Genomic DNA, 55801 nt, shown 5'->3' on the forward strand with positions numbered 1-55801 from the left:
CCGTCTTCTCCCGCTTGGCGAGCGTGAAGAGGATCGCCAGACGGGTTTCATGGGAAAGTGCTTTCAGCAGGGCGCTCGCCTTTCGAGCCCTGTCGGTCATCTCCTCGACATCATGCTCTGCGGCACCGCCTTGCGGTGGAGACGATAACATATCACAGCCTCTAGCGAGAATTCACACAGAGCTATGCTTATAATATTATCAAACCAAAAGCTGATTCAAAAAAGACCTGGAAAACCAAAAAAGGTCCGTTTTATCAGCAGATAAGCTGGCCGCCATTGATCTCGACCACCTGCCCCGTGATGTAGCCGGACAGCGTTGGCGCCGCGAGAAAGAGATAGGCGGGTGCGCAATCTTCCGGCGTGCCCAGGCGCTGAAGCGGGATCGACTTGCGCGTTTGCTCCAGCTTCTCCCTGGAGGAATAACGCTCGTGAAAATCCGTCGATATCGTGCCGGGCGAGACGCAATTCACCCGAATGCCGTCTGGTGCCAGTTCACGCGCCAGCGCCTTCGAATAGGTCGAGACGAAGGCTTTGGAGGCGGAATAGATGGCGGAGCCGGGACTGCCGCCGGTGAGCGCGGAAATCGAAACCGTGTTGACGATCGCAGCCTGCCCGGCAGCTCGCAGCAGTGGCAGCAATCCCCGCGTTATCTCCATGACGGACGTCTGGTTGAGATGAACGATCCCTTCATACTGCTCATCCGTCAATTCGCCGGCTGGAAAGCGCCCGACCATGGTGCCTGCATTGTTGATCAGCACGTCGATGCGGTCGAAACGCTCGCCGCCGGCGCTCACAAAATCCCGCGTGCCGTGGCGGGCAGCGAAATCGCAGGCAATGAGAAAGGCGCGGCGGTCTGCTTCCGCTTCCATCAGGAAATCCGGCAATTCGCGATCGGCATCACGGCCGATATGGACAAGCACGCGCGCGCCGCAATCGAGAAACTGCCTCGCGACTTCCAGCCCGATACCGCGGCCGGCGCCGGTGACGACGACGTTGCGATTTTCGAATAGCTTCGGATGAAACACGATAACCTCCTAAACCGCACTCAATTCGCGCGCCGGTAATTGCGGAATTTTCACTTTATCATATGATGACGAAAAAACGAAAGAAAGGGAGCGAAAACCATGTTCCTATCCGGACGTCAGACCGAAATCCTCGAGATCGCCAAGGCGGAAGGCCGCGTGCAGGTGGAGGAGCTGGCGTCGCGCTTTTCGGTCACGCCGCAAACCATCCGCAAGGATCTCAATGATCTCTGCGATGGCCGCGTGCTGTCGCGCGTGCATGGCGGCGCGATCTTTCCCGGCGGAACCGAGAACGTGAAATACGAGGCGCGCCGCTCGATCGCCGCGCCCGAAAAGCAGGCGATCGGCCGCGCCGCCGCCAGCATGATCCCCAACAACAGCTCACTTTTCATCAATATCGGCACGACGACGGAAGCGGTCGGCGAAGCCTTGCTCGGCCATCACGAATTGATGGTCATCACCAATAACATCAATGTTGCCAACAAGTTGCGAATTTTCCCCTCCATCGAGGTCGTCATTGCCGGCGGCGTCGTGCGCGGCTCGGATGGCGGCATCGTCGGCGAAGCCGCCGTCGATTTCATCAAGCAATTCAAGGTCGACTACGCGGTCATCGGCGCGTCCGCGATCGATGCCGATGGCGCGCTTCTCGATTTCGATTTTCGCGAAGTGAAAGTGGCGCAGGCCATTATTGCCAATGCCCGGCACGTCATTCTCGTCGCCGACAGCACCAAGTTCGAACGAACCGCCCCGGTTCGCATCGGCCATCTGTCGCAAGTCCACACCTTCGTCACCGACGAATGCAGCATTGAATCCGTGCGATCCATCGCCGCGGAACATGACGTGCGGCTCGTGGAGGCCACCCGCAGACCGGCCTGAGTGGCTCGCTTTCTGTCAAGAAACGTTCGTTTGACATTCGTATCTGTTTCGCTTTAGATGGATTAGTTTCGATTTTCCATCTTCACGGGATGGCTGACCTTTGCGGAGGGGCGGGTGAGCGAACAGGTCTACGATATTTTCGTTATCGGCGGCGGCATCAACGGCTGCGGGATTGCCCGTGACGCCGTGGGACGCGGCTACAAGGTCGCGCTCGCCGAGATGAACGACTTTGCCTCCGGCACGTCTTCCGGTGCCACCAAGCTCATCCATGGCGGCCTGCGCTATCTCGAACACTACGAATTCCGCCTCGTGCGCGAATCGCTGATGGAACGCGAGGTGCTCTGGGCGATGGCGCCGCACATCATCTGGCCGATGCGTTTCGTCCTGCCCTATCATAAGGGCGGCATCCGGCCGGCCTGGCTCATCCGGCTCGGCCTTTTCCTCTACGATCATCTCGGCGGCCGAAAACTGCTGCCGCCGACGGCGACGCTGGACATGAAGAAGGATCCCGCCGGCAAGCCGCTGAAGGCGCTCTTCACTAAGGCTTTCGAATATTCCGACGGCTGGGTCGACGATGCCCGCATGGTGGTATTGAACGCCCGCGATGCAGCCGACCGTGGCGCCACGATCATGCCGCGAACGAAGGTGATTTCCGCCCGCCGCGACGGCAGCGTCTGGGCGATCGAAACGGAAGATACGATCCGCGGTCAGAAGCGCCGGTTTCGCGCGCGCATGCTGATCAACGCCGCCGGCCCCTGGGTTGATCATGTCTTGTCCGATGCCTTCGGCAAGAACCAGGTACACAATGTCCGTCTCGTTCAAGGCAGCCACATCATCGTTCGCAAGAAGTTCGACGATCCCCGCGCCTATTTCTTCCAGAACCCGGACAATCGCATCATCTTCGCCATTCCCTACGAGCAGGATTTCACCCTGATCGGCACTACGGATCGCGACTACAAGGACGATCCGAAGGATGTGAAGATCACAGAGGAGGAAACCGCCTATCTGTGCAACGCCGCCAGCGAATACTTCAAGGAGCCGGTTCGACCCGAGGATATCATCTGGACCTATTCGGCCGTGCGTCCGCTCTACGACGACGGCGCGTCCAAGGCGCAGGAGGCGACACGCGACTACGTACTGAAGGTCGAGGGCGAAGAAGGCCAGGCACCACTGCTCAATGTCTTCGGCGGCAAGCTCACCACCTATCGCCGCCTGAGCGAGCATGCGCTGCAAAAGATCGGCGAGGCCATCGGGCTGAAGGGCACGCCGTGGACGGCCAAGAGCTCGCTGCCGGGCGGCAACTTTCCGGCTCGCGGTTATGATGCCGAAGTCTCGAAGCTGAAGTCGCGTTACCCCTTCCTTGCCGACCAGCACGCTCGCCGCCTCGTCCGCCGCTATGGAACGCGGGCCGCGATGATCCTTGGCGACGCAAAGACGATTGCCGATCTCGGCCGCTGCTTCGGAAGCGATCTCTATGAAGCGGAAGTTCGGTATCTGATGGAACAGGAATGGGCCTACAGCGCCGCCGACATCCTCTGGCGCCGTTCCAAGAAGGGCCTTTACCTCTCGAAGGAAGAGGCCGCGGCGCTTGACACGCACATGGCCGAAAGCCGCGTCCACGCCTGAGCGTTCAATTCACTTCACTCTCCGGGATCGAGCAGTCGCGGTCCCGCCCCCTCCTCGGAAAGCGTGTCCCAGGGATTGCGCAAGGGACAGCTGTCGAGTGACAGGCAGCCGCAGCCGATGCAGCTGTCCAGCTGGTCGCGAAGCCCCTGCAGGCGTTTGATGCGAGCGTCGAGATCATTCTTCCACAATTCCGAGAGCGCCTTCCAGTCGGCCGCCGTCGGCGTGCGTCCCTGCGGCAGGGCTTCCAGCGCCGTCTGAACCTCGGCAAGCGGAATACCGACCCTTTGCGCCACCTTGATGATGGCGACCCGGCGCAGGACCTCGCGCGGATAGCGCCGCTGGTTGCCGCGGCTGCGATGGCTCTCGATCAGCCCTTTCGCCTCGTAGAAATGCAGCGCGGAGACCGCCACTCCGCTGCGCGCCGCCACCTCGCCGACCGTCAGCTGCTTGGAAAATTGACCTGGCTCGATTTTTCCCATTTAACGCTATTGACCTCAACTTTAGTTGAGGTTTTATAACCCGAGCTCCAAACCGCGTAAAGCAGGAGCAAGACATGACAGAAAGAACCCGGCTGGCGATCATTTACGGCAGCACCCGCCCGGGCCGCTTGTGTGACCGGGTGGTCAACTGGATCGCTCGGGAATTGGCGCATTATCCCCTTATCGACATCGACCTGATCGATCCTCTCGAATTCGACCTTCCCTTCCAGCACGATCGCGAGCATCCCGGCGTCGCTGCGCTCTCGGCGCGGCTTTCGGAGGCGGATGCCTTCATCATCGTCACGCCCGAATACAATCACAGCTTCACGGCATCGCTGAAATTCCTGCTCGATCTCGTCTATGACCCCTGGCATGGCAAGCCCGTCGCTTTCGTTTCCTATGGCGGCATTTCCGGCGGCCTGCGCGCCGTCGAGCAGTTGCGGCTCGTCTTTGCCGAGCTGCATGCCGTCACCGTGCGCGATACGGTCAGCTTCGCCAATCCTTGGGGCAGGTTTGCCGAGGATGGCACGCTGGAAAATCCGCTGGACGCCCGGAAATCGCTGGTGCTCCTGATTGCGCGGCTGAACTGGTGGAGCAACGCCTTGAAACCGGCGCGCGCCATGCGTCCCTATCGCTCCGTCGCCGCCTGATCCTCCGCTCAACATCCGAATCCGGTCTCTCGTTTCTGGCAGGTACGGGAGATCGGTTCGACGCCCGGACCTTACACCATGGGTTCGGGCGTCGTGCTTTCGAGGATCCGCCTTGCCGAAACCGCCGCGATGACCTACCCAATGGAGAGGGAGTTTCGGCGGATACGGGAATGGAGAACGGAAGACGTCTGGGAGGAGCGGATTTCATGCGCGCCGTCGCATGTCTGATGGTGCTTGTTCATCATCTCGTACTCCGCATGAATTTCTACAAAATCCCGCCGAGCCTGGACCTGACCTTCATATTGGCGCGCTTCGGCAATCACGGCGTCTCGATCTTCTTCGTTCTCAGCGGCTTTCTACTTGCGCGACCCTTCTGGCTGGCGCTGGATAGCGGCCAGCCCTTACCGTCTTTGAAGATCTACGCCATGCGTCGCGCCGCGCGCATCCTGCCGGGCTTCTGGTTTGCCCTGACGGTCGGGTTCGTGATCAGTTTCACGGTCTACGGTTTTCCGCTCGATGGCGAGCTGATCGGCCGCTACATCGCCGGCTTCTTTCTGATGAGCCAATGGCACTGGCGCACCTTTTTTCCGGTGCAGGGGGACGGGCCTTTATGGTCGATCCCCTTCGAAACGACCTGCTATGTTCTCTTGCCGATCGGCTTCCTGTTGCTGTTCCGTGCGAAGCCGAGGTCACGCTCCCCGCTCGTCGGCCGCCTGCTCTGGATTGGTATCATCGCGGTCTCGCTGGTCGGGCACTGGCTCGTCGCCACCTATCTGCCCACGGACAGCGTTGGGCGGGGATGGCAATATGGCTTCCAGGGTGGCGCCAAGGAATGGATGCCGCGCTTCAACCCGATCGGCTTCTTTGCGATATTCGCGATCGGCGCACTGGCCGCCGCAATCCAGACCATCATCCCGACGCGCCGCTCGGCAGTCTACGATATCATCGGAGCGCTCGCGATCGTCATGGGCGCATGGCAATTGCCGCAGTCGATCGGCGGCGCGGGAGAAGGCTATGCCTGGCTTGGCATTCCCTATCAATTCCCGCTGCTTCCCCTGGCGGCCGCCATCGCGCTTTGCGCGCTCCCGCAATCGCGGATACTGGCAAAGCTGCTCGACAACGGCCTTACCCGCTATGTCGCCACCGTCTCCTTCGGCGTCTATATCTGGCAGGATATCGTGCTGACCTTGATGCCGCAGCTCTTTCCCTCATCCTTCGGCGCAGGCTCGGACAACGTTCTCGGTGGCTGGATAATTTCAAGCCTGATCGCAACCGCTATCATCTTCGCCATCGGCACGCTGAGCTATGTCTTGCTCGAACGCCCCGTTATCCAGTGGGCGCGCTCCCGGGAGAACATGGCGGCCCGGCCTGTCACCGCTTGATAGAGGGCCATGCATGCGAGGCACGTCGGCGCCGCAAGTTCCTTCTCCCCTCGGGGAGAAGGGGATGCGCGGTGCCCACGCACCTCACATGCCATGGCCCTGCTGCCCAATGGCGCAAGCAGGCACGGTTTAGACTCTGAAGGCACCTTTAAATACGCGTCGCCTTCAGGCGCTCCTCATCGAGAACAATCCCGAGCCCCGGCGCAACGCCGAGATCGAGCCAGCCGGCATCGTGCTTGAGCGGCGATACCATCGGATAGTCGCGACGGGCCTCGCTCCATTCCGGATTGTCATAGGGGTATTCGAGCCAGGCGGCGTCGCCGACGCCGGCGGTCAGATGCGCATTGGCCAGCACGCCGATGCCGTTCGTCCAGGAATGCGGCGTGAACTGCACGCCTGCCTCGCGTGCCTGATAGGCGAGCCGCCGGCAGCCGGTGATGCCACCGACCAGCGCGACATCAGGCTGAATGACATCGAAGGCGCGCTCTTCGATGATATCGCGGAACTCGTAGAGCTCGCGCGTCATCTCGCCGCCGACGATGCGCACCGAGGTTGCCTGCTTCAATTCCTTCATGCCCTTGCGGTCCGAGCGGTGAAGCGGCTCTTCCATCCAGTAGACGCCGAGCCGCTCCAGCTCCCTGGCGACGGTAAGCGCATCCTTGAAGGTCCAGGGCAAGGTCGTATCCCAGGGCATGCGCCAACCCTGATTGCAGTCGACCATCAGCTCCAGCCGATCGCCGACGCGGGCTCGGATCGCTTCCAGCGCCTTGACATCCTCGCGCCAGCCGCCGCGGCCGCCTGAAGACGAGGAGAAGCGCACCTTCATGGCCGGGAAGCCTTCATCGATATAGCGCTCGGCCTGATCGGCCATAGCAGAAGGCTCGCGCAGCACGCCGGAGGAGGCATAGAGTCGCACACGGCTGGCACGACCACCGAGCATCCGCCACACCGGCTCGCCGGTGATCTTGCCGGAGAGGTCCCACAGCGCCAGGTCCATCGGCCAGCAGCGGCCGTAATGGAAGTTGATGTGCGACAGGACTTCGTAGTGACGTTCGACGTGCCGCGGATCCTGCCCGATGAACAGATCCTCATGCCCCTCGAAACCCTTCATCAGGTCGCCCGAGCCGATGCCTTCGCGGCCCTCATCGTCCCGGACACGAACGATGGTCGCATCGAAATGCCGGCGCGGACGGCCATCCCAACTCGCCTTGAACGCCGGATCGAGCGGCAGGCGGTGATGGGTGATCTCTATGGAAACGATCTTGCTCATGGTAACTCCCCTCTTCCCCAGCATGATCCCGAAGGCAACCACGTTGTTTCGGGATCACGCCGATTTCAAACTCAACCGAACTGCTGCCAGATCGTCTTGTAATCGCAGTACTTATCGATCGCATGCACGGAGCGGTCACGGCCGAAGCCGGATTGCTTGAAGCCGCCGAACGGCGTGGCGAAGTTCGACATGTCATAGGTGTTGATCCACACCGTACCCGCATGGATCTCTTCCGAAAAGCGGTGCGCGCGATCCATATCCTTGGTGAAGACCGCGCCGGCAAGCCCATAGATCGTATCGTTGGCAATCTTGAGTGCATCCTCCTCCGTATCGAAGGGAATGGCTGCCAGCACAGGGCCGAAGATTTCCTGCCGCGCCAAGCTCATATCGTTGGTCATGTCGACGAAGACGCCCGGCGACACATAGTAGCCGCCGGTTTCGCTCAAGACACGCTCGGCACCGAAGGCGCGACGCGCACCCTCCTTCTCGCCCGCCGCGATCATCGCCAGAACCTTGTTCATATGCTCTTCCTCGATCAGCGCGCCGATCTGCGCTGCAGGGTCGAGCGGATGCTTGAGCGCGATATCCGAGCGGGTGACCGCCTCGATCTTCTCGATCAGCGTCTCCTGCACCGACCGCTGCACGATCAGGCGCGTCGAGGCATGACAGGTCTCGCCGGAATTGTAGAAGCAGCCCCAGGCAGCCGCGACGGCGGCAGCATCGAGATCGGCATCTTCGAACACGACCAGTGGCGACTTGCCGCCAAGCTCCAGCGCCACGCGCTTGACGTTCGATTGCGCCGCATAACCCATGATCAGCTTGCCGACATCGGTCGAGCCGGTAAAGGCGATCATGTCGACATCCATGTGCAGCGCCAGCGGCTTGCCGGTCTCTTCGCCATAGCCAGTGACGACGTTGAAGACGCCGGCAGGCAGGCCGGCTTCGATGGCGAGCTCGGCAAGGCGGATCGCTGAAAGCGAGGACTGTTCGGCCGGCTTCAATACGACGGAATTGCCGGCCGCTATCGCCGGCCCGAGCTTCCAGGCATCGATGATCATCGGATAGTTCCAGGGCGTGATCGCCCCGATGACGCCGATCGGTACCTTGCGCACCAGTGCCCGCGCATTCGGGCCGGTCGGCGCAATCTCGTCGTACATCTTGTCGATCATTTCGCCGTAAAACTGGATACCGTCGGCGCAGAGGCGCACGTCCACCGTCAACGACGCCATGACCGGCTTGCCCACATCGATCGTCTCGAGCATGGCCAGCTCATCGCCATGGGCGCGAATGAGATCGGCCCATTTCAGCATGATCTTCTTCTTTTCCAGCGGCTCCTTCTTGCGCCAGACACCGCTTTCGAAGGCAGCGCGGGCGGAGGCGACGGCAGCATCGACATCCGCGGCATTGCCGCGCGCGAGCTCAGCACCGGGCTTGCCGTCCATCGGCCGGATGCGGGTGAAGGTCTCGCCCGATACTGCGGCACGATGAGCACCATCGATGAAGTGACGCCCTTCAGGCTTGAGGCCGGAGAGAACGCGTTCCCAATAGTCGCGCGTATAGTTCTTGGTCATTTCAGATTCCTTTCGGGAGCGCCATGACGGCTGCGGCAAAGCGGTCGATATCGGCATCCGCCACGTCGCGGATCGTCGAGCGCCGCATGGGCTGGTTTTCGGTGGCACGCATTTCGCGGGCGAGATCGGCCTCGTCGAACGGCTTGAACGCCGCAGGCAGCGAGCGGACGATCCCGCAGCGATCCATCCAGCCGGAGATAAAGGCAGGAAGTTCAGCGGCACCCTCGACACCGCAAGCCTTGGCGGCGGCATTGAGATCGGCCGTATCCGCTTCGACCAGCCACGGAAGCGTCACTTCGAAGCCGAGCGCCGTCGCAAGACCATGATGAACCGGCGCAAGACCGGCCAGTGCATGGCTGATATTGTGAGCGATCGCCGTTCCGCAATTGTCGATGGCAATGCCGCCGAAGCAGGAGCCAAGCAGCACGTCGCCGCGAGCGGCCACGTCGTCAGGGTGCTTGACGGCCGTCTCCAGCGCACCCGTCAGCAGCCGCAGCGCCTGATGAGCGTAGAGTTGCGCGCCGCGATGCGTGTTGCGGTTCGTTGCCGCCTCGAAGGCGTGGATAAAGGCATCGAGGCCGCACCATGCCGTCAGGCTGGCGGGCAAGGTCTTCGTCAAGGCCGGATCGAGAATGACGAGGTCTGCCTTCGTCTCCGGTCCCCAGATCCAGAGCTTCTTGCCCTCGGGCCCAGCAAAGATATTCGTCGCCGATGTCTCCGACCCCGTACCGGCCGTGGTCGGGATCATGATCTTCTTCAGCGGATTCTTCGGCAGCGGGTTGGCTGCCAGCGCATAATGCATCGGGGCCTCGCCGGAGGCGATGCAGCAGGCGACGATCTTGCCGATGTCGAGCGCCGAGCCGCCACCGATGCCGATCACCATATCCGCCCCCTGCCCCGCCTCGATCGCCGCCTGCAAATGCGCAAGCTTCGGCTCGCCGGCAAAGTCGGAAAAGACCTGCGTCTCCACGCATGCTTCGGCAAGCTTGGCGCTGAGCTTGGCCGCAAGGCCCGACTGCGCCAGAAAGGCATCGATCACAAGCAAAACCGTGCCGACGCCATCGAAGGATTTGACCGCGGCGGGAAGGCCGGAGAGCGCGCCCTCGCCGAAACGAATGTCTGGAATGGCGGAAATGGAAAAGGACACGCAAGAACCCCTTGGAAAAGCGGCCGAAAATGATGCCATAATCCTGCATCACAATTTCAAATCTTCAAATCCGGGCAATTATCAGGAATATTGATGATCTGAAGTTATGGAGTGCTGATGCTAGAGAAAATACCGCTGGAGGCCTTCCGCGTGTTCGATGCGGCCGCGCGCGCAATGAACTTTTCCCGCGCCGGCCGCGAGCTGAACATTACCCAGGCCGCCGTCAGCCGCCGCATCAAGGGGCTCGAGGATCACCTCGGCGCGACGCTCTTTACCCGGCGCGGACGGAACCTGGCGCTGACGCCGGATGGCGAACGGCTGTTCCAGCGCGTACGCGCCACGCTGGAATATCTGGAGGAGAGCCTGGAGCCTTTTCGTGCGGGTACGGGCGAAATCATCTCGATTGCGGCAAGCGGCTCGATCTCGCATCTCTGGCTCGGGCAGCGGCTAAGGGATTTCGGCAAGGAGAGCCCCGGCATCTCCGTGCGCCTGCTGACGACGGATGTGCATTCCGAGCTCGCCTCGGAGAACAATGACCTCATCATCATCTATTCCACGGGCGAACATCCGCGCTGGAGCCTGACGCCACTGATGAAGGAAGTGCTGGTGCCGATCGCATCGCCGGATTACCTGGCGATCCGCGGCCTCGATCCGCAGGCATTGACGGCGGTCGACATCGCCGGGCTCGATCTCATCGATTACGAACGCGCCAACGCCCACTGGATCAGCTTCCGCCAATGGTTCGGCCGGATCGGCGACCCGTTGAAGGGGAAGCTGCCGAGACCGCGCCTGTCGTTCTCGACTTACATCATGGCGGTGGAGGCGGCGCTCAGGGGCGAAGGTATCGCGCTCGGCAGCCTCGGCCTCATCGAGGAATATCTGCAGTCCGGTGCGCTGATCACCGTCGGTAACGACCAAGTGGAGAGCGGCTTCGGATACTATCTCGGCGCCCCTCGCTTCCGCTCGCTTTCTCCCGAAGCGGCGCAGCTGCACCGGTTTTTGCTACAAGGACAGCAGATTTGATGCAACCTGGGAGGGATCGCCTCACCGACTCCGCTTTGAGAAGTCGGGGTTGCGGTCGCTCACCATCCGCCCTCGTGGCTCGAGGCTGCAGCCTTCGACAAGCTCAGGGTGCTTTCGCGCCGCACCATGGGGACTGATCTTGCGTGCCTCGCCAAAGACCTGCTCCACCTTATGGTGAGGTGCAACACCGTTAAGCGGAGCGAAAACGGTGGTGCCTCGAACCACGAGGTGGCCCTGGTTCGCGCCGGATGTTACCCAACCCTGTGATTTGCTGCGCCTCACCCTGAAGTAAGCAGCCGGAGCCTCGAAGGGCGAGGATGGCCCGGACCTTCCAACAAAAAAGCGGCCCATGGGACCGCTTTCATCTCATTCACCGTAGTCGGGTAGCCGGATCGCATCAATCCTGCGGGATAGAGCCGCGCAGATGCGAGAGTTCCATGATGAAGTGCTCCAGACGCGACTTGTGCTCGTGATGCTCGGCATCTTCGAGTTCGGCCTTGGCGGCATTGATGCGGCGGTCCAGCTCGTCACGGCTCATGTCTTCGACCGGAACGGCGGATTCCGCGAGCAGCGTGCAGCCGGTCGGCAGGATATCGGCGAAGCCGCCGAATACGACGTAGTCCTGCTTCTTGCCCGAAGCCGAATGCACCTTGACGACGCCCGGCTTGATCGTGGTCATCGTCGGCGCATGATGAGCCATGACGGTCATCTCGCCTTCGCTCGCGGGGATGACGACATCGATGACCTGTTCCGACAGCAGCAGGCGCTCCGGAGAAACCAGTTCGAAATTGAAATTGTCAGCCATGGCCCGTCACTTCTCGATTGTCTTATTCGCAAGGCAAGGGCGCGCGGGCAATGCCGCGCGCCGATGGATTAGCCTTATCAGGCAGCCAGCTTCTTGGCCTTTTCGATCGCTTCGTCGATCGAGCCGACCATGTAGAAGGCAGCTTCCGGCAGATGGTCGTATTCGCCGTTGACGAGGCCCTTGAAGCCCTTGATCGTGTCTTCGAGTGCAACGAGCTTGCCCGGCGAGCCGGTGAAGACTTCAGCGACGAAGAACGGCTGCGACAGGAAGCGCTCGATCTTGCGGGCGCGGGCGACAGCCAGCTTGTCGTCTTCGGAGAGTTCGTCCATGCCCAGGATGGCGATGATGTCCTGCAGGGCCTTGTAGCGCTGCAGCGTCGACTGAACCTTACGGGCAATTTCGTAGTGCTCTTCGCCGACGACCAACGGGTCGAGCATACGCGAGGTGGAGTCGAGCGGGTCGACGGCCGGGTAAATACCCTTTTCAGCGATCGAGCGCGACAGAACCGTCGTTGCGTCCAGGTGGGCGAACGAGGTTGCCGGTGCCGGGTCGGTCAAGTCGTCGGCCGGAACGTAAATGGCCTGAACCGAGGTGATCGAGCCCGTCGTCGTCGTGGTGATGCGTTCCTGCATCTGGCCCATGTCGGTGGCGAGCGTCGGCTGATAGCCCACGGCCGAAGGAATACGGCCGAGCAGAGCCGACACTTCCGAACCAGCCTGGGTGAAGCGGAAGATGTTGTCGACGAAGAACAGAACGTCCTGGCCTTCATCGCGGAAGTTTTCAGCAACCGTCAGACCGGTCAGAGCGACGCGAGCGCGGGCGCCCGGCGGTTCGTTCATCTGGCCGTAGACGAGCGCGGCCTTGGAACCTTCGCCGCCGCCATGCTTGTTGACGCCCGATTCGATCATTTCGTGGTAGAGGTCGTTGCCTTCGCGGGTACGTTCGCCCACGCCTGCGAAGACCGAGTAACCACCGTGCGCCTTGGCGACGTTGTTGATCAGTTCCATGATGAGAACGGTCTTGCCGACGCCGGCGCCGCCGAACAGGCCGATCTTGCCGCCCTTTGCGTAAGGAGCAAGGAGGTCGACGACCTTGATGCCGGTGACGAGAATCTGCGCGTCCGTGGACTGCTCGACGTAGGACGGAGCATCCTGGTGGATGGCGCGCTTCTTGGAGGTGTTTAGCGGACCCGCTTCGTCGACCGGCTCGCCGATGACGTTCATGATACGGCCGAGCGTCTCATGTCCAACCGGAACCGAGATAGGAGCGCCGGTGTCGGAAACAGGCTGGCCGCGAACCAGACCTTCAGTCGAGTCCATGGCGATCGTGCGGACCGAGTTTTCGCCGAGGTGCTGCGCGACTTCCAGAACAAGGCGATTGCCGTTGTTGCTGGTTTCGAGAGCGTTCAGGATCTTCGGCAGATCGCCGTCGAAAGAAACGTCCACGACGGCGCCGATAACCTGCGTAACCTTACCGAGAGAACCTGCGGGGGTAGCTGCGTCAGCCATATTCTTACCCTCTTTTCCTAACTTCAGAGCGCTTCCGCGCCCGAAATGATTTCAATCAATTCCTTGGTGATCTGTGCCTGGCGCTGACGGTTGTAGTTCAGCGTCAGCTTGTTGATCATCTCACCAGCGTTGCGCGTCGCATTGTCCATCGCGCTCATCTTGGCGCCCATCTCGCCGGCGACGTTTTCGAGCAACGCGCGGAAGATCTGGACGGAGATGTTGCGCGGGATCAGGTCCGCGAGGATCGAAGCCGCATCCGGCTCGTATTCGTAGACGGCGCCCTTGTGGGCTGCATCTTCTTCGACGACGGCCGGAGCCGAAGCCGGGATCAGCTGCTGTGCCGTCGGGATCTGGCTGATCACCGACTTGAATTCGGAATAGAACAGCGTGCAGACATCGAATTCGCCGGCTTCGAACATCTCGATGATGCGCTTGCCGATGGCGTCGGCATTGTCGAAGCCGATGCGCTTGACGTCGCGCAGTTCCTTGCGCTCGACGATCAGCGATGCGTATTCGCGGCGAAGCACGTCATAGCCCTTCTTGCCGACGGTGAAGATCTTCACCGTCTTGCCTTCGGCCAGAAGCTTGCGGGCATGGTCGCGGGCAAAACGCGAGATCTGCGAATTGAAGCCGCCGCAAAGTCCGCGCTCGGCCGTGCAGACGACAAGCAGATGCACATCGCTCTTGCCGGTTCCGGTCATCAAGAGCGGCGCACCGTCAGCATCGCTGACGGCAGCCGAGATGTTGGCCAGAACAGCGGCCATGCGCTGCGAATAAGGCCGGGCGGCCTCGGCCGCCTCCTGCGCACGCCGAAGCTTCGCCGCGGCGACCATTTTCATCGCCTTGGTGATCTTCTGCGTCGCCTTGACGGAGGCGATCCGGTTTTTCAGATCCTTGAGTGAAGGCATCCTTGGTCCGTCCTAGAGCTTGGCCCGATTACGCGAAAGACTTGGCGAAGCTGTCGAGAGCAGCGGTGAGCTTGCCCTTCGTCGCGTCGCTGATGGCCTTTTCGGTGCGGATGGTGTCGAGGATTTCCTTGCCTTCCGAGCGGAGGTACGACAGGAAGCCGTGCTCGAACTTGCCGACCTGCGGAACGGCGATCTTGTCGAGGTAGCCGTTGACGCCGGCGAAGATCACCGCGACCTGCTCTTCCGTCTTCAGCGGCGAGAACTGCGGCTGCTTCAGGAGCTCGGTCAGGCGGGCACCGCGGTTCAGCAGGCGCTGCGTTGCCGCATCGAGGTCGGAACCGAACTGGGCGAAGGCAGCCATTTCGCGATACTGGGCGAGTTCGCCCTTGATCGAGCCTGCAACCTGCTTCATCGCCTTGATCTGAGCGGACGAGCCGACGCGCGAAACCGACAGACCGACGTTAACGGCCGGACGGATACCCTGATAGAACAGGTCGGTTTCTAGGAAGATCTGGCCGTCGGTGATCGAGATCACGTTGGTCGGAATGAAGGCCGAAACGTCGTTACCCTGCGTTTCGATGACCGGGAGAGCGGTGAGCGAACCAGCGCCCTTCTCGTCGTTCATCTTGGCAGCGCGCTCGAGGAGGCGCGAGTGCAGGTAGAAAACGTCGCCCGGATAGGCTTCGCGGCCCGGCGGGCGGCGCAGCAGCAGCGACATCTGGCGGTAGGAAACAGCCTGCTTGGACAGGTCGTCGTAACCGATCAGAGCATGCATACCGTTGTCGCGGAAGTATTCGCCCATGGCGCAACCGGCGAACGGAGCCAGGAACTGCATCGGAGCCGGATCGGAAGCGGTCGCGGCAACGATGATCGAGTACTTCAGCGCGCCGCGCTCTTCGAGCACCTTTACGAACTGAGCGACGGTGGAGCGCTTCTGGCCGACGGCGACGTAGACGCAGTACAGCTTTTCGCTGTCCGGGCCGGCATCGTGGATGGCCTTCTGGTTCAGGATCGTGTCGAGAATGATGGCGGTCTTGCCGGTCTGGCGGTCGCCGATGACGAGCTCGCGCTGGCCGCGGCCAACCGGGATCAGAGCGTCGATGGCCTTGAGGCCGGTCGACATCGGCTCATGAACCGACTTGCGCGGAATAATGCCCGGAGCCTTGACGTCGACGCGCGAACGGCGCGTCGCGTTGATCGGGCCCTTGCCGTCGATTGGGTTGCCGAGCGCGTCGACAACGCGGCCGAGAAGTTCCGGACCGACCGGAACGTCAACGATCGCGCCGGTGCGCTTGACGGTGTCGCCTTCCTTGATGTCGCGGTCGGAGCCGAAGATAACCACGCCGACATTGTCGGCTTCAAGGTTCAGCGCCATGCCGCGGATACCGCCGGGGAATTCGACCATTTCGCCGGCCTGAACATTGTCCAGACCGTAGACGCGGGCGATACCGTCACCGACGGAGAGAACCTGGCCGACTTCGGAGACTTCAGCTTCCTTGCCGAAGTTTTTGATCTGATCTTTCAGAATTGCGGAAATTTCCGCTGCGCGGATATCCATCAGCCGACCTCTTTCAATGCAAGCTTAAGGGTGGAGAGTTTGGTGCGAAGGGACGTATCGATCTGACGCGAACCGACCTTGACGATCAGGCCGCCGAGGATCGACGGATCGACGGTGACGGCAATCGCCACGTCCTTGCCGGTGACGCCCTTCAGCGCCGCCTTCAATTCATCTTCCTGCGCCGGAGTGAGCGCATGGGCCGAGGTTACCTCGGCGGAAATCTCGCCGCGATGCTGAGCGGCGATGATGCGGAAAGCCTTGATCATGCCCGGCAGCGCAAAAAGGCGCCGGTTGCTGGCCACAAGCTTCAGAAAATTGGTGACGTAGGCACCGAAACCAGCCTTCGTTGCCAGCGCCTGGATCGCGCCGACTTGATCTTCAGCCGAAAAAACCGGGCTGAGGACGAAACGCTTCAGATCGTCGCTTTCGTCGAGCATGGCTTGGAACCGATCGAGATCGGCGGTCACTGCCGGCACTGCACCCTCTTCAAGGGCCAATTCGAACAGCGACGAGGCATATCGTTCTGCAACGCCAGAAACATGCTGGGATGTGTCTGCCACGGGCACAAAATTCCCTGATTTCAACCCAAGAACTCGACTTCCGGATGACGGAAGCCATATGTCCTTGAATTCGTTTTGATTTCCCCCAGAAATCAGCAGGAGCGCACTCCCACCGCATCCGAAATTCGGGGTTCGTCTAACATAGGATATTGAGACTCGCAACACGCGTAATCGACGAATGCGCCATTCGGGCGAATTTATGATGCCAAAACTCGAAAAGCATGGGGATAGCGCCGGCGAAAAAGCCGCGCCGGAGCTGTTTTCGGCTCAAATATAGCCTAGCCCGTAGAGAAAAGGTAGCGCCGCCAGTGCAGCCTGCGCAACCAGAAGGAGAAGACTCAAAAACACACTGCCACGATCCGACATCAGCGACAGGATGCGACCGAACGCCGCGACGCCGAAGGAAGCGCCGAGCGCGAGATAGATCATCGGCTGTGCCAACAGGATCGCCACCAGCCCGAAGCCGACCATGAAGCCGCCAGCGGAGCGAGCCTCGGCATAGGCTTCGGAGCGCCCTTCCTTCACCTGCAACTTGAGGAAGCGGTAGGCATAGCCCGGCCCGAACATCAGGAAGAGGCCGATGAGCGTGGTGACGGCAGCCGAACAGTAAGCAAGCCGCTCGCCGAATTCGGTCGGAAAATAAAGCTCCATCGGTCGCCCCAAAATCAGCCGCGCGCAAATCATGTAAGTGAGACGGCCGAACTTATGGCATGATCCGGGTTGCAAGGGGAAGGCGCAGTCTAGATATCTGCAGCGTCAATCACAGAAAGCTTTGCGGATCGATGTCGAGCTGCACCTGCACGGAGCCACGCTCCTTCGGTGACTGCGCCAGCATCGCCCGGAGGAAGCCCTGCATGTCGGAATTGCGGCGGCCGTGCACGAGCAGGCGGAAACGGTGGCGGCCGCGCACGAGCGCGATCGGCGCTTCGGCCGGACCGAGCACCGAAATGCCCGTCACCTGCGGCGCCGCATTGCGCATGCCGCGGGCATGGGTTTCGGCATCCTGCCTCGTGTCGGCCGAGACGATGATCGAGGCGAGCCTGCCGAAGGGCGGCAATATGGCCCTTTCCCGCTCGGAAATTTCACGCTCGTAAAAAGCGCCGGCATCGCCTGATACGATCGCCTGCATGACAGGATGCTGCGGCTGGAAGGTCTGCAGCAGACCGTGGCTCTTGAGACCGGTTCGCCCGGCGCGTCCCGTCACCTGCGACAGGAGCTGGAACGTGCGCTCGGCGGCGCGCGGATCGCCGTTCGCCAGGCCGAGGTCGGCATCGACGATACCGACCAGCGTCATCAGCGGAAAATTGTGCCCCTTGGCGACGAGCTGCGTGCCGATGACGATGTCAGCCTCGCCCTTGGCGATCGCATCGAGCTCTAATCTTAGCCGCTTGACGCCGCCCATGATGTCGGAGGAGAGCACGATCGTCCGCGCCTCGGGAAAATGCCGCTCCACTTCTTCCGCGATGCGCTCGACGCCTGGCCCGCAGGCAACGAGATGATCGAGCGTGCCGCATTCGGGGCAGGCCTCCGGCGTGCGCTCGGCATAGCCGCATTGATGGCACTGGATCTGGCCGCGGAAGCGATGCTCGACCAGCCAGCTCGAACATTGCGGGCACTGGAACCGATGGCCGCAGACCCGGCAGAGCGTCAGCGGCGCGTAACCGCGTCTGTTGAGGAACATGAGCGCCTGCTCGCCCTTGGCGACCGTCTTGCCGATCGCCCGGATCATGACCGGCGAAAGAAAGCCGCCGCGCTCCGGCGCATGCCGGCGCATATCGATCAGATGCAAATCGGGAAGTGCCGCATCGCCAAAGCGGGTCGGCAGGTGGATTGTCGTGTAGCGGCCGCTCTGGCCGTTGACCTGGCTTTCGACTGAAGGCGTCGCCGAAACCAGCACCACGGGAAAGTCGCCGATGCGGCCGCGCACCACGGCCATGTCGCGCGCATTATAATAGACGCGGTCCTCCTGCTTGTAGGCAGGGTCATGCTCTTCGTCGACGATGATGAGCCCGAGATCCTCGAAAGGCAGGAACAGCGCCGAACGAGCGCCGGCCACGACCCTGACCTCGCCGGTCACGGCCTGACGCCAGACTTTTTCGCGCATGCGCGGCGCGAGATCGGAATGCCATTCGGCCGGCTTGGCGCCGAAGCGATCCTGGAAGCGTTCGAGAAAGCTTGCCGTCAGCGCGATTTCCGGCAGCAGGATCAGCACCTGCTTGCCGTGCCTCAGCGTTTCGGCGATGGCCTCGAAATAGACCTCCGTCTTCCCGGAGCCGGTAACGCCATCGATCAGGGAAACCGCGAATTCGCCCTTGCCCACATCAGCCAGGATCTCTTCGGCCGCTTGCCTCTGTGGCCCTTCGAGCCGCGACGCGGTGAATTCAGGATCGGGCTTGGCGACGACGGGCGGCGGTGGCAGGAAGATGGTTTCGAAAATGCCCTGCGAGATCAGCCCGTCGATAACGCTGGTGGAAACACCCGCCGCATGCGCAAGCCCGGTACGCGTCCAGGAAAGCCCGTCGGCGGCAATCTCCATCACCTTGGCGCGGGCCGGCGTCATCCGTTCCGGCTGGCCGCCGACGAAGCGCAGGCCCTCGATCATCGGTTCGGGATCGAAGGCGGCAGGCGCTCGCAAGGCCATGCGTGCCACCAGCCCCGGCGGCGACAGCGTGTAAGAGGCAACCCAATCGATGAAGTCACGCATCTGCTTGCCGAGCGGCGGGCAATCGAACACATGGCTGATCGGCCGAAGTTTCTTCGGGTCGACGCCGCCGTCGTCTTCGCCATCCCAGACGACGCCGATGACCTGACGCGGCCCCAGCGGCACCTGGACAACGGAGCCCGGCTCCACCGCCATGCCCTCGGGCACGGCATAGGAATAGGCCCTCGGCGCCGGCATCGGCACGAGAACGGGAACCGTGCGGCTCATCACAGGCTTTGCGGGCGCCGCCTCGAAAAGCGCACCGAACAGATCGGAAGAATCTTTGCTCATTGCGCCAGACCATGCCCCGGACGAGCGCAAAAGAAAACCCGGCAGCTACTCAAGAGCACGCGCAAAATGCGAACGGTCCGCAGCCTCGGTGAATGTCTGGCCCTGTGCGGCAATGCCGCCAATGACCACAATCGAGCCGAAGCTGCCGTTTGGCGATCGTGATGCGAGTCACTTCTTCGCGCCCTCGCTCCGGCCGGAAGGGTTGGGTCATTCCCCAGCAGCAGACGTTCCCTCGAGTCGACTTTCCCGACCGCGCTACTCGCCTGTGATGGAAAGCATTTCGTCGAGCTGCTCCAATTGCTCCGGCAATGCGGCCGCCGATCCCTGTAGCGCTTCGTCAAGCGCCTCCTTGGACGGATAGACTTCGTGGAAATTCAGCAGTGTCCTCCCGCCTTGGTCCTCGAAGGTCACGGTCGTGATCGCACCCTCTTCGCCCTCGTCGTTGGTCCAGACGATGCGCTCGTTCGGCACCACCTCGAGATACTTGCCATAGAAGGCCATGGTGTCCGAACCGCCGACGCCGAATTCCAGACGATATTTACCGCCGGTACGGACGTCCATATCGCACGATACGAGCGAAACGCCGGATACCGATTTTGGCACCCACCAGCGCTGGAACAACTCAGGTTGGCTCCACGCCCTGTAAACCGTGCTGGGCGGCGCATCGAATATCCGCGTTACGACGAGTTCGCGATCCCATCTGCGCTCGACTGACGTGCGGTTCTGCGGACCAGATGCACCGTTAACTTGCTCAGTCATCGCTTCCCTCCTGTTGCATTTCGCTGATGATTTCATCCAAAGCTTCGAAGCGAGCCTCGAAGAGCTTGCGATGCGCCTCGATCCACTCGGCCTCTGCCTTGAGGCCGCGTTCCCCAAGCTTGCAGGTTCTCACCCGTCCGACCTTCTGCGTGACGACGAGCCCCGCCCGCTCGAGAACCTGGACGTGCTTCTTCATGCCGGTCAGCGTCATCTGGAACTTATCCGCGAGACTGGTGATCGACGCATCCCCTCGCCCAAGCTGATCGATGATCCCGCGACGGGTCGCATCAGACAGCGCCGCAAACGAGAGATCGAGAGGAGGAGTTAAATACTGAACCATATAGTTCAGTATTTAACCTGCTTGCGCAGAAAGCGCAAGCGCTCCGAGCGTCCCACGCCGTAGACCGGTCATCCGAGGTCATGCACTGCGGCGCCGGCAGCAGAAAATCGTCTGCTGCGGGTCAAAAGCGGACCGTCTCCTTTTAGCGATTCGATCGTGTAATGGGCACACGATCCGTGTCGCCTCGCATCAGTTGATGATTTCGCCTCGTTCGTCTGAGCGCAGTGCGGTCAGTCGTTCTCTCCATACCTGTAGTGCTTCAGGCGTCAATCTGGTCCAATGCGTGAGTTCGCCGATGACCTTGAGCGGTGCGCTGCTGCGATACGACCGAGTGGGGTTGCCGGGAAATTTCTTGTCGGTCACGTTCGGGTCGTTCTCGAATGTCCCGGTCGGCTCTACGACATAAACACGCGGGACTGCGCCGCCTCCGATGAGTTCGGCCGCGATTTCAGCGGCAAGCCCGGCACCGTCCACAATGGCAGTGAAATAGATATGGTTCATCACCACTTCAGGACGATAGTTCGACCGATATCCTGCGGTGAGGAAGTCACCCACGCGCAAATCCGCGATTGTGCCATGAAAGAAGGGTCCCTCGTCCGGCGCTTCGGTCATCGTGATCGTCCTTATCTTGTGAGTCTGCTTGTAGTCAGGCAGCTAAGCGGCGTGGGAGGATTCCCTTTCTGCTCACCCAAGTGCCATCGGGCGGAAGGCTCCCTTGTTCGTCCTTGCCGGCAGCGATCAGGCTCGGAATACCGGCTCTCGCGGCGTCAGGGGATCCAATGTCATGATTGCCCGGCAGCTTCCAGAATGAGTTTGGTGATCTCATCCGGATGTGAAATGAGCGACAGATGGCTGGATTTGAGTTCGATGGCTTTAGCGCCCATGCGTCTGGCCATGAAACGCTGCAGGTCTGGATTTATCGTCCCATCTTGCGTCGAAACAGCGTAGTAGCTTGGCTTCGAGCGCCAAGCAGCGTTTGAGGTTTTGCCGGTGAGCAACGCCTTTTGGAATGGTTGTTGAACGGCATAGAGAACCCTCGCCCTGGCTTCGGGAAGGTCGCCCCCGAAATCGCGCAGGAACCCTTCCTCCGTCAGTCGTCCTTCGTCGCCGTCGAAGACAATGCCCGCGGTTGCGGGTGGTGTCGGGTAGGTTTTTGCCAAAGCTGCATAGTCCTCACCTGCATCCGGTGCTCGGGCAGCGACATAAACCAGTGAAGAGACGTTCGGGTGTATGCCTGCCTCGGTGAGGATCATCCCCGAAAAGGAGTGGCCGACAAAGACAGTCGGACCGTCCTGCCGGTCGAGGACGCGCCCGGCGGCCGCCACGGCATCGGGCAGCGTGGTGAGCGGATTCTGGACCGCCGTGCAGTTTAGGCCCTTCGCCTGCAGCCGGGCGATAACCTCGGTCCAGCATGATCCGTCGGCGAAAAGTCCATGCACGAGAACGACATTGCGCGCCGTTGGAGGCGTGCGTGTGGCGGCCAGGCCGGCATGTGTCGCAACAAATGACGTGGCAGCACCGACGAGCAAAGTTTTAGAAAATGTGCGTCTGTTCATCATCATGATCGAATCTCCTTCGTTTGCGAAGCGGTAGGATTATTTGAACTCGGTCCGGAGCGGCATCTCAGATTGACATCCCGCCAGAGACCTCGATGCGTTGGGCATTGACCCAGCGGTTGTCCTCGGAGAGCAGCGAGGCAATCATCGGACCGATATCGTCGGGCAGACCGGCACGGCCCAGCGCCGTCATTTCGGCGACACGCTGGTTCAGATCCGGATTGTCGCGCACCATACCGCCGCTAAAGTCTGTCTGGATGGCGCCGGGCGCGACGACATTGACGGCGATGCGCCGTGGTCCCAGCTCCTTTGCCATGTACTGGGTCAGCACCTCGACCGCTCCCTTCATCGCACCGTAAGGAGCGCTGCCAGGAACGATGATGCGAGTCAGGCCGCTCGACAGGTTGACGATCCGGCCGCCGTCATTGATCAGCGGTAAAAGCTTCTGCGTCAGGAAGAAAACGCCCTTGAAGTGCACATTGTAAAGCATGTCCAGTTCATCTTCCGTCGTCGCCTCGATGCTGTTGTGGTGCGAGGTTCCGGCATTGTTGACGAGGTAGTCGAAGCGCTCGGCGCCCAAATCGGCAAGCGCCTGCTTTACGGCGTCGACGAAAGGGTCGAAACCGTGGGCGTCGCCAGTGTCGAGCTTGAGGGCAATGGCTTTGGCGCCAGCTTCAGCAACTAGGGCCACGACCTTTTCGGCTTCCGCCCTGCTGGAATTGTAGGTGAGGATCGAGTCGACACCGCGTCTGGCGAGGTTGAGCACGGTGTTGCGGCCCAGCCCGCGGCTGCCGCCGGTGACGATTGCGATTTTGCGTTCGGAATTCTGTGTCATTGCCGTTCTCCGTTGGTTGATGACGGTGAACATAAGAGGGCGAAGCACAAGCGAACATGCCGGAACCGGCTTCTTTCTTGCCTGATCCTGCCTCCGGCGTTAATCTGGAATTCCAGATTTGCGGGGAATCCGATTGAGCACTCTTTCGATGTTGCATGATGCCGTCGTCGCAGCGTTTGCGGCTCATGGAAACCGGAGCCCCTATTTCACCGCGATCGACGGACTGGCCTTGCTCCGATCCTTCTCCGAGCGGCATCCGAACCACCTGATCCACCGGCCGGCGCTCTGCATCGTGGTGCAGGGCGCGAAATGGACGACGTTCGGCGAACGGAAGCTCCATTATCGCACCAGCCAGGCCATGGTCGTCAGCGTCGAGATGCCGGGTGCAAGCCAGGTGGTGCACGGCGCGCCGGATGCGCCCTATCTCAGCGCCGTCATCGAACTCGACCAGGCAATCCTACGCGAAGTCTATGAAAGCATGGAGGCACCGCCCACTCCGGCCTCCGACGAGCATGCCGCCGCCTTCGTTATGGAGCTCAACGAGGCGATCCTCGGCTGCGCCGCACGCGCCGTCAGCCTGCTTGGCGAGCCGCAGGCAATCCCGCTGCTCTATCCCGGCGTCAAGCGCGAACTATGCTATCGCCTGCTGGCCGGGCCACATGGCGCTGTCTTCGCCCGCATGGTCGTCGGTGCGGAGCGAAACCGGCGTCTGATCGAAGCGATCCACGCATTGCGGGGCAATTTCGACAAGCAGGTGCGCGTCGATGATCTTGCCGCGCTCGCCGGCCTGAGCCCGACAGCCTTCCATCGTCAGTTCAAGGCAATGACCGCGATGACACCGGTGCAGTTTCAAAAGCAGATTCGCCTGATGGAGGCGCGCCGGCTGATGCTGTCGCGCGAAATGTCGGCGGAAACGGTCGCCTTTGAGGTGGGCTATGCCAGCCCCTCACAGTTCAGCCGGGAATATGCCCGGCTGTTCGGCGCTCCGCCACGCCGAGACATCGGAAAGCTTCTGTCGGCCTGACTGTTTCAGCGCGCACGCCGAAACTGCGGCTGACAAATTTTTTCGTCGTTCGAACGCCGATGGTCCGGCCGAATATATGCCCTCGAAAGCACTGTAGGTCTCGCCCGGCCACGCCGCCGTATGGGGTTTTGCCTAGAGCAATTCCAGGAAAAGTGCGCAAGCGGTTTTCCGTCCGGAATTGCGAGAAAACAAAGAGATAGAGCGGTTCACAGATCCTGTGAAAAGCTGAACCGCTCTAGTCGTCAATAATGCCGCGTGCATCAGCATCTTTGTATAGGCTGGAAGGTGGCGAAGTCGGATCGTCCCTATTCACCGTCATCGTCGACCTCGCCAGTCAGCCGCATGCCGTCGATCCAGGTGGAGCCGTCTTCGCGGATCACCCGGCGCGGCTTGGCACCGCAACGCTCGCGCACGGCCTGCGCCAGAACCTCGGAATGGGTGACGATCCAGATCTGGCTCGTCTTCGCCGCTTGCGCGATCATGTCGGCAAGCGGCGGCAGCATATCCGGATGCAGGCTCGCCTCCGGCTCGTTGAGCGCGATCAGCGGCGGCAGCCGGTAGGACATCAAGGCCGCGGCAAGGCCAAGGAAACGGATCTGGCCATCGGAGAGCTCACGCGGCTGAAAGACGCGGTTGGGAAATTCCGGCAGCATCAAGCCGAAATCCGCCGTCTCCTGCGGCTCCGGCACGACGAGCCTCGCCCCGCCGAGGGCAGCGGCAAGAACCCGATCCAATTCGACGGTATCCTCTCGCGTATGCACGAGCGTCGCGAAAACAGCAGCTATATTGGCGCCGTCCTCATCCAGCATCGGCGCCGTCACGGCAAGGCAAGGCGCGCGGAGCGGCGAGCCGCGATCGGTGCGGAAACCGTGAAAGAAGCGCCAAGCATCGACTGCGCGCCGAAAGGTGCCGACCTCCGGAAAATAGCCGGCATCCCCCAGCAGCGCGATTGCCGTTTCGGAGGTCAGAGCCTGCTCGGGATGGGCTTGCATGCGCCCGGTCTCGCCGCGCACCGAAATGCCGGGACCGTCGCGTTTCATCATCATCACCGGCCGCCGCCCGGTCTCTACCGAAAGTTCCTCGGCCTTGATTTGCGGCTCCAGCGGAAAGCCTGCGGAGGCAGAAGGCGGCCGCATGCCGGCTTCGATCCAGTAACGGAAGGTCGCCGCCCTCTCCATATCGAGCAGCTCGACATCGAAGCGGATGCGGGGAGATTCATGCGAACGCCGTTTGCCCGACCACATGGCCGAGAACATGCCGCCCTCGCTGGAGATTTCATGCGCCAGCCTTCCGCGAACCGCCGCCTGCACGAGCTGCAGCGAACGATAGAGGTTGGACTTGCCCACACCGTTCTCGCCGATGAACAGATTGACATCGGAGAGATCCATGCGGATCGAGCGCAGGGAGCGATAATTCCGGGCAAACATGGAGCGTAGCTGCATGCCTGGGGTTTAGCCGATTCCCCTGTCAAAGAGAATGCGAAACCAGGGGCTCATCCTGCTCGAAGGGAACGAGCGGCGAGAAGGTCGCATTGCCGTCGGCCGCAAGGTCGACGACCGTATGCTTCTCCAGCGCCTTCGTCACCTCGTTGACATCGCCATCCAGATGTTCGACCGGGATAAGATTGCCGACGAGGAAATCGAAGCGGTCGCCGCGCTTGTTGAGCAGCTCGTGGAAAACGGTCATATCACGCAGCTCGGTCGACCATTTGGCGAACCAGTAGAACAGGCCGGAATTGCGCGCCGTCAGGTGAACCGGCAGGATCGGCAGATTGTATTTGCGCGCGAGACCCACGGCCGACGTCTTCCACGGGCGCTCGTTCAGCGTGCCGTTCGCCCAATAAGCGATGCGGCCGGATGGGAAGAGCACGGTCACCTTGCCCTCCGCCACGGCGCGGTTGGTGAGCTGCAGCGTCTCGCGCGTCTTCGGCTTGCTCTTATATTCATCGCGCCACTCCACCGGGATGATCATCTCGGCAAAGCGCGGATTGACGCGCACCGCATCCCTATTGGCAAAGATCATCATATCGGGCCGGCGCGATTTCAGAAGATCGAAGACGGCGACGCCGTCGGCAATGCCTGTCGGATGGTTGCTGACGAGGATGAAGCCGCCGGAGGCGGGTATGCGATCGGCATGGGTGACACCGATATCGAGCCTCAGCAAATCGCTCATATATTCGAAGCACTGGAAGCCGGAAAGCTTGGCGACATCATCGGCGAATTCGATCGCCTTGTTATAGCGCAGCAGCGTGTAGAGAAAGGGGCGCATGAGCGGCCAGAGCGGATTGCGGACGATCTTCTGGCCGCGCTCGGCGATCAAGGTATCGACAATATGTCCCGGCTGTCCCTGGGACACCAAAGCGATCGCCTCTGCAAGCTGTCCCAGTGCAGTTATCGACCCGCGACGTGCCATGAAGTGTCCTGAATGGTTGGGATATTTTCTATCGCAATCGAATATGATCGAAGCATGACAAGCGCCTCGCATATGGCCGCTGAACCGTCGGAAGCCTGGGGAGCGGACCTATACGCCGTTTTTTGAAGTGCCGCTGCTCCCGCAACACATGGAGATGCAAGCCGAGCAACAGGAAAGTTAGTGATTCCATAACCTTCCTTCATTCAAAGTGGCAGAAGGAATCCGAATTTCAAGGGGTTTTCCACTGAACGAATTGTTGATCATCGCCGACTCAGGGTTGATGGCGGAGCGCAGCCGCTGGCTCGACGCGCTCGGCCGGGAACGGCGGCTGGCCGCCCACACATTGAATGCCTATGAGCGCGATACGCGGCAATTCCTGACTTTCCTCACCGGCCATCTTGGCGGTCCTGCGACGATCGCCGATATCCATGCGCTGCGTCCCGCCGACTTCCGCGCCTTCCTCGCCGCGCGCCGAAAGGATGGTGCCGGCGCGCGCTCGCTTGGGCGCAATCTTGCCGGCCTTCGTTCGCTGCTGCGCTATCTCGAAAAAAAGGGTTTGGTGAACGCGGCAGGTGCTGCCGCGGTGCGCTCGCCGAAACAGCCGAAATCGCTTCCCAAGCCGCTTTCCGACAAGCAGGCGATCACCGTCGTCAGCGACGAAGCGCAACTGCACGAGGAACCATGGATCGCGGCACGCGACGCGGCCGTTCTGACACTGCTCTATGGCTGCGGCCTGCGCATTTCCGAAGCACTGGATCTGAAGCCGCAGGACTTTCCGAAAGGCGCGACGTCACTGCGCATTACCGGCAAGGGCAACAAGACCAGGCTGGTGCCGCTGCTGTCGATTGTCGTTGAAGCGGTCGACCACTATCGGGCGATTTGCCCTTACCATCTCGATGCGGACGGACCGCTCTTTCGTGGCGCGCGCGGCGGCAAGCTGCAGCCGGGCATCATCCAGCACGGCATGCAGAAGCTGCGCAGCGCCTTCGGCCTGCCGGATACGGCCACGCCCCATGCGCTTCGCCATTCCTTCGCCACCCATCTGCTCGCCGGTGGCGGCGACCTGCGCACTATCCAGGAACTGCTCGGCCATGCCAGCCTTTCGACGACTCAGGTCTATACCGGCGTCGATTCCTCACGCCTGCTCGAGGTCTATGACCGCGCCCATCCGCGCGCATAAGGAAAGATTAACCCCTTGCGTTAAGGGAATATCCGCCTCGAACGGGTAGAGCACAAGCATCTATCGGCATGTCTCCTGAAAGCCATTTTTGCGCATCAGGATTCGCGCCCTCTGCGAACGGAAGATTTTGATGATTTCTACCCTCGGATCCAAGACGATGCGGTCGATGAAGCAGGTGCCCGGCGATATCCTGCTCTGGCTTGCCACGGCCTTTCCGCTGATGCTCGCCATCCTGCTGATCGCGACAATGCTGACGCTGCAGCCGGCGCATGCCGACGAGACGGCATCCGACAGTTGCGGCGGCAAGGATCTCATGACCGAACTTCAAAAGACCGATCCGGCCAAATATGCCTCCATCATCGCCGCCGGCGACAAGGTGGAAAACGGCAAGGGCATTTTCTGGAAGCTCGAGAAGCCCGGCCTGAAGCCATCATGGCTTCTTGGCACCATGCATGTCTCCGATTCGCGCGTGCTGACCATGCCGAAGGGCGCCGCCGACGCCGCTGCCGGAGCCGATACGATCATCGTCGAATCCGACGAGATTCTGGATGACAAGAAGGCGGCCCTTGCCCTTTTTTCCAATCCTTCCCTGACGATGCTCACCGATGGATCGACCATCAGCGAGCATCTGTCGCCTGAAGACAATACCCGGCTGGAAGCCGGTCTGAAGGAGCGCGGCTTGACGCTCGCTGCCGTCTCGCGCATGCAGCCCTGGCTGATATCAAGCTCTTTCGAAATGACCGGCTGCGAGGTTCGCCGCAAGGCGGCCGGCGCAAAGTTTCTCGATCAGAAGCTGGCAGGCGATGCCGCCGCCAAGGGCAAGAAGGTCGTCGGCCTTGAGACGCTCGCCGAACAGGCCAAGGCCATGAGCGATCTGCCGATCGCGCTGCACCTGAAATCGCTGATGCAGACACTCGAACTCGGCAACAAGATCAACGACGTCAACGAGACCATGACCGGCCTCTATCTCGCCGGCGATATCGGCGCGATGATCCCGATGCTGAAGGTGATCGAGCCGGACCAGAAGATCACGGACGACGACACCGCCGCTTTCGAACAGCGCATCATCCTCGATCGCAACAAGGTCATGGCCGAACGCGCCACGCCGGTTCTCGACAAGGGCAATGCCTTCATGGCCGTCGGCGCCCTGCACCTCGTCGGCGACCAGGGCCTTGTGACGCTGCTGCGCAAGCAGGGCTTTACGGTAACGGCCGCGGACTGACCGCTCGCATCCGCTTGCTCAAATTGGAAAGCGTCGTCGCGACGATCAACCGATGGAATGGCGTGATGATTGCGAGATAGATCCGGCCAAGCAATATTTTCCGCCTAACGAGCGTCGTGGCATCGACCAGTCGACGCCCCTGATCGTCGTTCCGCACGTCGATGACGACCCGAAAATCGAGATGCCGATCATCGAACCCGAGCACAACCTGATGGTCGGACTTGCTGACGACGGGAAAGAAGCCGATTTTTTCCAGCTCGTCCGCCCGAAGGTCGCTGCTGGATCTCAACCCAAACAAGCCTGTTACCGCATCGCGCACTCGTATCAGCAGCCGTACCCAAAACGGAAAGCGGCCGAGCATCGTTCGGGCGGCGGCAATGGCCGTCAGATCCGAGTTCGGGATATTCAGTTCGTAGCAGTCAGCCCAATCGGCATCCGGCAACGCCGGATGCGGCATAAGGGGCTTCACCATCAAAGGCCTTGCAGACATGGTTTCTCCGCCTTTATTCGACGTCTGCAGGCTACCACACATTGCGATGCTACCCGATCGACAAACGTCGGCTGCGGCAATTTAGCCGATGGGTGGCTGTTTCGCACAATTCCAGGAAAAGTGCGCAGCGGTTTTCCGTCCGGAATTGCGAGATAACAAAGAGATAAAGCGGTGCAGGAATGCAGTGATAAGCTGAACCGCTTTAGAGCCGGATGATTTTAGGTCTGTTCGATCTAAAATCTGAATCCGCTCTAGAATCAAAGAAGTAGAGCGTGATGTCGTCCGAAAACCCCTCACACTTTTCGGCATCACGCTCTAACGCACCGCCGATCCGCCGGCCGGCAATATCTTCATCCGCCAGGAGGTTCCCGGCTTCATATATGTCGTCGCGATGGCGTGGACATCCTGTGCGGTTACGGCCTGATAGCCGCTGATGCCGCTGCGAATCCGTTCGAGGCGGCGCGGGTCCGTCTGGGCGTTCTGCAGGCTTTGAAGCCAATAGCTGTTGGCCTGTTGCGAACGCTTGACCTCTTCGATGATCGGAGCCTTCGCGCGCGTCAGCTCATCCGGCGACACATCTCCACTGCGCAGATCGCCGGTGATCTTGTCGACCAGATCGAAGAAGTGATCCAACTTGGCCGGCGTCGTCTCGACATAGGCATAGGCAAAGCCGTAGCCTGGGATCGATCTCGACAGATCGACTTCGCTCTGGGGGCTGTAGGTTGCTCCCTCGGCGAGGCGGAACTGGTCGATCAGGCGGTTCTGCAGGATCGCGCCGGTCACATTGGCGGCGGCGGCTCTCGGCAAATCGGAGAGAAAATCGCCGATCGGCATGGCGACGGCCGCGCCGGCATTGTCGCTTCGCCCGTCATGAAGCCGGACGACCGGCTCGGGGGTCGGTGCGGGGAAATGCGCAGCGGCGTTGTCGACCTGACCCTGCGCGTCGCTGCGCGGCGGCAGTGCGCCGAAGGTCTCGGCCGTCATGCGGATGGCATCATCGACCTCGACGTCGCCAGCGATGATGACCTCGATCCGCCCCCTGGAAAGGAGCGGCTGCAGAAGCGTCTCGAAATCCTCCGGCCTGGCGTCGAGCAGTTGCGACCGGTTCGGGAATACCCAGCGCGGATCGCCGGAGTGCAGGAGACCGGGCAGATCGCGACCGACCACGCTGCCGGGCGTCGCCTGAAGCTGGGCAAGACTGTTCAGATAGGCCTGCTGCACCCGTTTGAAGACGTCCGGACGGTAGGCCTGATCCGAGGCATAGGCTGTCAGAAGCTGCAATTGTGCCGCCAGATCGCGCGGCCGCGTGGCGCCCTCGAATTTGAAGGCGGCATCCTGAATGGAAAAGTCATTGCCGACGACCTTTTCAGCAAAAGCCTTCTGTATGTCGTCATAGCTGATGGCCTTCAGACCGGACATCGGCAGCGCCGGTGCCGCCCAGATCGGCAGCGAACGGTCCTGCGGCAGATCCAGGCGGCCATGGCCGATATTGGCCCGCACCAGCACTTCGTCGAGGCGATACTTGGTCGGCTTCACGGTCAGGCGAACGCCATTGGCAAAGCGAACCATGGTAATGCCGAGATCGTCGACCGACCGCCGTTCGACAATGGTCCCCGCCTGCCCGAAACTGGTGTAGGGCCACGCGACCGCGGTCGCTTTCACCGGCGCGGTGACCGCAACGGCACGTGACTCGGCATAGGCCATCTTGACGGCCGCATTGCCGCCCTCGGGCATTTGCGGGATTTGCAGCACGAGCTGCGGGCCGTTGCCGGCGAAAACGCGCTGAAGAGTTTGATCGACTTCGTCCGCGCTCAGCCCCTTCATCGCGGCATCGAACAGCGAAAGATCGTCGGCAGGTGACGTGAAAACCAGATTCTCTCCAACACTCCAGGCAAGCGATCCGGCGATATCCGGGCTGGTGCGCGTTGCCGCCCCACCCGCAGCCGCCTGCATGGTGGAACGATATTCGGCGATTTCACGGTCGATCTCGCTTTGATCGACGCCGAACTGCGCGACGCGCCGCTGCTCTTGATCGATGGCGGCAAGCGCGGCCTGCCACGTGGCCGAATCGCTATCGGCGGCAACGACCGCGACGCGGGCCGACTTGAACAGGTCCTGCGCGCCGGCCCGCGCATTGACGAAGGGCGGATTGGGTTGCTGTGCCAGAACGGACAGGCGCCGGTTGAGAACGGCAAGACCGATATCCTCGATCAGCTGCGTGCGACGCTTGGCGACCATATCAGGCGAAGCATCATAGGGGCGCGTCCAGGCAAGCTGAACGCGGGTAGCACCGCCAGGCACGACGACCGTACCGACGCGTTCTCCATGCTTTTCCGGCGTGCCGAGGTCAGGATCGACCGGCGCAGGGCTGGCGGCGGCCCAATCGCCGAAACGGGTGCGGATATCGGCTTCGATCGCGGCGGCATCGATATCGCCGACCACGATCAGCGTGGCACGATCCGGGCGATAATAGCTGCGGTAAAAGTCCCTCACGAGATCGATCGGTGCATTGCCGATGATATCGGTCTTGCCGATCGGCGAACGCTGCGGCACGAGCTGGCCGGGCAGAAGCTGGCTGAGGAAACCGGTCCCGCCACGATATTGCGGCGTGTCGCGCAGCTTCTCTTCCGAAAGGATGACGCCGCGCTCGCGGTCGAAGGCGCCGGCATCGAGCTTCAGCTCGCTCGCCGTCTCACGCATCAGCATCAGTCCGGTCGAAACCGTCTCCGGATTGGCTTCCGGCAGATCGAGCGCATAGACGGTTTCGCCATAGCTGGTGGAGGCATTGGTATCCGCGCCGAAGGCGAGGCCGAGGCGCTGAAGGGTGCGCACCATCTCGCCTTCCGGCACATGGGTCGAACCCTTGAAGGCCATATGCTCGAGGAAATGCGCCAGGCCCTGCTGGTCGTCACGCTCCTGCAGCGAGCCGGCGCCGATGCGAAAGCGGATCGCCACCTGACCGGCCGGCGTCGCATTGTGCATGACGGCAAAACGCATGCCGTTCGGCAGCGTGCCGAAGCGGATCCCCTGCTCTGCAGGCAGATCGCTTGCCGCCTGCGGCCAGCCCGCGGCTGGCACTTCGGCATAGGCAGGCACCACAACGGTAGCGAGGAATGCGAGCGCCGTCGCAACGAAAAGTTTCAGAGGCAGATGAGCGGATGGGATTTGACGTGACATGCTTGCTTTGTTGGTGAGAACGATTGGATGATGCGATGCACGGGAGCCCGTACATCGCATCATCAGGCAAGCATTGCAATCCCGGCGTCCGTCTCGCCGGGACCGTCCGATCTCACATGTGGATCGGCTTGAAGAAGGTCGCGAGCGCGGCTTCCTTCACGGCTTCCGACATTGTGGGATGTGCGTGGCAGGTACGGCCGAGATCTTCCGACGAACCGCCGAATTCCATCAGCACGGCAATCTCGTGGATCATTTCGCCGGCGCCGAAGCCGACGATGTGGCCGCCGAGAACGCGATCCGTTTCCTTGTCGGCCAGGATCTTGACGAAACCGTCCGTCGCCAGCATGGCGCGGGCGCGGCCATTGGCGGAGAACGGGAACTTGCCGACCTTGTAGGCGATGCCCGCGGCCTTCAGCTCTTCCTCGGTCTTGCCGACGGAGGCGACTTCCGGCTGCGTGTAGACGACGCTCGGAATGACGTCGTAGTTCACATGACCGGCCTGGCCGGCGAGGATTTCGGCAAGCGCCACGCCCTCGTCTTCCGCCTTGTGCGCCAGCATCGGACCCTTCACGACGTCGCCGATGGCATAGATGCCGGCGACATTGGTCTTGAAGTGGCCGTCGATCTCGACGCGGCCTCTGGCGTCGAGCGCAACGCCGGCTTCTTCGAGGCCAAGGCCTGCCGTGTAGGGCTTACGGCCGGTGGCGACGAGAACGACATCGGTATCGAGCACGACCTTGTCGCCACCCTTGACCGGCTCGAAGGTGACCTTCGCGCCATTGCCTGTTTTTTCGACGCCGACGACCTTGGCGCCGAGATGGAATTCGATGTCCTGCTTGGCGAGCATGCGCTGAAACTGCTTGGAGACTTCGCCGTCCATGCCGCCGAGGATGGTGTCGAGATATTCGACGACGGTGACCTTGGCGCCGAGGCGCGACCAGACCGAGCCGAGCTCGAGGCCGATGACACCGCCGCCGACGACGATCATCTTGCCCGGCACCTTGTCGAGCGCGATGCCGCCGGTCGACGAGATGATGATCTTCTCGTCGATTTCGAGGGACACGCCCGGAATGCCGGCAACGTCGGAGCCGGTGGCGATGACGATGTTCTTGCCTTCGATCTCGGTCACCTTGCCGTCGTCGCCCGTGACGGCAACCTTGCCGGCGGAGACGATCTTGCCCGTGCCCTGGAAGGCATCAATCTTGTTCTTCTTGAAGAGGAACGCGACGCCGTCGACATTCGACTTCACGGTCGCATCCTTGTGCGCCAGCATCTTTTCAAGATTGAGCTTCGGCGCGGCAACTTCGACGCCGAGCGCATCCATGCCATGGCCGGCATGATGGAACACTTCGGAAGCGTGCAGCAGCGCCTTGGACGGGATACAGCCGACATTGAGGCAGGTGCCGCCATAGGTCGCCCGCTTTTCGACGACCGCGACCTTCAGGCCGAGCTGCGCTGCCTTGACTGCGCAGACATAGCCGCCCGGGCCGGTTCCGATAATGATCACATCGTAGGACATGTCTTAATTTCCTTGTTTTCTATCTCTGTTAGTCGGCCGCCCGCGCCAAGGCGAGGCGGATGCCGAAGCCGACGAGCGCCGCTCCGGTGATGCGGTTGAACCATTTGCCCGACGCGATGAAGCGATCGCGGACCGGCTTGACGGTGAAGAAGGTGGAAACACCGGCAAACCAGGCGACGAGCGCTACCGCCATGCCGATGCCATAGCTGAACTGGATGAGCGCCGGTGTGTCGTGATGGACGAGCGTCGAAAACAGCGACAGGAAGAACAGCACCGGCTTCGGGTTCAGCGCATTGGTGATGAACCCGGTCGCGAGGCAACGCCAGACGGAAACCGGCTTGCGGTCTTCCTCGGTAATCTCGACATTCTTCACCTGGAAACCCGCCTGACGGAAAGACTTGATGCCGAGATAGACGAGATAGAGGACGCCGGCCCATTTGATCAAGCTGAACAGAACAAGCGATTGCGACACGATCAGGCCGAGGCCGAGAATGGTGTAACTGATGTGGAAGAGCAGTGAGAAGCCCATGCCGAGCCCCGTCATCATGGCGGCGCGGCGGCCATGCACGATGCTTTGGCGCAGAATGACGGCGAAGTCGGCGCCCGGCACGACGATGAAGATCGAAAACACCGCCATCAGGCCAAGGAATTCGAGAATATACTGCATCTTATCGACCCTTTCCGATCAGCGGCCGCCACTCACGTCGAGCACGGCACCCGTTATATAGGATGCGTGCGGGCTCAGGAGATAGAGAATGGCGTCGGCGACCTCGTCGGCCGTTCCAGCGCGTTTCATCGGCAATTGCGGCGCGATATCGCGCGCCCGATCCGGCAGGCCGGCGGCCGCATGGATATCCGTATCGATGATGCCGGGCCGTACGGCATTGACGCGGATGCCTTCCGCCGCCACTTCGCGCGCAAGCCCCACAGTGAACGTATCGATCGCTCCCTTGGAGGCCGCATAATCGACATATTGTCCGCCGCCGCCAAGCGTTGCCGCCATGGAGGAGACATTGACGATCACCCCGCCCTTGCCGCCATGCCGGGTCGACATGCGGCGCACGGCTTCCGCCGCCGCGAGCATCGAGCCGGTGATGTTGATGCGGAACATGCGGTCGAGCCGCTCCGGCGTCATCTCGTCCAGGCGCTGGATGGCATCGACAATGCCGGCATTGTTGACGAGCCCGTCGACGCGGCCGAAATGCGCGTCGACCTTGGCGAAGATGGCTTTGATATCCTCGGGCTTGCCGACATCGCCGGCGATCGCGATCGCCTCGCCGCCGGCGTCAACGATCGTCCCCACCACAGCCTCGGCCGCATCCTTGTTGGACGCATAATTGACCGCTACGGCCCAGCCATGCTGGGCGGCGGCCAGGCAGACCTCAGCACCGATGCCGCGGCTGCCGCCGGTCACGAGAAGAACGGGTGCACTCTCGGTCATTGATAGCATCCTTTCAGGCTGAGGACGTCCCAGGGTGCGACGGTCGCTTTCCCTTTGCCCCACAGCGACGATTTCTGGATCGAGGGACCAAGCGCCGGCAGGAATAGCCGGTCCGCCGCACTCTCGCCTTCCGCCGGCAATGCGCGGATATGGCCCTTCAGATCGGAGGCGTAGACCATACCCTGCCAGACGGTGCAGGCCCTGAGATCCGCTCCGGTGACGTCGCCCTCGGGGCATTCGAACATGATCCAGCCGTCGGCGCGCAGCTGGTCGTCACTGCGCATGACGACGCCCTCCGCGACGATAGCGGTATTGCGCACGGCAAGCTTGAACCTGTTGCTGACAGCTGATTCCGACCCCATCGGCTCGAACCGCAACTCGTAAGCATTGTCCATATCGACATAGACGGCCTTTTCCTGCACGCATTCTTCCGCATGGGCAGCGGCGGCAGCAGCCGCGCAGGCCAGCGTTACCAGCGGCATCGAAGCCAGTTGTGCCATCATGTTTCGAGCCGGCATGGTCATTCCCCTCCCGGCTCATGCCGACCATCGGCATTCTCGGTCACGCCGAAATCGGTGAAGAGCACGAGCGCCCGCCCGCCGGCATCGAGCCCCCAGAAGACCGGATAAAAGCCGTCGCCCCAGCCGCTCCAGAAGATGGCGACATTGCCGCGCTTGCCCGATATCGGCCGATGCATGACGTAGTTGTCGCTGTTGGCGCTCAGCTCCGGCGCCAGAACGTCGTCATAGTAATTGATGTCGGACGACGCCTTCTCCATCTGGACCTGCTTTTCGCGCTCCTGGATCAGCGCATAGGTATCGGCATCCATGTAGCAGCCGAGACCGACATCGACCGGATAGCCGAAGAATTCGTCGTCCTTCAGCGAATTGATATCCTGGCCGGGGATCACGGCCAGTTCCCATCGCACCGGCTTGCCGTCGGCAAAGCGCATACTGGCTGCGGCGATGCGGCCGAAGGCTTGATAAAGCGTGACAGGATAATCGCCGGGGGGAACCGTCCGGACAAGCGCTGGGCGATCAGGCCCGACAAGCGGATCGCTGGCAACGATGCGGCCGGAGGTCAATTCCACCTTGCCGATACGCAGGACGTTGATCGAACGGGCGGCAAGATCGGCGTCGCCGAGCGACGCCAGATCGAGATTGCTGCTGAGCTTGGAAATGTCGAGCTCGATCGCCGCGGCGGACGATGGCACCCATGCGGAAACGGCGCACATCAATCCGCGCAGCGTCCGCATGGGCCATGTCGACATGATCCAACGCTCCCCTTAGAGATCGAGAACGAGACGTTCCGGATCTTCCAGGCTTTCCTTGACGCGCACGAGGAAGGTAACCGCTTCCTTGCCGTCCACCATACGGTGGTCGTAGGAGAGCGCCAGATACATCATCGGGCGGATGACGACCTGACCGCCGATGGCGACTGGACGCTCTTGGATCTTGTGCATGCCGAGAATGCCGGACTGCGGCGCATTCAGGATCGGCGAAGACATCAGCGAACCGTAAACGCCACCATTGGTGATGGTGAACGTGCCGCCCTGCATGTCGGCCATCGACAGTGTGCCGTCACGAGCAGCCTTCGCCAGACGGCCAAGCTCCTTCTCGACTTCGGCGATCGACATCTGGTCGGCATCGCGGATAACCGGAACGACGAGGCCCTTGTCGGTGCCGACGGCCATGCCGATGTGGCAGTAGTTCTTGTAGATGATGTCGGTGCCATCGATCTCGGCGTTGACAGCCGGCAATTCCTTCAGCGCGTGGGTGACGGCCTTGGTGAAGAAGCCCATGAAACCGAGCTTCACACCATGCTTCTTCTCGAAGATGTCCTTGTACTTGTTGCGCAGGTCCATGACCGCCTTCATGTCCACCTCGTTGTAGGTGGTGAGCATGGCGGCAGTGTTCTGCGCATCCTTGAGGCGGCGAGCAATCGTCTGGCGCAGGCGCGTCATCTTCACGCGCTCTTCGCGGCTGACATCTTCGACTGCGGTCGGCGCGCGGGCGGCAACGGGTGCGGCCGGTGCGGCGGCGGGCGCCGAAGCAGCCTTGGCGACAGCGGCGATGGCATCGCCTTTCAGGACCTGGCCGCGCTTGCCGCTGCCTTCGACCTGATCGGCGGAGAGATTGTTTTCGGCAAGCAGCTTGGCCGCGGCCGGTGCCGGCGGCATGGAAGAAGCCGGAGCGGACACGACGGGCGCTGCAACCGGTGCAGCAGCGGCCGGTGCCGGAGCAGCCGGAGCCGCGGGTGCGGCAGCCTGTGCCGGAGCGGCGGCAACGCCGTTGCCGGCGGAGATCTGGCCGAGCAGTGCGCCGAGGCCCACGGTCTCGCCGGCCTGCGCGACGATTTCGGACAAGGTGCCAGCCGAGGGAGCCGGAACTTCGATCGTCACCTTGTCGGTTTCAAGTTCGAGAAGCGGCTCATCAGCCTTAATGGCATCGCCGACCTTCTTGAACCAGGTACCGACGGTCGCTTCGCTGACGGATTCGCCGAGGGTAGGAACGCGGATTTCAGTGGCCATTGTTCAAATCCTGATTTTCGTCATTATGAGTTAGATGGAATTCCGGCGACAGAAGGCCGGGGGACGGGTGATACGCCGCGGCCCAAGCGCCCGGACAACGACAGCGGTCGACCGGGCTTTTGCTTGATCGTGGCGATAGGCGGCATGTTGCTGCATGGCGGCCATCTTCTCCCCCGTCGCATCATGCGGAAGGCTGGGGCGCGACGGCGCGATTTTCAAACGAAAACGCGTCATCGCGCAACCCCTCAACCGCCGAGCGCGTCCTCGAGGAACGCCGCAAGCTGCGACAGATGCTTGGACATCAGGCCCGTCGCCGGAGAGGCGGCGGCCGGACGGCCGGTGTAGCGAACGCGCTGGTACTTGGCATCGATATGGGCAAGCACCCATTCCAGATACGGATCGATGAAGGACCATGCGCCCATGTTCTTCGGCTCTTCCTGGCACCAGACCATTTCCGCGTTGCGGAAGCGGCTAAGCTCGTTGATGAGCGCCTTGGCCGGGAACGGATAGAGCTGTTCGATGCGCAGCAGGTAGATATCGTCGATGCCGCGCTTCTCGCGCTCTTCCAGGAGATCGTAGTAGACCTTGCCCGAGCAGATGACGACGCGACGGATCTTGTTGTCCTTCTGCAGCTTAATCGGGCCATCCTTGATCACTTCCGCATCGTCCCACAGCAGGCGGTGGAAGGAGCTTTCGCCCGCCATCTCCGCAAGCGTCGACACGGCGCGCTTGTGGCGCAGCAGCGACTTCGGCGTCATCAGGATCAGCGGCTTGCGGAAGTCGCGCTTCAACTGACGCCGCAGGATGTGGAAGTAGTTCGCCGGCGTCGTGACGTTGGCGACCTGCATGTTGTCCTCGGCGCAGAGCTGCAGAAAGCGTTCCAGGCGGGCGGAAGAGTGTTCCGGACCCTGGCCTTCATAGCCATGCGGCAACAGGCAGACGAGGCCGGACATGCGCAGCCACTTGCGTTCGCCCGACGAGACGAACTGGTCGAAAATGACCTGCGCGCCGTTGGCGAAGTCGCCGAACTGGGCTTCCCAGAGCGTCAGCGCGTTCGGACGGGCGAGCGAATAACCATATTCGAAACCGAGAACCGCTTCTTCCGAAAGCATCGAGTTGATGACTTCGTAGCGGGCCTGGGTCGGCGAGAGGTTTGCGAGCGGAATGTAACGCTCTTCGGTTTCCTGATCGTAGAGGACCGAATGACGCTGCGAGAAGGTGCCGCGTTCGCAATCCTGGCCGGACAGGCGGATCTTGTGGCCTTCGACGACGAGCGAACCGAAGGCCAGGGCTTCCGCCATCGCCCAGTCGATGCCTTCGCCCGTCTGCACCATGTTGGCGCGGTTTTCCATGAAGCGCTGGATGGTGCGGTGTGCGTGGAAGCCGGCGGGGATTTCCGACAGCTTGCGGCCGATTTCCTTCAACGACTTCATCGGCACGGCGGTCTTGCCGCGGCGCTGTTCGTCGGCATTGTCTGCCGCATGCAGGCCGGACCACTCGCCATCCAGCCAGTCGGCCTTGTTCGGCTTGTAGGACTGGCCGGCCTCGAACTCCTGCTCGAGATGGGCGCGCCAATCGGCCTTCATCTTCTCGACTTCGCCTTCGGTCAGCACGCCTTCGTTGACGAGCCGCTGCGAATAGAGCTGCAGCACCGTCTTGTGGGCGCGGATGACCTTGTACATGTTCGGCTGCGTGAAGGACGGCTCGTCGCCTTCATTGTGGCCGTAACGGCGGTAGCAGAACAGATCGACCACAACGGGCTTGTGGAACTTCATGCGGAATTCGGTCGCGATCTTCGCGGCATAGACGACCGCTTCCGGATCATCGCCGTTGACGTGGAAGATCGGCGCTTCGATCATCTTGGCGACGTCGGACGGATAGGGCGACGAGCGCGAGAAGGCCGGATTGGTGGTGAAGCCGATCTGGTTGTTGATGATGACGTGCATCGTGCCGGCAACGCGATGGCCGCGCAGACCGGAGAGGCCGAGAATTTCGGCAACCACACCCTGGCCGGCGAAAGCCGCGTCACCATGGATCAAGAGCGGCACGACCTTGGCGCGTTCGGAGAGCGGGATGATATCGCCATCCCAATGGGTGGCGCCCATGTCCTGTTTGGCGCGGGCCTTGCCCATGACGACCGGATTGACGATTTCCAGATGCGAGGGGTTTGCCGTCAGCGAGACGTGTACCTTGGAACCATCGAAATCGCGGTCCGAGGACGCGCCGAGATGGTATTTCACGTCGCCCGAACCTTCGACTTCGTCGGGCGCATAGGAGCCGCCCTTGAACTCATGGAAGATGGCGCGATGTGGCTTGCCCATGACCTGGGAAAGCACGTTCAGACGGCCGCGATGGGCCATGCCGAAGACGGCTTCCTTCAGGCCGAGCTGGCTGCCGCTTTTAAGGATCTGCTCAAGCGCCGGGATCAGCGATTCGCCGCCGTCGAGGCCGAAGCGCTTGGTCCCCTTGAACTTGACGTCGAGAAACTGCTCGTAGCCTTCGGCTTCGATGACCTTCTGCAGAATGGCCTTCTTGCGCTCGGGATTGAAAGCGATGCCCTTGTCCGGCCCTTCGATACGCTCCTGAATCCAGGCCTTTTCCTCCGGATTGGAGATATGCATGAATTCGACGCCGAGGGTCGAGCAGTAGGTGCGCTCGAGGATCTCGATCATCTCGCGAATGGTCGCGAATTCTAGGCCGAGCACGTTGTCGATGAAGATCTTCCGGTCGAGGTCCGCATCGGTGAAGCCATAGGCTTCCGGCGACAGCTCCTTGTAGTCTTCAACAGCAGCGGCGATGCCGAGCGGGTCGAGCTTGGCGTGCAGGTGGCCGCGCATGCGATAGGCGCGGATCATCATGATGGCGCGGACGGAATCGCGCGTCGCCTGCAGGACGTCGGTCGCGCCCACCGGCGCGCCGGCGGCTTCGGCCTTCGCCTTCAGCTTGGTCTCGATGACCTTTTCGACAACGCCCCAGTCGCCGTCGAGCGCCGACACGAGATCGCCCTTTGCCGGAATCGGCCAGTTCTTGCGCTGCCAGGAGGCGCCCTTGGCTGCCCTCTTCACATCGTCGGGGCTATCCTCGAGCGCCTTGAAGAAAGACCGCCATTCGTCGGAAACCGATGAAGGATCGTCCTCATAGCGCGCGTAGAGCTGCTCGATATAGGCAGCGTTGGCGCCATCCAGGAACGAGGTGATCTGAAACTGCTCGTTGGCTTCTTGCCTTGCCATGGTGAATCTGCGGGCGCTCTCGCCCGTCTCCCAACTTGTTTACATTGCCGGTTTTCGGGTCCCCGGCGACCGTATTTCGTTCGCGGCCGCCAAGGCCGCAGGTATGCACTTGCGGATTTCGAAACCGGACGGGACAAGGCGGCTGCCGCCCGTCCGGGCTTGCTATAGGTAGGCTCAGCCCTTGAGGACTTCCACCAGGGTCTTGCCGAGACGCGCTGGCGATGGCGACACGCGGATGCCTGCCGCTTCCATCGCTGCAATCTTGTCTTCCGCGCCGCCCTTGCCGCCCGAAATCACGGCGCCTGCATGGCCCATGGTGCGGCCGGGAGGTGCCGTGCGGCCGGCGATGAAGCCGACCATCGGCTTCTTGCGGCCCTTCTTGGCTTCGTCCTTGAGGAACTGCGCGGCTTCTTCTTCAGCAGAACCGCCGATTTCGCCGATCATGATGATCGACTTGGTTTCGTCGTCCGCGAGGAACATTTCCAGGATGTCGATGAACTCGGTGCCCTTGACCGGGTCGCCACCGATGCCGACGGCCGTCGTCTGGCCGAGGCCTTCGTTGGTGGTCTGGAACACGGCCTCATAGGTCAGCGTGCCGGAGCGCGAGAGAACGCCGACAGAACCCTTCTTGAAGATGGAGCCCGGCATGATGCCGATCTTGCATTCGTTCGGGGTCAGAACGCCCGGGCAGTTCGGCCCGATCAGACGCGACTTCGACTTCAGGAGGCGATCCTTGACCTTCACCATGTCGGCGACCGGAATGCCTTCCGTGATGCAGACGATCAGCGGGATCTCAGCTTCGATCGCTTCGAGGATCGCGGCCGCGGCACCCGCCGGCGGCACGTAGATGACCGAAGCGTTGGCGCCGGTTGCGTCCTTGCCTTCGGCGACCGACTTGAAGATCGGCAGCTTTTCGCCGTCCTTGCCGGTCCAGGTTTCACCGCCCTTGGAGGGGTGGATACCGCCGACCATCTTCGTGCCGTGATAGGCAAGCGCCTGTTCAGTGTGGAAGGTACCGGTCTTGCCGGTCAGGCCCTGAACCAGAACCTTGGTGTCTTTGTTGATGAGAATAGACATGCGAGGCCTTTGTTACGAGAGGTTGGAAGACGCGGAGGCAACGCGACGATAGACACCGCTGACGACCTCCTGCCAAGTATCGCTGCCGGCGGGCGAGAACGTGACGCCCATGCGGTAGCAGTCTTCATTTTCGAACTGGAAGAGAATGCGTTGTTGACCACGCGGCGAGACTTTGGTCAGGACAAGCTTGTCGTCGATCCATTCGCCGGAGGCCGGCGCGGTGGGCGCAAAGCCCACCGTATCGAACTGATAGAGCTTGTAGGCCTGATCCGCAGCGTCGAAGCCGAGAATGTTCCGGGCTTCGAACGACGTGCTGCCGTCCCGCATCTGCACATAGCGCTGTTCGACGAAAAATCCGCCAAACAGACGCTCTGCCGTGAGCTGCACGGTTGCCGTTCCTTCCTTCGTCCAGGCCGAAGCCGCGACATGCTCTTCCCCCTCCCAGGCGCCGGCAAAGGCACCGAGGCGAAGATGAGCAGCCGTTGGAGCGAAGGAAGCAGCCATCCCGATCAGCCCTTGACTGCCTTCACGATCTTCTGGGCGGCATCGTCCAGGTCATCTGCGGAGATGACGTTGAGACCGGATTCGTTGATGATCTTCTTGCCGAGCTCGACATTGGTGCCTTCGAGGCGAACGACGAGCGGAACCTTCAGACCGACTTCCTTGACGGCTGCGAGCACGCCTTCGGCAATGACGTCGCACTTCATGATGCCGCCGAAGATGTTGACCAGAATGCCCTGGACAGCCGGATCGGCCGTGATGATCTTGAAGGCGGCCGTGACCTTTTCCTTGGTGGCGCCACCGCCGACATCGAGGAAGTTCGCCGGCTCGGCGCCGTAGAGCTTGATGATGTCCATGGTTGCCATGGCGAGACCGGCGCCGTTGACCATGCAGCCGATGTTGCCGTCGAGGGCGACATAGGCGAGGTCGTGTTCGTGCGCCTGGATTTCCTTCTCGTCTTCTTCCGACGTGTCGCGCAGCGCGCGGACGTCTTCATGACGGAAGAGAGCATTGCCGTCGAAGGAAACCTTGGCGTCGAGAACGCGCAGGCGGCCGTTGGTCATGACGATCAGCGGGTTGACTTCGAGGAGCGCCATGTCCTTCTCGACAAAGGCCTTGTAGAGGATCGGGAAGAGCTTGGCAGCGTCTTCGCGGGCAGCCCCTTCGAGCTTCAGCGCGTCGGAAAGTGCAGCCGTGTTGGCGGCGGTGACGCCCGTCGACGGATCGATGGCGACGGTGATGATCTTTTCCGGCGTGTCGTGCGCGACGGTCTCGATGTCCATGCCGCCTTCGGTCGAAACGACGAAGGCGACCTGACCGACGGAGCGGTCGACCAGGATCGAGAGGTAGAGTTCACGGTCGATGTCGGCGCCGTCTTCGATGTAGAGGCGATTGACCTGCTTGCCGGCCGGGCCGGTCTGCTTGGTTACCAGCGTGTGGCCGAGCATTTCCTTGGCGTTGGCGACGACGTCGTCAACGGACTTGGCGAGACGAACGCCGCCCTTGGCGTCCGGGCCGAGTTCCTTGAACTTGCCCTTGCCGCGGCCGCCAGCATGGATCTGGCTCTTGACGACGTAGAGCGGGCCGGGAAGCTGCTTGGCAGCGGCGGCGGCTTCGTCGGCGGAGAAGATGGCAACGCCGTCCGCGACGGGTGCGCCATAGGTCTTCAGCAGAGCCTTGGCCTGGTATTCATGAATGTTCATGGGTTTATCCCTGTTATAACGCGGAAATTACTTCAGCGACGGCGCGATGGTGATGCAGGCTTCGCAGAGGCCGGCAACAGCGGCAACCGACTTGTCGAAGGCTTCCTTTTCGGCCCTGTTCAGGTCGATCTCGATGACGCGCTCGATGCCGCCGGCACCGATGACGGTGGGAACGCCGACATACATGTCCTTGACGCCATACTGGCCGTCGAGGTGAGCGGCGCAAGGCAGAACGCGCTTCTTGTCCTTGAGGTAGGATTCGGCCATGGCGATGGCGGAAGCGGCCGGAGCGTAATAGGCCGAGCCGGTCTTGAGCAGACCGACGATCTCGGCGCCGCCGTCACGGGTGCGCTGGATGATTTCCTCGAGGCGCTCGGCGGTGAGCCAGCCCATGGTGACGAGGTCGGTCAGCGGGATGCCGGCAACCGTGGAGTAACGGGCGAGCGGCACCATCGAGTCGCCGTGGCCGCCGAGAACGAAAGCGGTGACGTCTTCGACCGAGACGTTGAATTCCTTGGCGAGGAACAGGCGGAAGCGCGAGCTATCGAGCACGCCGGCCATGCCGACGACCTTGTTGGCCGGCAGGCCGGAAAACTTCTGCAGCGCCCAGACCATGGCGTCGAGCGGGTTGGTGATGCAGATCACGAAAGCATTCGGGGCATACTTCTTGATGCCGGCGCCGACCTGTTCCATGACCTTGAGGTTGATGCCGAGAAGATCGTCGCGGCTCATACCCGGCTTGCGGGCAACGCCGGCGGTGACGATGCAGACGTCGGCGCCTTCGATCGCGGAATAGTCGCTGGCGCCCGTGAGGTTGGCGTCGAAGCCTTCGACCGGCGAAGACTGGGCGATGTCGAGACCCTTGCCCTGAGGGATGCCGTCCGCGATGTCGAACAGGACGATGTCGCCCAGTTCCTTCAGGCCGGCGAGATGCGCCAGCGTGCCACCAATCATGCCAGAACCAATAAGTGCGATCTTGTTGCGCGCCATTTCGGTGTATCCTTTGCGATCAAAATCCGTGGCGGGACACCGTGAAAGGCATCCACAATAGCCGTCAATCGCATAGACCCAAAGGTCGAAATTGGCAATTGATTATTTTGCGATCAGCAATTTCAATCGGTTAGATCGAAAATTTCTTACGTAAACGTAAGAAATTCTGTCACCGAATTGTTACTCGGCGGCACGCCTGGCCGGAGTCTGCGCCAGATATTCCGCACTGCGCATCTCGAAAAGCCGCGACGCCGTGCGGTCGAATTCGAAGCCTTCCGTCCCTCGCCGCTCCTCCAGAAGATCCTCCGGCATGGCAGCGGCGGACACATAAAGACGGATGTTGTGATCGTAGAGCGTGTCGATGAGGATGATGAATCGCTTGGTCTGGTTGCGCTTGTCCGGCCCGAGCCTCGGTACGCGATCGAGGAAGATCGTATCGAAACGTTCGGCGATGGCGAGGAAATCGGCAGGCCCGAGCGGCGCGTCGCAGAGATCGGCGAAGGAAAAGCGCGCCATGCGCTCGACCGCCAGCGGCACATGAATGGATCGTCCCTTCATCGGGATTTCCATCGGCAGCGCCTTGCGCCCGTGCAATGCCTGCATCCAGGAGGCGTCCATCGCCATCTCGGCACGCTGGTCGAGCGGGGTGAGATAGACGGGCTGGCTGTTCAGCTTTTCCATGCGATAATCGGTCGGCGAATCCAGCGTCACCACGCCGACATGCTTCTTCAACAGGTCGATGAACGGCAGGAACAGGCCGCGGTTGAGCCCGTCACGATAGAGATTGTCCGGCTCGACATTCGATGTGGCGATCAGCACGCAGCCGAGCGAGAACAGCTCGGAAAACAGCCGCGACAGGATCATCGCATCGGCAATGTCGGTCACGGTGAATTCGTCGAAACAAAGCAGCTCGGCTTCGGCATAGAGATCGGCGGCAACAGGCGGTATGGGATCGGTCTGCTTCGTCTCGCCGTTCTTGAATTTCAGCCGCTGCGCCGCGATGCGATTGTGTACATCGGCCATGAACTCAAAAAAGTGGGCTCGGCGCTTCTTCTGGCAGGGCGCCATGGCGAAGAACATGTCCATCAACATGGTCTTGCCGCGTCCGACGCTGCCGTGAATATAGAGACCCCTGATCGTCTTGGCGGATTTTTTGCGCGCGGCAAACATCCAGCCAAGCGCGCTGGATTTGGCGGCAGGCCGCTTCCGCTTGAGATCGGCAAGCACGCGGTCCAGCATTTTCGCCACATCCAACTGCGCCGAATCCACCTGGAGGGATCCGGACGCCGTCAGCGCCTTTAGCTGTTCGCAGACGCTGAGCGAGTAATCTGGCATGGGCTGCATGGGGAAATATCCACCTGTGCAAAGGGGCGCATCCAAAGGATGCCACCCCTTCAAATAAGCTTATCGGCTGAGGCTGAGCGGCTGGCCGGAGGCGGTCGAGCCGTCAAAACGCGAATCGGCGGTCTTGTAGACCGTACCGATCGTCGAGCCGTCACGATTTTTCAGGAGAACCTGCTTGCCCGAGACTTCCCAAGATCCCATCGCGGTCAATTCGCCCGCGCAACCGCGTGTACCGCCGCGCGAGCCGCTGCCGAGGTTCGTCAGCGTCAGGAACATGTCGCAGTTCGATCCGCCATTGCTGACCTTCCAACTGCCGACCATCGCTTCTTTCGTGACATCCATGGCGGAGGCCGCCATTGCCTGCTGTTGCTGCGCATTGGCCGCATTCGGCGCGCTCGCTGGCGCAGCCGGGAATTGCGAGCCGTTGCCGGCGCCTGCGGGCGGAAGCTGGCTGGATTGTACGGAAGGAACAGGCTGGGCCTGCAGTGGCGGGGCAGAATAACTGTCATTGTTGTATGCCGTGCGCTGGCAACCGGCAAGCGACAGGCCAATCGCCGCAGCCGTCACTGCATATCTAAACCGCATCATCACACTCCTAGTTGATAGTCCACCGCTGACATCTGCGAAGTCATGTTTAATGATGTCCGAATTATCGTATTTCACTTTGGTTAATCAAGTCGATACCGCTACAAATTGCCGTGGGCGATAGCTGGACAAGAATTGGGTGGTTTCAAGGCTATTCCGCCAGCCTCGCCCAAAATGGATGCAAGTGGCGAATTTCGCCATCGTAACCGATCCCATCCGAGACATATGATATTTGGTCTCGCCTGGAGAGCCACTCGGGCGCTTCGGCAAATCTGCCGAAGCATTTTCTCCTCGTTCGCGGTCAAATGGCCGGAAACGGCGGGCTTAAACCCGCCGCTCGACCATCATCTTCTTGATTTCGGCGATTGCCTTGGCCGGGTTCAGACCCTTCGGGCAGGTCTGGGCGCAGTTCATGATCGTGTGGCAACGATAGAGGCGGAAGGGATCCTCGAGATTGTCGAGACGCTCGCCCTTGGCCTCGTCTCTGGAGTCGATCAGCCAGCGATAGGCCTGCAGCAGGACGGCGGGACCGAGATAGCGGTCGCCATTCCACCAATAGCTCGGACAGGAGGTCGAGCAGCAGGCGCAGAGAATGCATTCATAGAGACCGTCGAGCTTCAGGCGATCCTCATGGCTCTGCTTCCATTCCTTGGCCGGCGGCGGCGACACCGTCTTCAGCCACGGCTCGATCGAGCGGTGCTGGGCGTAGAAGTTCGTCAGATCCGGCACGAGGTCCTTGACGACGGGCATATGCGGCAGCGGATAGATTTTCACCGTGCCCTTGATCTCGTCGAGACCCTTGGTGCAGGCGAGCGTGTTGGTGCCGTCGATGTTCATGGCGCAAGAGCCGCAAATGCCTTCGCGACAGGAGCGGCGCAACGTCAGCGTCGGATCGATCTTGTTCTTGATGTAGAGCAGGCCGTCGAGCACCATCGGGCCGCAATCGTCGACATCGATATAGTAGGTATCGATGCTCGGGTTCTGGCCGTCATCCGGGCTCCAGCGATAGACGCGGAATTCGCGCGTGTTCTTGGCGCCGACCGGCTTCGGCCAGACCTTGCCTTCGCGCATCTGAGAGTTCTTGGGCAGAGCGAGTTCAACCATGGTCAGTTCCTCTCAGATCAGTACACGCGTGCCTTCGGCTCGATCTTGTGCGGATCGATACCTTCGGCGATCAGGTCGGTGTGAACGGGACGATAGTCGAGCTTCACGTCACCCGCATCGTTGACCCAGGCAAGCGTGTGCTTGCGCCAGTTATCGTCGTCGCGGCCGGCGAACTTACCCTCGGTATAATCCTCGCGGGCATGCGAGCCGCGGCTTTCCTTGCGGGCCTCGGCGCCGTAGATCGTCGTGATGGCGTTGGCCATCAGATTGTGCAGTTCCAGCGTTTCGACGAGGTCGGAATTCCAGATCAGCGAGCGGTCGGTGACCTTGATGTCGGCCATTTCCTTCCAGATCTCCGAAAGGCGGCGGCAGCCGGATTCCAACGATTCCTGGGTGCGGAACACGGCGGCGTCTTCCTGCATGGCGCGCTGCATCTTCTCGCGCAGCGCTGCCGTCGGCGTCGAGCCGCTGGCGTGACGCAGGCGATCGAAGCGTTCCATGATCTTGTCGCAGGCGGCGACATTGACCGGCGGAACCGGTCCGACGCGGTCGATGACCTGGCCGGCGCGGATGGCGGCGGCGCGGCCGAAGACCACAAGGTCGATCAGTGAGTTCGAGCCGAGGCGGTTGGCGCCATGCACCGACGCGCAGCCTGCTTCGCCGACGGCCATCAGGCCCGGCAGCACGCGCTCGGGATTGTTGCTGTCGGCGTTGAGCACCTCGCCCCAGTAGTTGGTGGGAATGCCGCCCATATTGTAATGAACCGTCGGCAGAACCGGGATCGGATCGCGGGTCACGTCGACGCCGGCGAAGATGCGGGCGCTCTCGGAAATACCGGGAAGGCGCTCATGCAGCACCGCCGGATCGAGATGGTCGAGATGCAGGAAAATATGGTCCTTGTTCTTGCCGACGCCGCGGCCTTCGCGGATTTCCAGCGTCATGCAGCGCGAAACGACGTCGCGCGAGGCAAGGTCCTTCGCCGAAGGAGCATAACGCTCCATGAAGCGCTCGCCCTCGGAATTGACGAGATAGCCGCCTTCGCCGCGCGCGCCTTCGGTGATCAGGCAGCCCGAACCGTAGATGCCGGTCGGATGGAACTGAACGAATTCCATGTCCTGCAGCGGCAGGCCGGCGCGGGCAACCATGCCGCCGCCGTCGCCGGTGCAGGTATGGGCCGAGGTCGCCGAGAAATAGGCGCGGCCATAGCCGCCGGTCGCCAGCACCACCATCTTGGCGGCGAAGCGATGGATCGTGCCGTCGTCAAGGCACCAAGCAACGACGCCGGTGCAGCGGCTGCCGTCATCGGACATGATGAGATCGAGCGCGAAATACTCGATGAAGAATTCGGCATTGTTGCGCAGCGACTGGCCGTAAAGCGTGTGCAGAATGGCGTGGCCGGTACGGTCCGCGGCCGCGCAGGTGCGCTGCACCGGCGGCCCGTCGCCGAAATTCTGCATATGGCCGCCGAATGGCCGCTGATAGATCTTGCCCTCTTCGTTGCGCGAGAAGGGCACGCCGTAATGCTCGAGCTCGTAGACGGCCTTCGGCGCTTCCATGACCATGTACTGCATGGCATCGACGTCGCCGAGCCAGTCGGAGCCCTTGACGGTGTCGTAGAGGTGCCACTGCCAGCTGTCCGGCGTCATGTTCTGCAGCGAGGCGGCAATGCCGCCCTGGGCGGCGACGGTGTGCGAACGGGTGGGGAAGACCTTCGTGATGCAGGCGGTGCGGAAGCCCTGCTCGGCCATGCCGAGCGTGGCGCGCAGGCCGGCGCCGCCGGCGCCGACGACGATCACGTCATAGGAGTGATCGATATACTTATAGGCTTTCCCGTTCTGAGCGGGCCCATTCTGAGCAGAAGAGTTCGGTGCCATGATACAATTATCCTACGAACGCGATCTTCAGAATGGCGAAAAGACAGAGCCCCGCCACCACGATCGCGAAGAACGTGTTGAGCATGAGAAGGACGATCTTGCCGAATTCGCCGTGGACATAGTCCTCGATGATGACCTGCATGCCGAGCTTCATGTGAATGACGCCGGAAATCACCATTAGACCGAAAATGACGGCAACGATCGGGTTGGAGATCGCGTGCACGACTTCTGCGTAAGGCGCGCCGGCATAGATCATCAGGAAGATGACGAAGAAGAGAAACAGGGGAACGTTGGCAACGGCGGTCAGGCGCTGGCGCCAGAAATGATCGGTGCCTTCCTTGGCGGAACCGAGACCGCGGACTTTGCCCAGAGGAGTGCGCATATCCATGAGAAATATCCTTTAAAGCATGATCCCGAAAGGCATCCGAGCGCTTCCGGGAACGATCATGCCAATCAACCCAGCCGGATGACGGTGCCGACGATCCAGACCAGCGCGGTCAGACAGATCGAGGCGACGAGCGTGGCCTTGGCCATCCTGGTCGAGACGGCGGGATCGAAACCATGCCCGAGGTCCCAGACGAAATGGCGCAGACCGCCGATCATATGGTGCAGCAGCGCCCAGGTGTAGCCGAGCAGGATGATGCGGCCGATGATCGTGCCCATGATCCAGTTGACCAGCTCGAAATAGCCCTGGCCGGTCGCGGCGGCGATCAGCCACCAGGCGACCAGCAGCGTGCCGAAGTAGAGCGCGCCGCCGGTGATGCGGTGGACGATCGACATGACCATGGTGGGAATGGGTTTGTAGATTTGCAGATGCGGCGACAAGGGCCGGTTTTGTGTGACGTTCGCCATCAGAACCTCGCGGCGTTACGATACGCTTAGAACCCGGATCTCCGGGGCAACGCGCGCACAGGGACATGCAGTGTGCGTTGCATCATTGCGACCATTAATCACCCGGACGCCTATCGACAAGCACAATTGATGTCTGCTTTGAATTTAATCGATTCGGATGCCTCTGCACTTTAGCGAGCATGCAGAGACGAGCCTCCCATTCCGCGCCGTTTACCATTTCGGCAACCCAGACGTGGACTTGGCTGCGGTCTTGGGGCAATCTGCCGTTAAGATTTCATTAACCGACCGAAGCGGGGCGAATCATGAAGCCGCATCTTTTCAAGGCAGCAGCGCTCGTTTTGGCGGCAGCAGCAGCTCTTCCCTTCGCGCCGGCATCGGCGGGCGACTATCGCCACTGGCATCACCACGATCGCTCCGGCATCGTGCGCCTGCCCGAGATTTCGACGCCGCAGCGTGCCATGCAGCAGCAACCGGACAGAATCATTTTCATGGAACGACATGAGGCGGCAAGCGCCGGCACCTATGCCGGCACGGCGGATGTCTACCAGGCCAATGGCGGAACCTATGTGTTGGGCTATGGCGGCTACAATCCCTACGCACATCCCGCCACGACACAGCTGAGGCCGAAGGCGAAAGTCATCGATGTCCGCTATGCCGGCAATCCCTGCTCATATGAAGCGGGCGTCTGCGTTATCAGGCACTAACGGTCTTTAACCGGCAAGAAATCGCCAGACGGTCGTCTTCTTGACCTCGCTATCCTCCAGCGCCCGCGTCACCGGCACTTGATAGGTTGCCTGCGCCTCCAGATGGTCCTTGGGAAGATAGGCCCTGCCGGGATCGCCGACCAGAACCAGCCTCCCCTCACCGGCCAGTCCACGCAGCCAGGGAACGACGCCCGCGGCAAAATCGCGATCATAGAAGACATCGCCGGCAAGGATGACGTCCGCATCCACGGTGCGGCCGATGATGTCATCGCCATTGAAATCCAGAGCGACGCCATTTTCAACGGCATTGAGCCGGATCGCCGTTCCCGCCCAGGGATCGATATCGACGGCAAGCACCTGGCTTGCGCCCGCGCGCTTGGCCGCAATGGCGACAAGCCCCGAGCCGCTGGCAAAATCGAGCACGGTCTTGCCGGCAACGGTCTCCGGGTGATTGAGAATGTAGCGCGCCAGACCCTGGCCGCCCGCCCAGGCAAAGGCCCACAAGGGCGGCGGCAGGCCGATCTCCTCCAGCTCCTCTTCCGTCTTCAACCATAGCTCATGCGCCTCGCTCGCAAGATGCAGCCGGATTTCCGGCACATGCGGCGGCGCCATCAGGCTGGTATTGGCGCGGATGAAGCTTTCCGGATCGGTTTTCAATGAGCCCTACCCACCGAATCAGACCGGCGGATTGTCCAGACCGCCCATGCGGCAGACTTCGAGCCATTCCTCATCCGTCACCGGCTGCACCGAAAGCCGCATGGAGGTGACGAGCGCCATCTGCGAAAGCTTCGGATTGGCCTTGATGTCCTTGAGGGTCACCGGATTCGGCATGTCACGGACGGCGCGGATGTCGACGCATTCCCAGCGCGGATCGTCCTTGGCGGTCGAATCGGGATGCGCCAGCGCGCAGACCTCGACGATGCCGACGACCTCGAGCCCGTCATTGGAATGGTAGAAGAAGCCCTTGTCGCCGATCTGCATGGCCCGCATGTTGTTGCGGGCGAGATAGTTGCGCACGCCGGTCCACTCGGTGCCTTTTGCCGCCGCTTCCTTCTGCTGCTGCCAGGACCAGGAGGACGGCTCGGATTTATAAAGCCAGTGCGCCATATCTCATGCCTCCGGATTGTTGAAGACCCAGTTGAACGGCTTGATTTCGACGCTCTCGAACAGGCCGGCCTTCGTATAGGGATCGGCATCGGCAATCACCTTCGCCGCCTCGACGCTCTCGGCATTGACGACCACGAGGCTGCCGTTCGGCTTGCCTTCGGCGTCCAGGAAAGGACCCGCCATCTTCAGCGTCCCTTCGGCATTGAGCTTGTTCAGATGCTCCAGATGCGCCGGGCGCGTCTCCATGCGCACATTCAGATGACCGGGCTTGTCCTTGCAGACAAAGGCAAACAGCATGTTTTCATTCTCCTAAGAAAATCGAAATCTATGGATGGCGATGGATAAAGCCTTACTGGCGGCAGGTCATCTTGTTTCTGCGCGAAGGGGATTGATGATATCCAGACCCCAAAAGTCTTTTTCGTTGTCCGTGGCCAAAACACAATCATTCACGACCGCTATAGAGGCGATAATCATATCAAAGGCGTTTCTTGGGCGCCCAATCGACCGCCCTTCGGCCATGAGTTGTGCCCAGACCAATCCAGCGCGCTCGTCAAAAGGAAGGATTCGGCCGGCAAATACTACCTGCGGCCCTGCAGGGCTTGAAAACCATGCTTCCAGCAAACTGCGCCTGCGACCCATCGGCATGATCAAAATACCGCGTCGAATCTCGGCCACCACGAGAGATGGAACAAATAAATCATCATCCGCTTGCTCCGCATACCATGCCAGAAGCGCCCGCGAAGGCTCCGGCTTGATCGCATTGCTAACAATGTTGGTATCCAGCAAGTAGCGAGTCACAAATCGATCTCACGCGGCTCGGTCCGCAGCCGTTCGAGATCCAGTTCAGCATCTTCGAGAGGAAAACTTCTAAGCGCAGCAATGACACCGCCCTTTTTTGAAGGCTCTTTCGAGATCGTCTTAGTAACGACATCACGAATGCGGGCCGCTTCGGCACCATCCTCTGCCAAATGCCGTGCCAGCGATCGAAGGAGCGCCTTATCCTCATCAAGCCCCAACACCTCGAATCGCGCCAGACCGCGCTCGCCGAGGCGGGAACGATAGTTCTGGATTGCGCGTTTTTGCGAGCTGGTCATCATGGCCTCCTATATATCCAGTAATATATCCAGAGCACCGTTGATATTCAAGTTATTCCGTGGTGATCGGCCGCGTCATTAATTGCCCGATGGCTGTGGCTATGTCGAGCTTGCCGTCGATGATGGCGGATACCGCGTCGGTAATCGGCATGTCGATGCCGACTTCGTGGGCGAGCCGTGCGGCGATGGAAGCCGCATAGGCGCCTTCGACCAGCGCGCCGTGCGTCGGATCGGCAGCCTTGCCTTCACCGAGCGCGATGCCGAATCGCAGGTTGCGGGATTGATGGCTGGTGGCTGTCAGCACGAGATCCCCGAGGCCTGAAAGGCCGCGCACGGTTTCAGCCTTGCCGCCCTTGGCCGCGACGAAGCGCGACATCTCGGCAAGGCCGCGGCTGATCAGCGCCGCCCGCGCGGAATCGCCGATGCCCCGGCCCTCGACGATGCCGCAGGCGATGGCGAGAACATTCTTCAAGGCACCGCCGAGCTGCACGCCAATGCGGTCATTCGATGCATAGAGACGAAAAGTCGGGCCGGAAATCGCCTGCGCAAGCCTTTCGGCAACGGCGATGTCGGCAGCGGCAATCGCCATGGCTGTCGGCAGCCCCCTGGCGATATCGGCGGCAAAGCCGGGCCCGGAGAGAACGGCGATGGCATGCTGCGATAATTCCCGCTCCAGCATGTCGGTCAGCAGATCGCCGGAAACCTTGTCGATACCCTTGGCACAGGTGACGACGACGGCATCCTTGGCAAGATACGGGCCATAATGGCGGGCGGCGTCGGCCTGCGCCTGCGAGGGCATGGCGAAAAGGACGATGCCGGCATTGGAAACGGCATCCGCCTCGGCCGAAAACTGCAACGAATCCGGCAGCTCGATCCCGGGCAGCACGGCATCATGCATGCGATCGGCGGCGAGATCCGCCATCAAACCGGCTTTCCGCCCGACGAGGGTGACCTCGCTGCGGCCGGTCAATGCGATGACGGCTGCGAGCGCCGTGCCGAAAGCGCCGGCGCCGATGACTGCGATCCGCTCATTGCCGCTCATGCCTTCGCTCCTCGTTTGCCGTGTCCGAGCAGAGTTTCCGCCTTCTGATCCAGCGGCCAGCGCGAACGTGGCTGCACGTCGAGATCGTCAGGGGCCGCACCCGTCGCCATGCGCTCCAGGCCTGCCCAGGCGATCATGACCGCATTGTCCGTACACAATCTCAATGGCGGCGCGATGAAGCGGAAGCCGTTGGCATCGCAAAGCTCCTGCAGCGTGCGGCGCAGCTCGAGATTGGCGGCGACGCCGCCCGCCACGACAAGCGACGGCTTTTCCTCGGTCTTCGGGAATTCCGTCTTGAAGCGCTGCAGGCCACGGCCGATCCGGTCCTTCAAGGTGCGCGAGATCGCCTTCTGGAAGGAGGCACAGATATCGGCGATATCCTGCTCCGTGACCGGCGCGATCGCCGTTGCCGCCTGTCGCACGGCCGTCTTCAGACCGGAAAAGGAAAAATCGAGGCGCGCTTCGCCGACCAGCGGTCGCGGGAGATCGAAGCGATCCGGATTGCCGTTTTTCGCGGCTGCCTCCACGGCCGGGCCACCGGGATAGGGTAATCCCAACAGCTTGGCCGTCTTGTCGAAGGCTTCGCCGAGAGCATCGTCGATGGTCGTGCCCCAGCGCTCGTATTTGCCGACACCGCGCACCAGGATCAACTGCGTATGGCCGCCGGAAACGAGGAGCATGAGATAGGGAAAAGCGAGCCCGTCGGTCAGCCGCGCCGTCAGGGCATGGCCTTCCAGATGGTTGATGGCGTATAATGGCTTGCCGGTGGCGCGCGAGATCGCCTTGCCAGTCATCAATCCGACGAGCAGGCCGCCGATAAGGCCCGGGCCGGACGTGGCGGCAATGGCATCGACGTCTGAGAGCGACACATTGGCGCGTTTCAATGCCTCGTCGATCAGCGTATCGAGCGCCTCGACATGCGCCCGCGCGGCAATTTCCGGCACGACGCCGCCATAGGCGCTATGCTCGTCCAACTGGCTGAGGACGACATCGGAACAGACCGTCGGCGTGCCGTCATCCCGGCGCTCGACAATGGCCGCGGCGGTTTCGTCGCAGCTTGTTTCGATGCCGAGAATACGAAGAACGGATGCCATTGAGATTGTTCGTTGCCTATAGGTCGATTGCGGTAAAGCGGAAATATGGTTACGGGAACTGTCGGTAACAACGGATCAAAGCGGATGCAAACAAAACCTTTCCGGATCGGCACGCGCGGCAGCCCGCTGGCGCTTGCCC

The 55801-nt window shown here is 61.5% G+C and carries 56 protein-coding genes (2 of these 56 only partly in view); 10 read left to right on the plus strand and 46 right to left on the minus strand.

The genetic code is table 11. The annotated features are described in order from the left end of the window. Together HGP12_RS09935 and HGP12_RS09940 are read right to left on the minus strand one after the other, a co-directional pair. A protein-coding gene (locus tag HGP12_RS09935) for a helix-turn-helix transcriptional regulator (protein WP_168839966.1) crosses the window boundary here: on the minus strand, positions 1 to 151 show its start. 188 nt of this gene lie to the left of the window's left edge; the window shows 151 of its 339 coding nt (coding positions 1-151); its start codon is at positions 149 to 151; its stop codon lies off the left edge, out of view. Between the two features lie 103 nt (positions 152 to 254). Then, entirely contained in the window at positions 255 to 1025 is a 771-nt protein-coding gene (locus HGP12_RS09940) for an SDR family NAD(P)-dependent oxidoreductase (RefSeq protein WP_168839965.1), read from the minus strand. Positions 1026 to 1124: 99 nt separating this feature from the next. Between HGP12_RS09940 and HGP12_RS09945 the strand changes: the two genes are divergently transcribed. Both HGP12_RS09945 and glpD read left to right on the plus strand, forming a co-directional pair. After that, entirely contained in the window at positions 1125 to 1898 is a 774-nt protein-coding gene (locus tag HGP12_RS09945; RefSeq protein ID WP_168839964.1) for a DeoR/GlpR family DNA-binding transcription regulator, read from the plus strand. Positions 1899 to 2012: 114 nt separating this feature from the next. Next, positions 2013 to 3524, plus strand: coding sequence for a glycerol-3-phosphate dehydrogenase (glpD, locus tag HGP12_RS09950; RefSeq protein ID WP_168878711.1), 1512 nt, complete (start codon positions 2013 to 2015; stop codon positions 3522 to 3524). Positions 3525 to 3538: 14 nt separating this feature from the next. On the opposite strand, the gene soxR is transcribed toward glpD, so the two are convergent. Next, positions 3539 to 4003, minus strand: coding sequence for a redox-sensitive transcriptional activator SoxR (gene soxR / locus HGP12_RS09955; protein WP_168839962.1), 465 nt, complete (start codon positions 4001 to 4003; stop codon positions 3539 to 3541). 74 nt (positions 4004 to 4077) lie between these two features. On the opposite strand from soxR, the gene HGP12_RS09960 reads away from it, so the two are divergent. Both HGP12_RS09960 and HGP12_RS09965 read left to right on the plus strand, forming a co-directional pair. Further along, on the plus strand, positions 4078 to 4653 hold the full coding sequence (locus tag HGP12_RS09960; RefSeq protein ID WP_168839961.1) for an NADPH-dependent FMN reductase: 576 nt from the start codon (positions 4078 to 4080) through the stop codon (positions 4651 to 4653). Between the two features lie 170 nt (positions 4654 to 4823). Continuing rightward, the gene (locus HGP12_RS09965) at positions 4824 to 6035 is read left to right on the plus strand and encodes an acyltransferase (protein ID WP_168839960.1); all 1212 of its coding nucleotides are present in this window, start codon (positions 4824 to 4826) and stop codon (positions 6033 to 6035) included. Positions 6036 to 6183: 148 nt separating this feature from the next. Here the strand turns inward: HGP12_RS09965 and HGP12_RS09970 are convergent, their stop codons facing one another. The 3 genes from HGP12_RS09970 to HGP12_RS09980 form a co-directional block, all read right to left on the minus strand. After that, positions 6184 to 7305 carry a mandelate racemase/muconate lactonizing enzyme family protein gene (locus HGP12_RS09970; RefSeq protein ID WP_168878712.1) on the minus strand — a complete coding sequence of 374 codons (1122 nt, stop codon included), beginning with the start codon at positions 7303 to 7305 and terminating at the stop codon, positions 6184 to 6186. Between the two features lie 71 nt (positions 7306 to 7376). After that, entirely contained in the window at positions 7377 to 8876 is a 1500-nt protein-coding gene (locus HGP12_RS09975; RefSeq protein WP_168878713.1) for an aldehyde dehydrogenase family protein, read from the minus strand. Between the two features lies 1 nt (position 8877). Further along, the gene (locus tag HGP12_RS09980; protein ID WP_168878714.1) at positions 8878 to 10023 is read right to left on the minus strand and encodes an iron-containing alcohol dehydrogenase; all 1146 of its coding nucleotides are present in this window, start codon (positions 10021 to 10023) and stop codon (positions 8878 to 8880) included. Positions 10024 to 10140: 117 nt separating this feature from the next. On the opposite strand from HGP12_RS09980, the gene HGP12_RS09985 reads away from it, so the two are divergent. Further along, positions 10141 to 11046 (plus strand): LysR substrate-binding domain-containing protein, encoded by a 906-nt coding sequence (locus HGP12_RS09985; RefSeq protein ID WP_168878715.1) that lies wholly within the window; start codon positions 10141 to 10143, stop codon positions 11044 to 11046. Positions 11047 to 11443: 397 nt separating this feature from the next. Here the strand turns inward: HGP12_RS09985 and HGP12_RS09990 are convergent, their stop codons facing one another. From HGP12_RS09990 to HGP12_RS10045, 12 genes are all read right to left on the minus strand, one after another. Next, positions 11444 to 11851: a F0F1 ATP synthase subunit epsilon gene (locus tag HGP12_RS09990; RefSeq protein ID WP_075853699.1), complete on the minus strand. Its 408-nt coding sequence runs from the start codon at positions 11849 to 11851 to the stop codon at positions 11444 to 11446. Positions 11852 to 11928: 77 nt separating this feature from the next. Continuing rightward, positions 11929 to 13359, minus strand: a complete 1431-nt coding sequence (gene atpD, locus HGP12_RS09995) for a F0F1 ATP synthase subunit beta (protein WP_168839955.1) — start codon at positions 13357 to 13359, stop codon at positions 11929 to 11931. 23 nt (positions 13360 to 13382) lie between these two features. Then, on the minus strand, positions 13383 to 14267 hold the full coding sequence (locus HGP12_RS10000; RefSeq protein WP_015341388.1) for a F0F1 ATP synthase subunit gamma: 885 nt from the start codon (positions 14265 to 14267) through the stop codon (positions 13383 to 13385). Between the two features lie 28 nt (positions 14268 to 14295). Beyond that, positions 14296 to 15825: a F0F1 ATP synthase subunit alpha gene (gene atpA / locus HGP12_RS10005; protein ID WP_168839954.1), complete on the minus strand. Its 1530-nt coding sequence runs from the start codon at positions 15823 to 15825 to the stop codon at positions 14296 to 14298. Continuing rightward, positions 15825 to 16391 carry a F0F1 ATP synthase subunit delta gene (locus tag HGP12_RS10010; RefSeq protein WP_168839953.1) on the minus strand — a complete coding sequence of 189 codons (567 nt, stop codon included), beginning with the start codon at positions 16389 to 16391 and terminating at the stop codon, positions 15825 to 15827. Before HGP12_RS10010 ends, atpA begins: the two co-directional genes overlap by 1 nt. Before the next feature lie 261 nt (positions 16392 to 16652). Further along, a complete protein-coding gene (locus tag HGP12_RS10015) occupies positions 16653 to 17036 on the minus strand; it encodes a DUF4345 domain-containing protein (RefSeq protein WP_168878716.1) in 384 nt (127 codons plus the stop codon). Between the two features lie 109 nt (positions 17037 to 17145). Beyond that, positions 17146 to 19377 carry a primosomal protein N' gene (locus HGP12_RS10020; protein WP_168878717.1) on the minus strand — a complete coding sequence of 744 codons (2232 nt, stop codon included), beginning with the start codon at positions 19375 to 19377 and terminating at the stop codon, positions 17146 to 17148. Positions 19378 to 19632: 255 nt separating this feature from the next. Continuing rightward, a complete protein-coding gene (locus HGP12_RS10025) occupies positions 19633 to 20136 on the minus strand; it encodes an SRPBCC family protein (protein WP_168878718.1) in 504 nt (167 codons plus the stop codon). Beyond that, entirely contained in the window at positions 20129 to 20476 is a 348-nt protein-coding gene (locus HGP12_RS10030) for an ArsR/SmtB family transcription factor (RefSeq protein WP_168878719.1), read from the minus strand. The genes HGP12_RS10025 and HGP12_RS10030 overlap by 8 nt, the downstream gene beginning before the upstream one ends. 189 nt (positions 20477 to 20665) lie before the next feature. Next, a complete protein-coding gene (gene arr, locus HGP12_RS10035; protein WP_168878720.1) occupies positions 20666 to 21088 on the minus strand; it encodes an NAD(+)--rifampin ADP-ribosyltransferase in 423 nt (140 codons plus the stop codon). Positions 21089 to 21258: 170 nt separating this feature from the next. Then, positions 21259 to 22038 carry an alpha/beta fold hydrolase gene (locus HGP12_RS10040; RefSeq protein WP_168878721.1) on the minus strand — a complete coding sequence of 260 codons (780 nt, stop codon included), beginning with the start codon at positions 22036 to 22038 and terminating at the stop codon, positions 21259 to 21261. A 61-nt stretch (positions 22039 to 22099) separates the two neighbouring features. Beyond that, entirely contained in the window at positions 22100 to 22867 is a 768-nt protein-coding gene (locus HGP12_RS10045; RefSeq protein WP_168878722.1) for an SDR family NAD(P)-dependent oxidoreductase, read from the minus strand. Positions 22868 to 23000: 133 nt separating this feature from the next. Between HGP12_RS10045 and HGP12_RS10050 the strand changes: the two genes are divergently transcribed. After that, positions 23001 to 23891, plus strand: a complete 891-nt coding sequence (locus HGP12_RS10050; RefSeq protein WP_168878723.1) for an AraC family transcriptional regulator — start codon at positions 23001 to 23003, stop codon at positions 23889 to 23891. Positions 23892 to 24196: 305 nt separating this feature from the next. On the opposite strand, the gene HGP12_RS10055 is transcribed toward HGP12_RS10050, so the two are convergent. Then, positions 24197 to 25333: an AAA family ATPase gene (locus HGP12_RS10055; protein WP_168878724.1), complete on the minus strand. Its 1137-nt coding sequence runs from the start codon at positions 25331 to 25333 to the stop codon at positions 24197 to 24199. A gap of 25 nt (positions 25334 to 25358) precedes the next feature. Further along, a complete protein-coding gene (locus HGP12_RS10060; protein ID WP_168839940.1) occupies positions 25359 to 26303 on the minus strand; it encodes a GNAT family N-acetyltransferase in 945 nt (314 codons plus the stop codon). Positions 26304 to 26547: 244 nt separating this feature from the next. Between HGP12_RS10060 and HGP12_RS10065 the strand changes: the two genes are divergently transcribed. Then, positions 26548 to 27483 (plus strand): tyrosine recombinase XerC, encoded by a 936-nt coding sequence (locus HGP12_RS10065; protein ID WP_168840085.1) that lies wholly within the window; start codon positions 26548 to 26550, stop codon positions 27481 to 27483. Positions 27484 to 27613: 130 nt separating this feature from the next. Next, positions 27614 to 28705 (plus strand): TraB/GumN family protein, encoded by a 1092-nt coding sequence (locus HGP12_RS10070; RefSeq protein WP_168878725.1) that lies wholly within the window; start codon positions 27614 to 27616, stop codon positions 28703 to 28705. Here the strand turns inward: HGP12_RS10070 and HGP12_RS10075 are convergent. From HGP12_RS10075 to sdhC, 19 genes are all read right to left on the minus strand, one after another. Continuing rightward, entirely contained in the window at positions 28683 to 29195 is a 513-nt protein-coding gene (locus tag HGP12_RS10075; protein WP_168839938.1) for a DUF2867 domain-containing protein, read from the minus strand. The two genes, HGP12_RS10070 and HGP12_RS10075, sit on opposite strands and share 23 nt — an antisense overlap. Positions 29196 to 29510: 315 nt before the next feature. Continuing rightward, the gene (locus HGP12_RS10080; protein WP_205926407.1) at positions 29511 to 32372 is read right to left on the minus strand and encodes a M16 family metallopeptidase; all 2862 of its coding nucleotides are present in this window, start codon (positions 32370 to 32372) and stop codon (positions 29511 to 29513) included. A gap of 112 nt (positions 32373 to 32484) precedes the next feature. After that, complete coding sequence (lpdA, locus tag HGP12_RS10085; RefSeq protein ID WP_168878726.1) at positions 32485 to 33891, minus strand: dihydrolipoyl dehydrogenase; 1407 nt, start codon at positions 33889 to 33891, stop codon at positions 32485 to 32487. Between the two features lie 28 nt (positions 33892 to 33919). Continuing rightward, a complete protein-coding gene (locus HGP12_RS10090; RefSeq protein ID WP_168839936.1) occupies positions 33920 to 34558 on the minus strand; it encodes a LysE family translocator in 639 nt (212 codons plus the stop codon). A gap of 18 nt (positions 34559 to 34576) precedes the next feature. Beyond that, the gene (locus HGP12_RS10095) at positions 34577 to 35332 is read right to left on the minus strand and encodes an SDR family oxidoreductase (RefSeq protein ID WP_168878727.1); all 756 of its coding nucleotides are present in this window, start codon (positions 35330 to 35332) and stop codon (positions 34577 to 34579) included. Next, entirely contained in the window at positions 35329 to 35832 is a 504-nt protein-coding gene (locus HGP12_RS10100) for a hypothetical protein (protein ID WP_168840083.1), read from the minus strand. The genes HGP12_RS10095 and HGP12_RS10100 overlap by 4 nt, the downstream gene beginning before the upstream one ends. Before the next feature lie 20 nt (positions 35833 to 35852). After that, complete coding sequence (locus HGP12_RS10105; RefSeq protein ID WP_168839934.1) at positions 35853 to 36602, minus strand: DUF4241 domain-containing protein; 750 nt, start codon at positions 36600 to 36602, stop codon at positions 35853 to 35855. A gap of 15 nt (positions 36603 to 36617) precedes the next feature. Then, entirely contained in the window at positions 36618 to 37862 is a 1245-nt protein-coding gene (gene odhB / locus HGP12_RS10110) for a 2-oxoglutarate dehydrogenase complex dihydrolipoyllysine-residue succinyltransferase (protein WP_168878728.1), read from the minus strand. 245 nt (positions 37863 to 38107) lie between these two features. After that, positions 38108 to 41092 (minus strand): 2-oxoglutarate dehydrogenase E1 component, encoded by a 2985-nt coding sequence (locus tag HGP12_RS10115; protein ID WP_168839932.1) that lies wholly within the window; start codon positions 41090 to 41092, stop codon positions 38108 to 38110. A gap of 174 nt (positions 41093 to 41266) precedes the next feature. Further along, positions 41267 to 42169, minus strand: coding sequence for a succinate--CoA ligase subunit alpha (sucD, locus tag HGP12_RS10120; RefSeq protein WP_120665619.1), 903 nt, complete (start codon positions 42167 to 42169; stop codon positions 41267 to 41269). Between the two features lie 12 nt (positions 42170 to 42181). Then, positions 42182 to 42673: a DUF1579 family protein gene (locus tag HGP12_RS10125; protein ID WP_168878729.1), complete on the minus strand. Its 492-nt coding sequence runs from the start codon at positions 42671 to 42673 to the stop codon at positions 42182 to 42184. Positions 42674 to 42678: 5 nt separating this feature from the next. Beyond that, complete coding sequence (gene sucC / locus HGP12_RS10130) at positions 42679 to 43872, minus strand: ADP-forming succinate--CoA ligase subunit beta (protein ID WP_168839930.1); 1194 nt, start codon at positions 43870 to 43872, stop codon at positions 42679 to 42681. A gap of 27 nt (positions 43873 to 43899) precedes the next feature. Beyond that, on the minus strand, positions 43900 to 44862 hold the full coding sequence (mdh, locus tag HGP12_RS10135) for a malate dehydrogenase (RefSeq protein WP_168839929.1): 963 nt from the start codon (positions 44860 to 44862) through the stop codon (positions 43900 to 43902). 180 nt (positions 44863 to 45042) lie between these two features. Further along, on the minus strand, positions 45043 to 46206 hold the full coding sequence (zapE, locus tag HGP12_RS10140; protein ID WP_168839928.1) for a cell division protein ZapE: 1164 nt from the start codon (positions 46204 to 46206) through the stop codon (positions 45043 to 45045). A 60-nt stretch (positions 46207 to 46266) separates the two neighbouring features. After that, entirely contained in the window at positions 46267 to 46791 is a 525-nt protein-coding gene (locus HGP12_RS10145) for a protease inhibitor Inh/omp19 family protein (protein WP_168840082.1), read from the minus strand. A 324-nt stretch (positions 46792 to 47115) separates the two neighbouring features. Further along, positions 47116 to 47895: a succinate dehydrogenase iron-sulfur subunit gene (locus tag HGP12_RS10150; RefSeq protein WP_075853671.1), complete on the minus strand. Its 780-nt coding sequence runs from the start codon at positions 47893 to 47895 to the stop codon at positions 47116 to 47118. Between the two features lie 17 nt (positions 47896 to 47912). Further along, positions 47913 to 49769 (minus strand): succinate dehydrogenase flavoprotein subunit, encoded by a 1857-nt coding sequence (gene sdhA, locus HGP12_RS10155; protein WP_168878730.1) that lies wholly within the window; start codon positions 49767 to 49769, stop codon positions 47913 to 47915. Positions 49770 to 49776: 7 nt separating this feature from the next. Continuing rightward, positions 49777 to 50157 (minus strand): succinate dehydrogenase, hydrophobic membrane anchor protein, encoded by a 381-nt coding sequence (gene sdhD / locus HGP12_RS10160; protein WP_168839926.1) that lies wholly within the window; start codon positions 50155 to 50157, stop codon positions 49777 to 49779. A 65-nt stretch (positions 50158 to 50222) separates the two neighbouring features. Next, on the minus strand, positions 50223 to 50621 hold the full coding sequence (gene sdhC, locus HGP12_RS10165) for a succinate dehydrogenase, cytochrome b556 subunit (RefSeq protein WP_168839925.1): 399 nt from the start codon (positions 50619 to 50621) through the stop codon (positions 50223 to 50225). 302 nt (positions 50622 to 50923) lie between these two features. Between sdhC and HGP12_RS10170 the strand changes: the two genes are divergently transcribed. Beyond that, complete coding sequence (locus HGP12_RS10170; RefSeq protein WP_168878731.1) at positions 50924 to 51325, plus strand: hypothetical protein; 402 nt, start codon at positions 50924 to 50926, stop codon at positions 51323 to 51325. A gap of 6 nt (positions 51326 to 51331) precedes the next feature. On the opposite strand, the gene HGP12_RS10175 is transcribed toward HGP12_RS10170, so the two are convergent. From HGP12_RS10175 to tsaD, 7 genes are all read right to left on the minus strand, one after another. Further along, positions 51332 to 51982 (minus strand): class I SAM-dependent methyltransferase, encoded by a 651-nt coding sequence (locus HGP12_RS10175; RefSeq protein WP_168878732.1) that lies wholly within the window; start codon positions 51980 to 51982, stop codon positions 51332 to 51334. Between the two features lie 18 nt (positions 51983 to 52000). Further along, positions 52001 to 52432, minus strand: a complete 432-nt coding sequence (locus HGP12_RS10180; RefSeq protein ID WP_168839922.1) for an EVE domain-containing protein — start codon at positions 52430 to 52432, stop codon at positions 52001 to 52003. Positions 52433 to 52435: 3 nt separating this feature from the next. Then, complete coding sequence (locus tag HGP12_RS10185) at positions 52436 to 52729, minus strand: YciI-like protein (RefSeq protein ID WP_168839921.1); 294 nt, start codon at positions 52727 to 52729, stop codon at positions 52436 to 52438. Positions 52730 to 52795: 66 nt separating this feature from the next. Then, the gene (locus tag HGP12_RS10190; protein WP_168839920.1) at positions 52796 to 53230 is read right to left on the minus strand and encodes a PIN domain-containing protein; all 435 of its coding nucleotides are present in this window, start codon (positions 53228 to 53230) and stop codon (positions 52796 to 52798) included. Beyond that, positions 53227 to 53526: a hypothetical protein gene (locus HGP12_RS10195; RefSeq protein ID WP_168840081.1), complete on the minus strand. Its 300-nt coding sequence runs from the start codon at positions 53524 to 53526 to the stop codon at positions 53227 to 53229. Before HGP12_RS10195 ends, HGP12_RS10190 begins: the two co-directional genes overlap by 4 nt. 52 nt (positions 53527 to 53578) lie before the next feature. After that, positions 53579 to 54568, minus strand: coding sequence for an NAD(P)H-dependent glycerol-3-phosphate dehydrogenase (locus HGP12_RS10200; protein ID WP_168839919.1), 990 nt, complete (start codon positions 54566 to 54568; stop codon positions 53579 to 53581). Next, entirely contained in the window at positions 54565 to 55662 is a 1098-nt protein-coding gene (gene tsaD / locus HGP12_RS10205; RefSeq protein WP_168839918.1) for a tRNA (adenosine(37)-N6)-threonylcarbamoyltransferase complex transferase subunit TsaD, read from the minus strand. Before tsaD ends, HGP12_RS10200 begins: the two co-directional genes overlap by 4 nt. A gap of 84 nt (positions 55663 to 55746) precedes the next feature. Between tsaD and hemC the strand changes: the two genes are divergently transcribed. Next, a protein-coding gene (hemC, locus tag HGP12_RS10210) for a hydroxymethylbilane synthase (RefSeq protein WP_168878733.1) crosses the window boundary here: on the plus strand, positions 55747 to 55801 show its start. 875 nt of this gene lie beyond the right edge of the window; only the first 55 of its 930 coding nucleotides appear in the window; its start codon is at positions 55747 to 55749; its stop codon lies off the right edge, out of view.

It is taken from the genome of Rhizobium sp. P28RR-XV, assembly GCF_012641385.1.
Taxonomy (GTDB): Bacteria; Pseudomonadota; Alphaproteobacteria; order Rhizobiales; family Rhizobiaceae; genus Rhizobium.

What these genes read in the sequence shown, in the direction of transcription:
- HGP12_RS09945 (WP_168839964.1), top strand. Translation starts at nt 1,125, where the DNA reads ATGTTCCTATCCGGACGTCAGACCGAAATCCTCGAGATCGCCAAGGCG.
- soxR (WP_168839962.1), bottom strand. Translation starts at nt 4,003, where the DNA reads ATGGGAAAAATCGAGCCAGGTCAATTTTCCAAGCAGCTGACGGTCGGC.
- HGP12_RS09960 (WP_168839961.1), top strand. Translation starts at nt 4,078, where the DNA reads ATGACAGAAAGAACCCGGCTGGCGATCATTTACGGCAGCACCCGCCCG.
- HGP12_RS09965 (WP_168839960.1), top strand. Translation starts at nt 4,824, where the DNA reads ATGGAGAACGGAAGACGTCTGGGAGGAGCGGATTTCATGCGCGCCGTC.
- HGP12_RS09970 (WP_168878712.1), bottom strand. Translation starts at nt 7,305, where the DNA reads ATGAGCAAGATCGTTTCCATAGAGATCACCCATCACCGCCTGCCGCTC.
- HGP12_RS09975 (WP_168878713.1), bottom strand. Translation starts at nt 8,876, where the DNA reads ATGACCAAGAACTATACGCGCGACTATTGGGAACGCGTTCTCTCCGGC.
- HGP12_RS09985 (WP_168878715.1), top strand. Translation starts at nt 10,141, where the DNA reads ATGCTAGAGAAAATACCGCTGGAGGCCTTCCGCGTGTTCGATGCGGCC.
- HGP12_RS09990 (WP_075853699.1), bottom strand. Translation starts at nt 11,851, where the DNA reads ATGGCTGACAATTTCAATTTCGAACTGGTTTCTCCGGAGCGCCTGCTG.
- atpD (WP_168839955.1), bottom strand. Translation starts at nt 13,359, where the DNA reads ATGGCTGACGCAGCTACCCCCGCAGGTTCTCTCGGTAAGGTTACGCAG.
- HGP12_RS10000 (WP_015341388.1), bottom strand. Translation starts at nt 14,267, where the DNA reads ATGCCTTCACTCAAGGATCTGAAAAACCGGATCGCCTCCGTCAAGGCG.
- atpA (WP_168839954.1), bottom strand. Translation starts at nt 15,825, where the DNA reads ATGGATATCCGCGCAGCGGAAATTTCCGCAATTCTGAAAGATCAGATC.
- HGP12_RS10015 (WP_168878716.1), bottom strand. Translation starts at nt 17,036, where the DNA reads ATGGAGCTTTATTTTCCGACCGAATTCGGCGAGCGGCTTGCTTACTGT.
- HGP12_RS10020 (WP_168878717.1), bottom strand. Translation starts at nt 19,377, where the DNA reads ATGAGCAAAGATTCTTCCGATCTGTTCGGTGCGCTTTTCGAGGCGGCG.
- HGP12_RS10025 (WP_168878718.1), bottom strand. Translation starts at nt 20,136, where the DNA reads ATGACTGAGCAAGTTAACGGTGCATCTGGTCCGCAGAACCGCACGTCA.
- HGP12_RS10030 (WP_168878719.1), bottom strand. Translation starts at nt 20,476, where the DNA reads ATGGTTCAGTATTTAACTCCTCCTCTCGATCTCTCGTTTGCGGCGCTG.
- arr (WP_168878720.1), bottom strand. Translation starts at nt 21,088, where the DNA reads ATGACCGAAGCGCCGGACGAGGGACCCTTCTTTCATGGCACAATCGCG.
- HGP12_RS10040 (WP_168878721.1), bottom strand. Translation starts at nt 22,038, where the DNA reads ATGATGATGAACAGACGCACATTTTCTAAAACTTTGCTCGTCGGTGCT.
- HGP12_RS10045 (WP_168878722.1), bottom strand. Translation starts at nt 22,867, where the DNA reads ATGACACAGAATTCCGAACGCAAAATCGCAATCGTCACCGGCGGCAGC.
- HGP12_RS10055 (WP_168878724.1), bottom strand. Translation starts at nt 25,333, where the DNA reads ATGCAGCTACGCTCCATGTTTGCCCGGAATTATCGCTCCCTGCGCTCG.
- HGP12_RS10060 (WP_168839940.1), bottom strand. Translation starts at nt 26,303, where the DNA reads ATGGCACGTCGCGGGTCGATAACTGCACTGGGACAGCTTGCAGAGGCG.
- HGP12_RS10070 (WP_168878725.1), top strand. Translation starts at nt 27,614, where the DNA reads ATGATTTCTACCCTCGGATCCAAGACGATGCGGTCGATGAAGCAGGTG.
- HGP12_RS10075 (WP_168839938.1), bottom strand. Translation starts at nt 29,195, where the DNA reads ATGTCTGCAAGGCCTTTGATGGTGAAGCCCCTTATGCCGCATCCGGCG.
- HGP12_RS10080 (WP_205926407.1), bottom strand. Translation starts at nt 32,372, where the DNA reads ATGTCACGTCAAATCCCATCCGCTCATCTGCCTCTGAAACTTTTCGTT.
- lpdA (WP_168878726.1), bottom strand. Translation starts at nt 33,891, where the DNA reads ATGTCCTACGATGTGATCATTATCGGAACCGGCCCGGGCGGCTATGTC.
- HGP12_RS10090 (WP_168839936.1), bottom strand. Translation starts at nt 34,558, where the DNA reads ATGCAGTATATTCTCGAATTCCTTGGCCTGATGGCGGTGTTTTCGATC.
- HGP12_RS10095 (WP_168878727.1), bottom strand. Translation starts at nt 35,332, where the DNA reads ATGACCGAGAGTGCACCCGTTCTTCTCGTGACCGGCGGCAGCCGCGGC.
- HGP12_RS10100 (WP_168840083.1), bottom strand. Translation starts at nt 35,832, where the DNA reads ATGGCACAACTGGCTTCGATGCCGCTGGTAACGCTGGCCTGCGCGGCT.
- HGP12_RS10105 (WP_168839934.1), bottom strand. Translation starts at nt 36,602, where the DNA reads ATGTCGACATGGCCCATGCGGACGCTGCGCGGATTGATGTGCGCCGTT.
- odhB (WP_168878728.1), bottom strand. Translation starts at nt 37,862, where the DNA reads ATGGCCACTGAAATCCGCGTTCCTACCCTCGGCGAATCCGTCAGCGAA.
- HGP12_RS10115 (WP_168839932.1), bottom strand. Translation starts at nt 41,092, where the DNA reads ATGGCAAGGCAAGAAGCCAACGAGCAGTTTCAGATCACCTCGTTCCTG.
- sucD (WP_120665619.1), bottom strand. Translation starts at nt 42,169, where the DNA reads ATGTCTATTCTCATCAACAAAGACACCAAGGTTCTGGTTCAGGGCCTG.
- HGP12_RS10125 (WP_168878729.1), bottom strand. Translation starts at nt 42,673, where the DNA reads ATGGCTGCTTCCTTCGCTCCAACGGCTGCTCATCTTCGCCTCGGTGCC.
- sucC (WP_168839930.1), bottom strand. Translation starts at nt 43,872, where the DNA reads ATGAACATTCATGAATACCAGGCCAAGGCTCTGCTGAAGACCTATGGC.
- mdh (WP_168839929.1), bottom strand. Translation starts at nt 44,862, where the DNA reads ATGGCGCGCAACAAGATCGCACTTATTGGTTCTGGCATGATTGGTGGC.
- zapE (WP_168839928.1), bottom strand. Translation starts at nt 46,206, where the DNA reads ATGCAGCCCATGCCAGATTACTCGCTCAGCGTCTGCGAACAGCTAAAG.
- HGP12_RS10145 (WP_168840082.1), bottom strand. Translation starts at nt 46,791, where the DNA reads ATGCGGTTTAGATATGCAGTGACGGCTGCGGCGATTGGCCTGTCGCTT.
- HGP12_RS10150 (WP_075853671.1), bottom strand. Translation starts at nt 47,895, where the DNA reads ATGGTTGAACTCGCTCTGCCCAAGAACTCTCAGATGCGCGAAGGCAAG.
- sdhA (WP_168878730.1), bottom strand. Translation starts at nt 49,769, where the DNA reads ATGGCACCGAACTCTTCTGCTCAGAATGGGCCCGCTCAGAACGGGAAA.
- sdhD (WP_168839926.1), bottom strand. Translation starts at nt 50,157, where the DNA reads ATGGATATGCGCACTCCTCTGGGCAAAGTCCGCGGTCTCGGTTCCGCC.
- sdhC (WP_168839925.1), bottom strand. Translation starts at nt 50,621, where the DNA reads ATGGCGAACGTCACACAAAACCGGCCCTTGTCGCCGCATCTGCAAATC.
- HGP12_RS10170 (WP_168878731.1), top strand. Translation starts at nt 50,924, where the DNA reads ATGAAGCCGCATCTTTTCAAGGCAGCAGCGCTCGTTTTGGCGGCAGCA.
- HGP12_RS10180 (WP_168839922.1), bottom strand. Translation starts at nt 52,432, where the DNA reads ATGGCGCACTGGCTTTATAAATCCGAGCCGTCCTCCTGGTCCTGGCAG.
- HGP12_RS10185 (WP_168839921.1), bottom strand. Translation starts at nt 52,729, where the DNA reads ATGCTGTTTGCCTTTGTCTGCAAGGACAAGCCCGGTCATCTGAATGTG.
- HGP12_RS10195 (WP_168840081.1), bottom strand. Translation starts at nt 53,526, where the DNA reads ATGACCAGCTCGCAAAAACGCGCAATCCAGAACTATCGTTCCCGCCTC.
- HGP12_RS10200 (WP_168839919.1), bottom strand. Translation starts at nt 54,568, where the DNA reads ATGAGCGGCAATGAGCGGATCGCAGTCATCGGCGCCGGCGCTTTCGGC.
- tsaD (WP_168839918.1), bottom strand. Translation starts at nt 55,662, where the DNA reads ATGGCATCCGTTCTTCGTATTCTCGGCATCGAAACAAGCTGCGACGAA.